The sequence below is a fragment of the Pseudonocardia nantongensis genome (assembly GCF_046546495.1).
Taxonomy (GTDB): Bacteria; Actinomycetota; Actinomycetes; order Mycobacteriales; family Pseudonocardiaceae; genus Pseudonocardia; species Pseudonocardia nantongensis.
The window spans coordinates 1-56,907 of the sequence record NZ_JBKGXT010000020.1 but is presented as its reverse complement, the minus strand read 5'-3'; the positions used below and the strand labels follow the sequence as shown (position 1 = coordinate 56,907).

The following is a 56,907-nucleotide window of genomic DNA, read 5'->3' as shown; positions in this document are numbered from 1 at the left end:
TGTCGTCCTCGGCGAGCGCGAGCACCCGGGCGTTGAAGTCGAGCCAGGACAGCTCCCGGTTCAGGTAGCGGTCCTCGGGCAGCACGTCCGGCACCGCGGACGCCGGGGTGGTCGCCCCGGCGGGCGGTGCGATCGGGGCGGCACCCGACGGGCCGGACGCCGGGGCCGGTGGGCCGGGCGGCCCGGAAGCCTGGGCCGGGATGCGCTCGTCGGCCGGGGCGCCGGCGACCGCGTGGTGCGCGGTGTGCACGCGACGTGAGGCGGGGCGCGGGGCCCGCCGGCCACCCGCGCGGCTGCGGGCAGGCCCGTTCGGGCCGTTCCGTCCGGGATCCGCTGCGGAGTCGTCGTTCACCCCCTGATTGTTTCGCACGCCGACGGCGCGGGTCCACGTGACACCCGTACGCGCGGATGAACATCCGCGACGCCCGGTCCGATCCGCGTCACACCTTCGGGCAGCGGACCGGTTCGTCCGGGTGGCGGCCGGTTGCCGCGCGTGCATCGCGGCCCGCGCCGTCGCGGCCCGCGACGACCGCCCGGGTCCAGTCCCCGGCACCCAGCCGGACGGCGGCGTCGAGGTCGGCGGCGGTGTCCACGTCCCGGCGCAGGCCGGGCCGGGCGGCGTCCAGGGCGGTCGCCCCGGACGCGGCGTGCGCGGACGCCGACGGCCCGCCGAACCGGGGCGCCAGGTCGGCCCCGGGGGCGGCCAGCAGCAGGGTGGTGCCCTCGCCGGGGGCGTCCGGGACGAAGGCCCGGGTGGTGCCGCCGGCGAACAGCGCGGCGGCGGCCGCGACCGCGTCGTCCAGCTCGTCGGGGCGCAGCGCGGGCAGGTCGGCCTGCAGGGCGCCGATCGCGGCCGCGGCGTCCCGCGCGCGCAGCAGCCCGGCCCCGTGCCGCAGCGCGCCGTTCAACCCGCGGCCCGGGTCGGTCACCACCTCGGCGCCCAGCGCGCCGACCTCGACCGCCACGGCCGGGTCGGAGGAGATCACCAGCACCGAGCGGACCCGGGTCGCGGCGACGGCCGCGGCGACCGTGTCCCGGGCCAGCGCGAGCGCCAGCCGCTGGTGCGCGCCGAGGTCGCCGACGCCGCCGTCCGCGGCGCCGCGCAGCCGGGTCTTGGCCCGTGGCAACGGCTTGACCGGCACCACCAGGTCCACCCGCAGCGTCACGCGGCCCATCGTCGCACCCCACGCCCTCCCGCGTCGTGGAGCCGCAACGCGGGAAGGGGAGGGTGGGTTTACCGGCGGAGCGGGTTGTGGGGAGACTCCCCGGGACGAACCGGATCTCCTCGGATCCGGGACCATCGACGATCCGCCCCGGTGGCGGTGTGAGGAGGCCGCCGGTGGCCCGCGAGAAGGGCGGATTCTGGGTCGGGCTCGCCGCGGCCGTGTTCTACCCGGTGGGGTGGCTCACCGGGCGCCGGAGGTACGAGGGACGGGAGCACCTGCCGGCCGACCGCGGTGCGCTGGTGGTGGGCAACCACATCTCCTACCTCGACCCGATCCACACCTCGTTGTGGGTGCACACCGCCCGGCGGGTGCCACGCTTCCTGGCCAAGAACAGCCTCTGGAAGGTGCCGCTGCTGGGCCGCATCCTGATCGGCAGCGGCCAGATCCCGGTGTTCCGGGACACCGCCGACGCCCAGCAGAGCCTGGCCGCCGGCATCCAGGCCCTGGCCGACGGCAAGATCGTGATCATCTACCCGGAGGGCACGATCACCCGGGACCCGGCGGGCTGGCCGATGCATGCGCGGACCGGTGTCGCCCGGATGGCGCTGGCCTCGGACGTCCCGGTGCTGCCGCTGGTGCACTGGGGTACCCGCGAGGTGTACGACCACTACGGTAAGCGGTTCCGGCCGTTCCCGCGGACCGACATGGTGGTGCGCGCCGGGGATCCGGTGGACCTGTCGGCCTACCGCGGGCGGCCGGTGGACACCGCCGTACTGCGGGAGGTGACCGACCTGATCATGGGAAGCGTGCGCGACCTGCTGGCCGAGGTCCGCGGGGAACCCGCACCCGAGGACTTCTTCCGGCGCGACGGCCGGGACGAGCGGGAGGCGGGCCGGTGACCGTGCCCCACCCGTACCGTCCGGTGAACGAACCGGTGCACGACGTCGGCCGCGTCGCGGTGCTCGGCGCCGGGAGCTGGGGCACCGCGTTCGCCAAGGTGCTCGGCGACGCCGGCCGGGAGGTCCGGCTGTGGGCGCGCCGGCAGGAGGTCGCGGACGCGATCAACACCGGCCGGCGCAACCCGACCTACCTGCCCGACGTCGAGCTGCCCCGCGGGCTGGCCGCCACCGCGGACGCGGGGGAGGCGCTGGCCGGCGCCGACGCCGTCGTGCTGGCGGTGCCGTCCCAGTCGCTGCGGGACAACCTGGCGCGCTGGCGGGACCTCATCCCGGACGGCGTCACGCTGACCAACCTGGCCAAGGGCGTCGAGCTGGGGACGCTGAAGCGGATGACCGAGGTGATCGCCGACGTCACCGGCGTCGACGGCGACCGGCTGGCCGTGGTGTCCGGGCCCAACCTGGCCGCCGAGATCGCCCAGGAGGAGCCGACCGCGACCGTCATCGCGTGTGCCGACCACGAGCGGGCGGTGGCCCTGCAGACGGCCTGCGCGACCGGCTACTTCCGCGCCTACACCAACACCGACGTCGTCGGGGCCGAGCTGGGCGGCGCGGGCAAGAACGTGATCGCGCTGGCCGTCGGCGTCGCGGCCGGGATGGGCCTCGGCGACAACAGCCGGGCGTCGCTGATCACCCGCGGGCTGGCCGAGATGTCCCGGCTCGGGGTCGCGCTGGGTGCCTCGCCGCTGACCTTCGCCGGGCTGGCCGGGCTCGGGGACCTGGTCGCGACGTGCTCGTCGCCGCTGTCCCGGAACCGGACCTTCGGCGAGCACCTCGGGCAGGGCGCCAGCCTCGCCGAGGCGGAGAAGGCCAACCACGGCCAGGTCGCCGAGGGCGTGAAGTCCTGCCTGTCGATCTGCGAGCTCGGCGGGCGGCACGGCGTCGAGCTGCCGATCGCCGACGCGGTCCGCCGGATGTGCCACGAGGGCATGTCGGCGCCCGCGCTGGCCAAGGAGCTGATCTCCCGGGCGCCCAAGCCCGAGTAGGCGCTGCGCGCCCGTGAGTGGTTATCGCGGTCAGAGCCTCGACATCCGCTCACGGGGTACGGGCGTAGCGTCGCGCCGGTGATGAGCGCGAACGGACTGGCGGGCGGCGACGGGACCCGGTGCGTGCGTGGCGGGGTGCCGCAGGGTGAGCCGGTCGGTGCCCCGCTGCACCGTGGGCCGGTGCTGACCAGCACGTTCCATCTCGGGCGGCCCGAGGAGGCCGACCCGGGTGCGGACTTCTACGCCCGCGCCGACAACCCGACCTGGCGCGAGTACGAGTCGGCGGTCGGGGTGCTCGACGGCGGTCCGTGCACGGTCTTCCCGTCCGGGATGGCGGCGATCGCCGCGGTGCTGCGCGGGTTCACCGCACCCGGCCGCGGGGTGCTGCTGCCCTCGGACGGCTACTACGTGGCCCGGGCGCTGGCCGACGAGGACCTGGCGCCGCTCGGGATCGACGTCCGGTACTGCGCGACGGCGGGGGACTGGCCGGCGGCGATCGCCGCCGGTGACCCGCCGGGGCTGGTGCTGCTGGAGACGCCGTCGAACCCCGGCCTGGAGGTGTGCGACGTCCGCGCGATCGCGGCGGCGGCGCACGAGGCCGGCGCGCTGCTCGCCGTCGACAACACGACCGCGACCCCGCTCGGGCAGCGTCCGCTGGAGCTGGGCGCCGACCTCGTCGTCGCCAGCGACACCAAGGCGCTCGCCGGGCACGGCGACCTGCTGCTCGGGCACGTCAGCGCGGCCGACCCGGTGCACGCCGAGCGGCTGCGCGCGGCCCGGACCCGCGACGGCGCGATACCCGGCCCGATGGAGACCTGGCTGGCACTGCGCGGGCTCGGCACCCTGGACCTGCGGCTGGCCCGGCAGGCGGAGAACGCCCGCGCGCTGGCGGTGGCGCTGCGCGAGCACCCGGCCGTGCGCGACGTCCGCTGGCCCGGCCTGGCCGACGACCCGGCCCACGTGCTCGCGCGCGGGCAGATGCGGCGCTGGAACGGGGTCCTTCGGTTCACCCTGCCCGACGTGCACGCGGTGTCGGCCTGGCTGCGTGCGACGACGATGGTCGACTCGACGACGAGCTTCGGCGGGTTGCGCACCGCCGCGGACCGGCGCGCCCGGTGGGGCGACGCCGTGCCGGACGGGCTGGTCCGGCTCTCCTGCGGCTGCGAGGACACCGACGACCTGGTCGCCGACGTGCTCGGCGCGCTGGACGCGATCGGCTGAGCCCGGGTGGGGCGGTGTCCCCGGCTCGGAGCCTCAGCGGCCCTCGCGCAGCAGATCCGTGGTCCAGCCCTGCAGCTCGGCCGGGGCCAGGTCGCACTCCGGACAGACGGCGGTGATCATCGGCGAGCCGGCGGGCGTCACGCGGACCTCCGCCGGCCGGCGCACGTCCCGCCGCCCGCAGCAGGTGCAGGTGGTCGAGCGGGGCCCGGTCGGGTTCTCGTCCATGGCCCGTTTATAACCCGCCCCGGGATCGCGCAACCGTTTCCGGAGCTGCGATGTGGCCGGTTCCACCGTCCGGACAGGCAGCGGTGGTCCCGCTATCACGCTCGCGTAACCCGACCTCAGTATGGTCGACTACGTCACGGACCTGAGCGTTCGCGGAGGTGGTCGCGTGCCGTACCGACAACCCGTCCCCAGCGGTGCCGAGAACGTCGCGCCCGTCGACCTCAGGGCGGTCGAGGACTGTGGCCCGGCACCGGGTACCGCGTCGTCGACCCCGGCTGCGGTACCGAAGGGTTCCCGGGTCCTGCTCCTCAACGCCAGCTTCGAGCCGCTGGCCGTGGTGACCTCCAAGCGCGCGATCTGCCTGCTCCTCGCCGGCAAGGCCGAGTGCCTCCAGGAAGCGCTGGAGGGCACCGCCTTCCGCTCCGAGAACCTCTCGCTCCCCGCCCCGTCGGTGCTGCGGCTGTCCCGCTACGTCCGCGTCCCCTACCGCAGGGCCGTACCGATGACCCGCGCCGGCGTGCTGCGCCGCGACGCGCGCCGCTGTGCCTACTGCACCAAGCGGGCCGACACGATCGACCACGTGGTCCCGCGCAGCCGCGGTGGTGCGCACAGCTGGGAGAACTGCGTGGCGGCCTGCCGGGCGTGCAACGCCCGCAAGGCCGACCGGTTGATCGAGGAGCTCGGCTGGACGTTGCGGAGCACACCCCGCCCGCCCGGGCGTGGCGGTGGTGGGGTGCTGGTGCTGGCCGTCGAGCCGCTGCCGGCCTGGGAACCCTGGCTCTCCGCCGCCTGAGAAGCCGCGGACCGACGACGACCCCGCCGCACGGGAGACGGCGGGGTCGTCGCGTACCGGCGAGCGGACGCCGGGGGTCAGGGGCGGCGCAGGACCCGTCCAACGCCCCGCAACCGGGACCGGGCGCCGCGGCCGGTGCGGGCGTGGAACCGGCTGCAGGCGATGCCGCAGACACCGCAGTCGGTGCCGGCGCGGAAGTGTTCGTGGGCGTCGCGCTCGTGCCCGCAGCGGCACATCTCGACGGCGGTCGCGGTGGGCGGCGTGGCCGGGGCCTGCGGGCCGGCGACCTCGGTCGGGGTGCGCGGGGCGGGGACGTCGACGACCGGGATGGTGGCCGGGGCCCCGGTGGCGGCGGCCTCGGTGGCGGGGACCTCGTGCGTGGCGTTCATCGAACTCTCCCTGTGCAGTCCGCGTCGGCCGGACGGCCGTTCTGTCCGAACTGTCGTCTACTCCACTCGGCCCTATTAGCGAGACTGCGGGTGGATCCACAGAACTGATGACCGGGCATCACGAGGGGTGCTCGCAAGTGCGGTGATCAGCGACGTTGCGTGACCGGGACGCCCGATCGGGCCGGTCCGACTCAACCCTCCGGTAACGCCACGCGTCCCCTGACGACGAGAAGGCGGGACCGGACACACCGGCCCGGTTCCGGGAGGACACATCGATGCGCAACGCCGTTCCGCCGTCCGGGCACCCGGGCCGCGACGATCTCGTCCCCGGACTGCGCCGGGAGCGCCCGAAGCGGCGCGGGCGGCGGGTGCTGGCGGTGCTGCTCGCCGTCGTCCTGGTGCTGCTGCTGGCCGCGGCCGGGGCGGTGGTCTACCTGACGTCGTCGATCGGCAACGACATCTCCCGGATCCCGGACGCCTTCCGCGGCCTGGACGCCGGCAGCCGCCCGGCGAGCTTCGGCGGCACCACATTCCTGCTGGTCGGCACCGACTCGCGGGCCGCGGGGCCGACCACCGGTGCCGGGGCGGATGCGGCGGTGGACGCCGGCTCCCAGCGCAGCGACGTGATCATGCTCGGGACCGTCGCGCCGGACGGCCGGAGCGCCTCGGTGGTGTCCATCCCGCGCGACGCCTGGGTGGACGTCCCGGGCCGCGGCATGAACAAGATCAACGCGGCGTACGCGTACGGCGGGGCGCCGCTGCTGATCGGCACCGTCGAGCAGCTGACCGGGATCCGGGTGGATCATTTCGGGGTGATCGACTTCGCCGGGTTCACGTCGCTGGTGGACTCGGTGGGCGGGATCGACGTGACCGTCGCGCAGACCACCGGCAACGACGGCGTCGACTTCACGGCGGGTGAGAACCACCTGGACGGCACCCAGGCGCTGGCCTACGTCCGGCAGCGCTACGACCTGCCGGGCGGCGACCTGGACCGGGCGGCCCGCCAGCAGAACGCGATGAAGGCACTGCTGGACAAGGTGCAGCAGAAGGTGACCACCGACCCGGGGGCGATCTACGCGTTCGCCACCAGCGTCGGCGACGCGGTGAGCGTGGACGACTCGCTGTCCAACGCCGGGCTGGTGCAGCTGGCGGTGGGCAGCCGGGACCTGCGGGCGTCCACGGTGTCGTTCGTGACCGCCCCGGTGACCGGGCTCGGCCGGGAGGGTGGGCAGTCGGTGGTCCACCTCGACGCCGAGCAGGGGGCGCAGCTCTGGGGCGCGGTGCGCAACGGGTCGGTCGCGCAGTACGCCGACCTGCACCCGGCGGACGCGCTCGGCTCGACGCCGTCCTGACCGGGCGGGCCCCGGGACGACGACGGGCCGGTGTGCGGGGCGACCGCACACCGGTCTCAGGTGCTCACCAGACCTTCCAGGGAGCTTCTCCAGACGACCACAGGCCGTTGAGGTGCTGGAAGTCCTTGTAGGTGTCCATGGCCGACCAGAAGCCGTCGTGGCGGTGCACACCGAGCTTGCCGTCGCGGGCGAGACGCTGCAGCGGGGTGTGCTCGAGCCAGAGCTGCGGGTCGTCGTCCAGGTAGTCGTCGAGGAACTCGCGGCGGAAGGCGAAGAAGCCGCCGGAGACGAAGCCGGTGACCTGGGTGGGCTTCTCGTTGAACTCGACGACCCGCTCGCCGTCGACGTGCATCTCGCCGAACTTCGAAGTCGGGTGCACTCCGGTGACGGTCCCGACGTTGCCCGAGTCCTCGTGCTCCTCGGTCAGCGCGGCGAGGTCGATGTCGGAGACGCCGTCGCCGTAGGTGAGCAGGAAGTGGTCGGTGTCGACGTAGTCGCGGATCGCGCGGACCCGGGCACCGGTGGCCGTGTCCAGGCCGGTCTCGGCGAAGGTGATCTGCCAGTCCTCGGCGACGCCGTTGTGGAAGTCGATCTGGTGCTCGTCACCCATGTTGAGGGTGAAGTCCGCCAGCCGGGCGCGGTAGTCGAGGAAGTACTCCTTGATGGCCCAGCTCTTGTAGCCGAGGCAGAGGATGAAGCGGCGGTAGCCGGCCTGGCGGTAGATCTTCATGATGTGCCAGGCGATGGGGCGGCCGCCGATCTCGACCATGGCCTTGGGGAGGGACTCGCTGGCCTCCCGGATCCGGGTGCCCTGGCCTCCGCAGAGGATGACGACGGGGGTGTCGGGGTGCATGCGGGCCTTTCGTCGGCGCTGGGGAGTTCGGCGCTGGGGAGTTCGGCGCTGGGAAGTTCGTCGGCGCTGGGGAGCTTTCCTTGGCGCGACAAAATACTCCGTCCACGGCCTCCGGAGCGGGATCCTCCGGTGACCGCGGACACAGCGTGACGGTCCCCGACGCCTACCGGGGCCCGCTCACCAGGTCCGCCAGGGCGCCTTGCCCGCGGACCAGAGGCCGTTGAGGTACTGGAAGTCCTTGTAGGTGTCCATCGCGCACCAGAAGCCGTCGTGCCGGTGCACGTTCAGCTGGCCGTCGCGGGCGAGCTTCTGCAGGGGCTCGTGCTCGAGCCAGACGTCGTCGCTCTCCGAGCCGAGGTAGTCGTCGAGGAACTCGCGGCGGAAGGCGAAGAAGCCGCCGGAGACGAAGCCGGTGACCTGGGTGGGCTTCTCGTTGAACTCGACGACCCGCTCGCCCTCGACGTGCATCTCGCCGAACTTCGAGGTCGGGTGCACCCCGGTGACGGTGCCGATCCGCCCGGACGCCTCGTGCGCGGCGCCGAGCGCGTCGATGTCGACGGTGGCCACGCCGTCGCCGTAGGTCAGCAGGAAGTGCTCGGTGTCGACGTACGGGGCGATCTTCCGGACCCTGGAGCCGGTCGCCGCCTCCAGGCCGGTCTCGGCGAAGGTGATCTCCCAGTCCTCGTCGACGCCGTTGTGGAAGTCGATCCGGTGCTTGTCGGCCATGGACAGCGTGAAGTCGGCCGAGCGGGACCGGTAGTCGAGGAAGTACTCCTTGATGGCCCAGCTCTTGTAGCCGAGGCAGAGGATGAAGCGGCGGTAGCCGGCCTGGCGGTAGATCTTCATGATGTGCCAGGCGATGGGCAGGCCGCCGATCTCGACCATGGCCTTGGGGAGGGACTCGCTGGCCTCCCGGATCCGGGTGCCCTGGCCTCCGCAGAGGATGACGACGGGGGTGTCGGGGTGCATGGGAGCCTTTCGGTGCGTGGGGAGCGTGGTGGGGAGCACGGCGACGTCGCTGGTGGTGGAACCGCTCGTCAGCGCCGCGTCGTTATCATTGTGTGGCTGTTCGTCGCCTCACAAAGGTGTCGCCGCACACGCTCCGCCGCAGGTCGACGACGGCGGGTCGTCGATGACCCGTGCGACCTGCAGGAACCGGACTCGGGGTCGGTCGGAAGCAGAGCTTCCGGACCGGAAACGTCCGGTGTGCCGCCCGGTTCAGGGCTTGCGGGTTGGTTCAGGGCTTGGGGGCGACCGCCCCGACGATGCACGCGAGGATCGGCCCGTCGTCGCCGCCGGGCGGGCCGACATGCGACGACCCTATCGGCTGTGATCCGGCTGCTCCGGACGGCCGCCGGGCATGGCCCCGGACGGCTGCCGCGCCCGGATCAGGGCTGCCCGTCGTCGCGCCAGCGGCGAACCGCCTCCCGCACCTGCTCCTTCCGGGCCGCGGGCTTCTGCTCGACCGGCCGATCCCGGCGCTCGTCGAGCAGCGTGGCGAGCTCCGCCCGGCCGGCCTCGGTGACGGCGTCGTCGGCGTCGAGCAGGCCGTGGTGGCGCAGCCAGTTCACGTCGGGGCGGGGTTCGGTGTCCGCGGTCGTCCGGCCGGTCGCGAGCCGCGTCAGCGTGACCCGCTGCTGGGGCGTCAGGTCCATGCCCCGATCCTCCCTGTCCGGCCGAGTGGACGCCGGGGTGGTGGGCCGGGGAGAAGCGGGGAACCGGCTACATCCTCAAACGCGGCGAGGTGTCGTCCCCGACGGACGCGGACACTTCTGAGAATCTCCGCAGGTGCGGAAGGCCTAGGCCGAGTTCGGCTACCGCTCCACCGGTGACGCGTCGATTCCGCGTCTGGCAGCCGCGGTGCTTGCGATCCGGTCCGACGACCCGCAGGTGGCGCAGACCCGGTGAGCGGGGTGCCTTCTCCGCCGGTCGTGGGCCGGGCCGCGGCGGCGTGTCCCGAGGGCACCCTCGCCCGTCCCTGGGCCCCGAGGGTGCCCTCGCTCGTGCCGGCGTCGATCGCCGCCGACAGCCGTCACCGCTGGTCGCAGCCTTATGGCCGCTCGCCTCTGGATCACTGACTCGAACAACTGTTCGAGTAGAATCGGACGCATGCAGCAGGCGTGGCGGACCACCGACGACGAGCTTCTCGTCGCGCTGGCCGACGCCCAGCGCCGGGTGAACGAGGCGTCCGCGGCGATGGTCCCGCTCGTCGCGGAGGCCGCGACCCGCGGCCTGGCGGAGCAGAAGGCGTTCCGTGACGTCCCGGACCTGCTGCGGACGGTGCAGAACGTATCGCGTCCGACGGCGAAGGCGCGGCTGCGCGCCGCGGAGCAGCTGTCGCCGCTGTATCTGATCACCGGCCGGCAGGCGGATCCCGAGCTGCCCGTGCTCGCGGCGGCTTTCGCGCAGGCGGAGGTCTCGGCCGAGCACGTGCGGGTGATCCAGTCGGTGCTGGCTGCGGTCCCGCCGCATCTCGACGCGCACCGCGCTCCGCTCGAGGCCGACCTCGTCGAGCACGCCCGGGTCCTCGATCCGGACGCGGTGGCCAAGCTGGGGAAGCGTGCGCTGGCACTGCTGGATCCGGACGGTCCGCGCCCGCGTGACCCGCGGCCCACCCGCAACCGGTTGACCCTGCGGCCGCAGGGGAGCGGGGTGGAGGCGCGAGGATGGTTCGACGCCGAGTCCGCCGCGGTCCTGCGCACCGCGCTGTCGCCGTTGACCGTGCCCGTCCCGTCCGTGGAAGGGGCCGAGGACGCCACGCGCGATGAACGCTCCACCGCCGAGCGCAACGGCGACGGCCTGGTCGAGCTCGCCCGCCGGACGATCGGCTCCGGCGCGCTGGGCACGGAGGCGACGCAGCCGGTGCAGGTCACGGTCACCGTGCCGATCGAGACGCTGACCAGTCGCGAGGGTGGGGCGCTGCTCGGATTCGGCGACGGCGGGCTCGCCGGCGCGATCGAGGCCGAGGCGGCACTCCGGCTCGCGTGTGACGCCCGGGTGGTGCCGATCGTGCTGGCCTCGACCGGGGAGCCGCTGTTCCTGGGCCGCGAGCAGCGGTTCGCGAACCGGGCCCAACGCCGGGCGCTGGCCCAGCGGGACGGTGGCTGCGCCTTCCCCGGGTGCGACGTGCCGCCGCAGTGGTGCATCGCCCATCACATCGTGTTCTGGGGTCACGGTGGCTGTACCGACCTGCCCAACCTGGTGCTGTTGTGCGGGCACCACCACACCGTGATCCACAAAGGCGAGTGGACCGTCGAGATCGACGGTGGGTTCCCGGTGTTCCACCCACCGCCGTGGGTTCCGGGCGGGCCGCGGCGGAACGTGCTGCATCGGCCCGATCTCGTCGGCCGGATCCCCGAACAGGGCCGGGTGCCGCAACGGTGTTAGCCCCGCAAGAGGAGCGTGGTCGGGCGACTCCGTGACCGAACGGTCACGGAGCGCAGTGGCCTGCGTTGCCCCGGTCACGATGCGGAGGGCGGATGCAACCTTTCGGCCCGGATGGGCGACGCTGAAGGTATGGACATCCACCCGACCACGCTCCCCGGATCGGCGCTGATCGACCTCAAGCGCCTCGAGGACGACCGCGGGTTCTTCGCCCGTGCCTTCTGCGAGCAGGAGTTCCTCGACGCCGGGCTCGACCCGACGATCACCCAGTGCAACCTCTCGTACAACCACGAGGCGGGCACCCTGCGCGGCTTCCACTACCAGCTGGAGCCCAACGCCGAGGTCAAGGTCATCCGCTGCGTCCGCGGCGCGATCTACGACGTGATCGTCGACCTGCGCCCGGACTCGGACACCTACCTGCAGTGGTTCGGGGCCGAGCTGTCCCAGGACAACTACCGGGCGATGTACGTGCCGCGGAACTTCGCGCACGCCTACCTGACGCTGACCCCGGACGCGACGACGATCTACCAGGTCTCGACGCCGTACACCCCGGGCGCCGAGCGCGGGCTGCGGTGGAACGACCCGACGATCGACGTGCAGTGGCCGGTCGAGGTCGCGCACATCTCGGACAAGGACGCGAACTGGCCGCTGCTGGCGGACAACCCGGACTTCGCCGCGACCGTGAGCGGGGCCCGCTGATGATCATTCTGGACACCGCGCTGGCCAAGCGCGCCGCGGAGGACCGCCCGATCCGGGTCGGCCTGGTCGGCGCCGGGTTCATGGGGCGTGGCCTGGTCAACCAGATCGTCAACTCGACGCCCGGGATGGACGTCGTCGCGATCGCCAACCGGACCGTCCCGACCGCCGTGCGCGCCTACACCGAGGCCGGCCTGTCGCCGGTCGAGGTCTCCACGACCGCGGAGGTGGAGTCCGCGATCGCCGCCGGGAGGCCCGCCGTCCTGGGTGATGCGTTCGCACTGCTGGCCGCCGAGAACATCGACGTGCTGGTCGACGTGACCGGCGCGGTCGAGTTCGGCGCGCACGTCACGGTCGCCGCGATCGAGCGGGGCCTGCCGGTCGTCACCATGAACGCGGAGCTGGATGGCACCGTCGGCCCGCTGCTGGCCGAGCGGGCCCGCAAGGCCGGCGTGGTGCTCACCGGTGCCGACGGCGACCAGCCCGGTGTGCAGGGCAACCTGCTGCGCTTCGTGAAGGGGCTCGGGATCACGCCGCTGGTCGCGGGCAACATCAAGGGACTGCAGGACGAGTACCGCACCCCGACCACGCAGCAGGCGTTCGCCGAGAAGTGGGGGCAGGACCCCTACATGGTCACCAGCTTCGCCGACGGCACCAAGGTGTCGTTCGAGCAGGCGATCGTGGCCAACGCGCACGGCTTCACCGTCGGCAAGCGCGGCATGTACGGCCGCGACCACGCCGGCCACGTCGACGAGCTGACCCAGGTCTACGACGTCGATGAGCTGCGTTCGCTGGGCGGTGTGGTCGACTACGTGGTCGGCGCCAAGCCGGGCCCGGGCATCTACGTGCTGGGTACGCACGACGACCCGAAGCAGCAGCACTACCTGAACCTGTACAAGCTGGGTGAGGGCCCGCTGTACAGCTTCTACACGCCGTACCACCTGTGCCACTTCGAGGTCCCGAACACGATCGTGCGGGCCGTGGACTTCGGCGACGCCGCGCTCGCGCCGACCGGTGGGCAGCGGGTCGACGTCGTCGCCACCGCCAAACAGGACCTCAAGGCCGGGCACACCGTCGACGGGCTGGGTGGCTACGACACCTACGGCGTCGCCGAGGCGAGCCCGGTGACCCGGTCGGAGAAGCTGCTGCCGATGGGGGTGGCCGAGGGTGGTGTGCTGACCCGTGACGTCGCGAAGGACGAGGTGCTCACCTACGACGACGTGACGCTGCCACCGGGGCGGTTGATCGACGCGCTGCGGGCGGAGCAGGAGAAGCTCTTCGGGTGAGGCGAGTGGACACCGCTCCCGGTGTGATCTGCGTCGTGGTGCGTAACGTGCTCGCTGCGGACGACGAGCCCCTTGTCGACGGCTCCGATACCGAACCGTCCACAGGGCCGGCGACAGCGCCGGTAAAGGGTGGGGAAGGTCCGTGTGGAGCAATTCGACATCTGTAAGGCCGTGCGCTCTCGACGTCGCCGGCAATACCCGGCGAACTGCGACTGAATCGGACGTCGGTCATGCATGGCCGGCGGCTCACGTGCGCCGGATGACTCTGGTCTTCGTGCTCGCGGTGGCCCTTCTCGTGGTGGGAAGTCCCGCTTCGGCCCAGCAGCCGAACGTGCCGCGGATCGATCTGCGAGTGCTGCTGCTGACCAACGGCACGCCCGAGGTCGAGGCGATCCGAGCGGCGCTGGAATGGACGGGCGTGCCGACGACCGTCGTCGATCTGCGCGACCCGGCTCGCCCGCGCCTGGAGAAAAGCCTGCTCACCGGCGGTACCGCACATGCGCGCTTTCAAGGCGTCGTGTTGCCGGATCACGATCCTGCGCTCGATCCGGCAGAGCTCGGCGCCCTCGAGACATTCGAGCGGGACTTCGGAATCCGCCGGGTCCATGCATCGGTGCCCGCGGCCCCGGCGATCGGTCTCACCGATCCTTTCGCGGGTGGATACGTCGGCGTTTTCGACGGCCATGACGCACGGTTGACCGACGACGCGCTGGGCGCCGACTTCGACTACGCCCGTGGTCGGGTGCCTTTCCTCGACGAGACTCCCGGCGTCGGCGACAACTGGGTGGAAATGGCCGCTCCGCTGCCCGGATTTCGGCCCCTGATCACCGCCGCGTCGCCGACCGGAGTCGGGGGTGGGGTCATCGCCGGTGTGTGGGAACGGGACGGACGCGAGGAGCTCAATCTCGCCTTCTCCTATGCGGTCGACTCGATGCAATTTTTGGTCATCGCTCCGGGAATCATCCGCTGGCTCACCCGGGGCGTCCATCTCGGACTCGAACGCAACTATCTGGCGGTCCATATCGACGATGTACTGATGCCGAACGCCCGCTGGGTGCCGGAGCGCGACTGCACCGCCGGCGTGGACTGCCCGGACGGGGTCGGGCCGCGACCCCTGATCCGGATGACGCCGGACGATGTGGCGTACGCGGTGGCCTGGCAGCGACGCCACGACTTCCGGCTCGACCTGGCCTTCAACGGAGCCGGTGCCGCCGCCTCCGGTGGCCGTGACCCGCTCGTCGAGGCGTTCCTCCCCGTCAAGGATGAGTTTGGCTGGATCAACCACACCTGGTCCCACCTCTACCTGGGGTGTGTCCGTGACTACTCGGTCACGCCGTGGCGCTGCGACCAGCTTCCCTTGCTCGGTGTGACCCGATGGGTGGGCGAGGGTCGGATCGAACGCGAGATCGGGCAGAACCTCGAATTCGCGAGCCGGCACGACCTGCCGGTCGACCCGACGGAACTCGTCACGGGCGAGCACGGCGGGCTGCGCGCGCTGCCCCAGATGGAGAGCGACAACCCGCGGCTCGCGTCGGCGCTCGACGACACGGGGGTCGCGACCGTCGCCTCCGACGCCTCCGACGAACGTGGCCAGCGGCGGGTCGGTGACGCCGCCACCGTGCCGCGGCACCCGATCAACCTCGACTACAACGCCGCGACCGTCGGCGAGACCGTCGACCAGTACAACTGGGTGCTGACCTCGCGGGCCGACGGCGGGAACGGGGAGTGCGAGGCCGAACGTTCCTGTGTACCGCGCGCCGATCCGGTCCGCGGCTTCGAGCAGACCATCATCCCGGCAGAGGGTGGGCGCGCGCTCGGGCACGCGCTGGCCAACGACCCGCGACCGCACTACGTGCACCAGCCCCAGCTGACCGAGGACCGCACGCTGTACCCGCTGCTCGACTTCGTGCTCGGCAACTACCGCGACGTGATCGACGAGTCGTCGCGACCGTTGACCCTCCCCTCGATGACGCAGGCCCGCGAGGTACTCACCCAGCAGGCCGCGTGGGCGCGTGCCCGGGAGGGCGATGTGGTGCAGGCATGGCGCCAGGGCGGAGTAGTGACGGTGCGGACGAACGAACCGGTCGAGGTGCCGTTGACAGCGCCGAAGCCCGCGCGGCGAGACGGGACCGACGGCCCGCCGTTCGGCCAGTCGTACGGGGGTCAGCAGTCGGGATGGGTGGGGATCGACGGGGCACGCGAGTTCGTCGTCGTGAACGGGGGGCGGGAATGAAGATCGGAATGATCACCGAGGGCACGTATCCGATTCACCCGGGAGGCGTGAGCCAGTGGTGCGACCTGCTCCTGCGGCGGCTCCCGGACATCGCTTTCGAAGTGGTCGCGCTGTCGGGATCGGGGCGCGAGCACGCGACCTACGACCCGCCCGACAACGTCACACGAGTGCACCGCGTCGGCCTGTGGGGGGCCACCCCCTCCTCCCGGCGTGCCTCGCCCCTGGAACGGTACCGAGTCGTCATCGCCTACGAGGAGCTCGTCGACGCGGTCCTGGCCGAGGACCACTTCGCCGCCGCCCGGTTCGAGGCAGCAGTGCGCACGCTCCGCGAGCTCGCCCGTCAGGTCGGTCTGACGCACGTCCTGCGGAGCCAGGCCTGTGTCGACGTCTTCCTCGCGGTCTGGCGGCGACGGATGGACGACGGGGCCGGCTCCGGCCCCGCCCGTCTCACGCTCGCGGATGCCTTGGTCGCCACCGACATCATCGAGCACTACCTGCGGCCGTTGCAGCTGCCGCTCACCGACGTCGACGTCGTCCACGCGACGGCGAACGGCCCGGCTACCCTGATCGGACTACTGCACAAGTGGGAGCGCGGCACGCCCGTGATCGTCTCCGAGCACGGTGTGTACCTGCGGGAGCGCATCATGTGGCTGCGGGGAACCGGGGACAGTCGGGCGCTCCGGACGGCCCTCATCCGGTTCTTCACCCGGCTCACCGAGCTTGGCTACCGGGCAGCGGACCTGATCCTCCCGGTCAGCGACTTCAACGGGGGCTGGGCGATGCGCAACGGTGCACCGCGGCAGAACGTGCGCACGGTGTACAACGGCATCGACCCGGAGGACTTCCCCCTGGCGCGGGCGGAGCCCGAGCAGCCGACGCTCGTGTTCGCGGGCCGGGTGGATCCGCTGAAGGACCTCGAGACACTGTTGCGCGCGTTCGCGATCGTCCGTGGCCGCGTCCCCGGTGCGAGGCTCCGGCTTTTCGGCGGGGTGCCGGAGGGCAATACCGGTTACGCCGAGCGGTGCACCACGCTGATGGCCGACCTCGAGATCGCTGACGTGGCGACGTTCGAGGGGCCGGTCTCGCCGGTGCACCTCGCCTACGGGTCCGGACACGTCAACGTGCTGTCCAGCGTGTCCGAGGGCCTACCGCTGAGCGTGCTCGAAGCAGCCATGTCGGGGCGGCCGACGGTCGCGACCGACGTCGGAGGAATGTCGGAGGCCGTCGGGCCGAGTGGGCTGATCGTGCCCGCCCGGGATCCGGAGGCGCTCGCCGACGCGTGTGCTCAGCTGCTCCTCGACGGACCGCTGCGCCGACGACTCGCCGACCGAGGGCGCAGGCGGGCGCTGGAGATGTTCACCGTGCACCGGATGGTCGACAACTTCCGGCGCATCTACCAGGACGTTGCACCGGAGACCGGCGGGCCGGATACCCTCGTCGTCGAGGTCGTGGCTCGGGCGGGGCAAGGATGACGGCCGACATCCCACCGCGCGACGACACCGTCGGCCACGCTCTCCGGTCGTCCACCACGGCGTCCGAGGTGGCGGTCGTGCTCGAGAGTACTGGGGTGAACGACGACGCCATCCGGCGCGACCACGGTGACGCCGGCGTGTTCGCGTTCGTCGACCGACACTTCGACGAAGCCGGGCCCTGGGGCCCGTACGAGTCGGCGGCGTGGATCGAGCCCGAGCGTCGTGAGGCCACGGCGGACGCCGTCCCGGGAGGCGTGCGAACCCGATGGTTCTGGTTGCGCGGCCTGCTCTACGCGGTCCCCGCGGTCGTCGCCTTTACCCTGCTTCCGGCCGCGGACCACGTCGAGTCCGGCCTGCTCCTGGGTGCCTTGCTGCTCAGCTGGGCCGGTGGCTACGGGATGACCTACGTCGCGTGGGGATACATCGGCCATCACGATCTGCCGGCTGCGCACCGGTTCCTACGCCTGTCCGTTCTCGTGGGGACCGGGGCTGCCGTCGTCGTTGCCGTCCTCGCCGTCTACGCGTCATTGATGGTGACGGTCACCATGCAGGTGTCCCTGTGGACCGTGCTTCTGCTGGTCGGTCAGACGGTCTACCTGCTGTCGGCGGCGACCGTCCTCATGACGGGCCACGAGCTCCGGCTGCTCGTGGCACTGCTCCCGGCCGTCGGCGGCTCCGTCTACTACACCGTGTTCGGTGGGGCCGCACGACCGGCCGAATCTTCCTTCGCCGCCACGCCGGCGCACGGGCCGGAGGCCCTGTTCCTCGCTGCGACGGTGGTGCTCACCGCCCTGTTCGCCTTCCACGCGACGGGGAACGGGCGCCGGCCGACGAACCACCTCGTGGCGGGAAGCGTCCTGGCAGCGCTGTCACACAGTGCTTACGGCTTGACGGTCGGGCTGCTCGTGCTGTTCCCTGCGCTCAACGAACTGCTCAACAACAATTTCGAGTCCCTGCCGCTGACGGTGACGGTTGCCGCGCTGCCGCTGGTCGTGTCGATGGGGGTCGCCGAGATCCTGCTCCACGAGCACCGGCGGAAGGTCGTCGGCATGCTCCGCGCAACGGGGTCGGTCGAGCGGTTCCTTCAACAATCCCGGCGGGAGTACCTCGAGCTGACGGCACGGTTCATCGCCGCGCTGGTAATCATGACCGTCGCACTCGGCGGGGTCGGCGCGGCGCTCTTCGGAATCACCGACGCGCGGTATCTCTGGCTCGGAGGGGCCTACGCCCTCCTCGGTACTGCGATCTTCGCCGCGATGATTCTGAACTCGCTCGGCCGGATCCGGTTCGTCCTGGGCGTCCTGGCCGCGGGGGTGACGGTCATGATGGTGTTCTCCGCCGCAGCCGACCACACGGTGCCCGACGTCGTCGCCATCGCCTGTCTGGCCGTCGTCGCCGCGAGCGCGGCGGCGGGACTGGGCGTCGCCGCGTACCGTGCGGTGTGCGAGGCGGCGAACCACCGATGACTCTGGGGGTACGGAAGGTGCGCCAGGGCGTCCCCGCCTACTTCCATCCGTCCTGGGCCGGGACGGAGTGGAGCTGGTTGACCGCCGAGGAGGGGCTGGATCCGGTCGGGATCGTGGTGATTAATCCGGACACCGGCCCCGGGGCGGCCCCGGACGATGCGTACCGGTCGGTGTGCGCGGCCGCCCCTCGACCGGACCGCTGCGTGGCCGGGTACGTCGACTCCGGCTACGGGCGGCGGTCGATCGAGGACGTCGTGGCCGACGCGGCTGCCTATGCCTGCTTCTACGCGCTGGACGCCGTGTTCGTGGACCAGGTGTCGTCCGGCCCCGACGAGCTGCGCCACTACCGCCGCCTCGTTGTCGCGCTGCGTGAGCGCGGTGTGACGAACGTGCTTCTCAACCCGGGCGTGCCGCCCGACCCCGGTTACCGCGATCTTGCCGACGTCGTCGTGGAGTTCGAGGGGAGTTGGAACACCTACCGGCAGTTCATCCGGCGCACATTGGATCCGGCCGACACGGTGCCCGGACGGTCGGCCCGGCGGTGGCATCTGATTCACGGAGCGCCCCCGCGGAAGCACGCCGACACGATCGAGTGGGCGCGCAGCGGAGCCGTGGACTACGTGTACGTCACCGACCGTACGATGCCCAATCCGTGGGACGGGCTTCCCTCGACGTGGTCCACCCTCCTACGTGGAACGGACGAGTGGGCGCGTCGACAGTGAAGGGCGTTCGGATGGCCGCGTGGTCGCTGCTCGCTGCTCTCCTCTGCGTCTCGTCCGTGGCGTGTGCGGATGAGCTCTGGCCGGGGGTCATCTGGGCGCCGGAACCGGGCGTGGGCTGGCAGTACCAGCTCCAGGGCGAGATCGACACTTCCGTTCCGGCCGACGTGTACGTCGTCGACCTCTTCGATGTCGACAAGTCCGTGGTCGCCGATGTGCAGACGAACGACCGTCATGTCGTGTGCTATCTGAACGCGGGTGCCCTTGAGGAGTGGCGGCCGGATGCCGGTGACTACCCACCGGAACTCGTCGGTGAACCCCTGCGACGATGGCCCGGCGAGAGTTGGGTCGACGTCCGCAGGACCGACCTGCTCGAACCGATCATCGCGGCACGCATCGACCTCTGCAGCGCGAAGGGGTTCGATGCCGTCGACCCCGACAACCTGGACGGCTACCTCCAGGACACCGGCTTCCCGATCACGGCGGACGACCAGTTGCGGTTCAACCGCATGATCGCCCGCCTCGCCCACGACCGGGGCCTCGGGGTCGGCCTGAAGAACGACGTCGAGCAGATCCCGGAGCTCGTCGACTCGTTCGACTTTGCCGTCAACGAGCGCTGCTTCGCCGAGGCGGAGTGCTCGACGCTACAGCCGTTCGTCGATGCTGGGAAAGCGGTGCTCCACATCGAGTACGAGTCCCCGACCTCGGTGTTCTGTCCCACCACGACCGCGCTCGGCTTCAGTTCGATCCGGAAGTCGTGGGACCTGGGGGCTGACCGCGAGGCCTGCCCGGCGGCCTGACGGCGCTCAGCTCGAGCCCACCGTCGTCACGACGGCGGCGGCCACCACCGAGGCCATCACCGCCGCCATCGCGGCGTCGTACTGCGCCTTCACGACGGGGTTGTCCTTCAGCCCCTTCGCGATGGCCCTGGCGCGCTTCTCCCCGGCCTTCCGCTGCTCCGTGTCCACACCGGACAACGCCGCCTTCACCTGCGAGGTCGTGTTCAGCAGCGTGACCAGCAGCGCATCGTGGGCCGACGGCTCGGTCCCGGTGACCAGGATCCCGCGCAGTCGCTCGCGCAGCGCGCGCTCGGGGGCGGGATCGGCCTCGGGCAGCCGGGTGGTGCGGAAGAGGCCGAGGACCTTGCCCTCCTCCCGGGTGAGGACGCCGTCGTCGACCAGCTTCTCGGCGACGAGCTCGGCCGGCTTGGGGTGCTTCCAGGGCAGCATGCTCGTCCAGTGCGAGACCGCACGCGGCTTGGCGTCCGCGGTGAGGGTCTCCCACACCTTGCGCAATGCGGGGTGCTCCGGCGCCCGCTCGGCTGGGTGCACCTTCTTCTTCTCGTCGACGGTGACCGCATCCCGCTCGATCAGGTCGCAGATCAGCGCGCCGTGCAGGGTGGTCGGCTGGAACCAGCCGGTCGGCTTGCCGGTCTCGTCGTGCAGGCCGATGAGCAGCAGTTCCTCGCTGAGCAGCAGATCCCCCATGGCGGACGACCGTAGCGGGCCCGGACGACCGGCACCTCCTCCCCGCGGACGAGATCGAGGCGAACCACCGTCGCCGTCCGGTGCCTCCGCGGTCGAGGACCGGTCATGCCGGCACGACGGCGAAGCCTTCTGCTGCGGCTGCCGCCCGGAGCTCCCGGTCGAAGGCGGCGAACGTGGTGCAGTCCGGTTCCACGTCCGCGGTCGCACGCGCGCCGGCGAGCTGGACCGCGTCATAGGTTGGCAGTCCGTGCACGGCGGCGCAGCGGGCGGCGTCGTCGAGCACGGTCGCGGTGACGGCGACGGCGGCGAAGCGGGGCGGGGTGCGGTCGGATCCGAAGTAGTCGCTGTCGAACGCGGCGATGAGCACCGCGGTGTCCGCCGCGGTCAGCTGGCCGATCCGATGCTTGCGCCACAGCGCTGCCGGGACCTCGACCCGGGCGATCGCGGAGACAGCGAGCGTGTCCAGCGATCGGATCCGGTCGTGCCTCTCTTCGTCGGCGTAGAGCTTGACGAGCGCGGACGAGTCGGCGAAGACGATCACCTGCGGCCGTCGGTGACCAGGTCCGCCAACGATGTCCCACCTGCGGCGGCACGCCGCGCCGCCGCGAGGCGATCCTCGTCGGGAGGCTGCCTCGGATCCGACGACGGTGCCAGCAGACCCGCTCGGGCCAGCCTCTCCCGCAGCCGGCTCGCGTCGTCACCTGCGAGGTCGGGATCGGTCGCCGCGCGCAGCACCCGCGTGAGGTAGTCGTTCAGGCTGCGCCCCTCGGCCGCGGCCACCGACCGGACCCGTTCCACGAGCTCGTCGGGGGCGCGCCAGGTGACCTGTGTCATGCATGCACGCTAGCAGGCAGTCACTGCCAGGACACCTCTGGCGACCCCATCGCCTCCGGTCCGCGCCGGTCGGTGCGCAGCTCGACGGTCACCTCCTGCGCGCCCCGGTCGTGCCCCGCGGCCAGCGACGCCCGCCGGTGCAGCGACGCGGTCAGCCGGAACCGGTGCTGCTCGGGCCGGGCGAACCGCAGCAGGCCGAGCGCCTCGGGGTTGCCGCGGCCCAGCCCGGCCAACGAGACCGCCGTATCATCGCTGCCGTCATCGGCCTCCGGGCGGCGCGGCACGCGGCTGCGCAGGTCCTGGACCCGGGCCAGCTCCGCACCGGGGGCGTACGGGTCGCGGCTCGCGGAGCCGCCGGACAGCGCGCGCAGCAGCTTCGCCGGAGCGGCGAACAGCGTGTCGAACACGGTCGAGCCCGCGACCAGCGACATCGGTGAGGAGACCAGCTCCAGCAGTGGCAGTGACGGCGCGTACCCGACGTAGCTGGCGTGGATGTCGCCGCCGACCGTCACGGTCGGCCGCCCGTCGCGCGCGGCGACCAGGCCGTCCCAGAACCGGGCGTACTGGTCGGGGTAGTCGCCGGCCTGCAGATCGATCCTCTTCTCCACCCGGGTGCCGAGCGGCCGGTCGTGCAGCCGCTTCCAGTACGGCGGGACCAGCAGCGGCTGCGGCGTGACCAGCACGAGCACGGGGGCCTCGGCGGCGATCGCGAGCAGCTGGTCGAGGTACTCGGAGTCGACGAACGCGGAGTACCGCGGGTCGTCGGTGCGCCGGGTCCGGCGGGTCCGGGTGTCGAGCAGCGCGACCTGCACCTCGTCCAGGTCGATCCGCTGCACGACCTGGTTGAGCGGGCGGTGCACCTGCCCGGGCGGGCGGTGTCGCGGCGGGCGCAGCGGGTCCCGGGCCGGGTCGTCGTCGAGCTCGCCGCGGGTGATCCGGCCGGTGTCCCGGTCCCGCACGCTCGGCGTCTGGAACGAGCCGTACAGGTCGAACGCCGCGCGGCCCCAGGTGTCCCACTCGTCGGGGTGCACCGGGTGGTAGCTCTGTACCAGCGGGTCCGACGGCGGCGGGCCCGGATCGGCCGGGTACGGGATCTCCTCGCCGGGCCGGTGTCGCAGTGCGGCGACCCACCGGCGCAGCCCGCCGCGCCCGGCCCGGGCGATGTTGGCGTAGGAGTGCCGCGCGGTCACCGACGCGTGCGGCCAGTTGTTCCAGAACTCGTGGTCGTCGGGCAGGAACCAGTGCGGCCCGTGCGTCAGCAGCGCGCGCATGCCGAGGTGGCGGTGCTCGCCGTAGCGCTGCATGCCCCACGACGTCCAGTACTCGAGCAGCCCGTAGGTGCGCGGAGTGCTCCGGGCCATCGTCGCGTAGAACCTCGCCGGGGCGTCGGCGTAGACCTGGTCACCGGTCAGCAGGCTCAGGTCCGGGGCCGCGACGTGGTCGCGCAGGTGCCGGAACGCGGCGTCGAACGCGTTCGTGGTGTCGGTGTCGGCGTCGTAGCAGGAGGAGGCGAACACCGTCAGCCCGCCGCCGACCGCGATCCGGTCCGGCAGCGTGCGCACCCGGCAGGACGCCGTGCGGTGCTCCGCGCGCAGCCCGCCGGCCGGGTCCAGCTCGACGGTGGCGGTGGACCAGGTGTCCGGGGCCAGCCCGTCGACGACGACGTGCCCGTGGAAGAACCGGGTGCCCGCCGCCCACCCGGTGATCGCGCGCTCGCTGTCGAAACCGAACCGCAGCAGGGTGGTCCGGACCGGGCCGGCCCCGTCGACGGTGACCGTGGCGGTCACCGTGTCGGCGTCGCAGCCGTGCACCAGGGTGCCGACCCAGAGCCGCACCCGGTGGGCCCCGGCGTCCTTCCCGACGACGACGGTGCCGGGCGCGATGTCGCCCTCCGGCCCGTCGGTGTGGCCGAGCCAGCGCTGCCCGAGCCGGAACAGGGCCCGCTGGACCCGCTGCGTCGCCTGCATCGCCTCGATCTTGCCCCGCCGGACCCCGCGGTGTCGCCCGGTCGGGTCAGCCGGGCGCGTCGAACGAGCGCGCCACGCCCATGACGTACTCGCCGTAGCCCGACCCGGCCAGCGCCGCGCCGAGGTCGTGGCACTGCCCGGCGCCGATGAAGCCCATCCGCAGCGCCACCTCCTCGACGCAGGCGATCCGCACGCCCTGCCGGTTCTCCAGCACCCGGACGTACTGGCCGGCCTCCATCAGCGACTCGTGGGTGCCGGTGTCGAGCCAGGCGAAGCCGCGGCCGAGGTCCTGCAGGTGGGCGCGTCCCTGCTCGAGGTAGGCCCGGTTGACGTCGGTGATCTCGAGCTCGTCGCGGGCGGACGGCGTGATCCCCGCGGCGATCTCGACGACCTGGTCGTCGTAGAGGTAGAGGCCGGTGATCGCGCGGTCGGAACGGGGCCGCTCGGGCTTCTCCTCGATCGAGATCAGCCGGCCGTCCTCGTCGGCCTCGCCGACGCCGTAGCGCTGCGGGTCGCCGACCGGGTAGCCGAACAGCACGCAGCCGGCCTCGCCGGTGGTGACCTGGCGGGCCCGCCGGCGCAGCAGGTCGCCGAACGAGGCGCCGTGGAAGATGTTGTCGCCCAGCACCAGCGCCGACGGGCCGCCGCGGACGTGCTCGGCGCCGATGACGAAGGCCTCGGCCAGCCCGTTGGGGTGCTCCTGCGGCGCATAGGTGATCTCCAGCCCGAGGTGGCCGCCGTCGCCGAGGAGGCGCTGGAAGCCGGGCAGGTCGTGCGGGGTGGAGATGAGCAGGATCTCCCGGATGCCGGCCAGCATCAGCGTGGTGAGCGGGTGGTAGATCATCGGCTTGTCGTAGACCGGGAGCAGCTGCTTCGATACCGCCCGGGTGAGCGGGAAGAGCCGGCTGCCGGTCCCGCCGGCCAGCACGATCCCCTTCACGCACCGCTCCCGAGGTGGGCCGCGAGCGCCTCGCGCCAGTCCGGCACCGCCAGCCCGGCCCCGGCGAGGCGGTCCAGGCTCAGCACGGAGTTCGCCGGGCGCCGGGCCAGGTGCGGCTTGTCGGCGCCGTACTCCGCGGTGGAGACCGCGCGGACGTCGCCGGGGTCCCGCCCGTACCGGGCGAACACCTCCCGGGCCAGGCCGCACCAGCTGACCGGCTCGCCGTCGTTCGTCACGTGGTAGACGCCGTGGCCGCGCCCGGCCAGCGCCAGCACCGCGGCGGCCAGATGTCCGGTGAACGTGGGCCGTCCGATCTGGTCGTCGACCACGTCCGGGGACACCCCGTCGGCGGCCAGCCGCGCCATGGTCGCGACGAAGTTGCCGCCGTCGCCGACGACCCAGCTGGTTCGGACGACGACGTGCCGCGGCGCGGCCCGCGCCGCCAGCTCCCCGGCGGCCTTGGACGCGCCGTACGCCCCGAGCGGGGCCAGCGGCTGGTCGACCGGCATCGGACCGGTCGCGGTGCCGTCGAAGACGTACTCGGTGGAGACCTGCACCAGGGTGAACCCGTGCTCGCCGGCGGCCGCGGCCAGGTGCGCCGGCCCCAGCGCGTTCGCCGCCCACGCCTGCGCGGGCTCGGTCTCGGCCCGGTCGACGGCGGTGTACGCGGCCGCGTTGACCACGACGTCGTGACCGGAGAAGTCGAACCGCGCGACGGCGTCGGCGTCGGTGATGTCGAGCTCGGCGCGGCCGAGCGCCGTGGCGCCGGGGTGCGCCGCGGTCAGGGCCCGCCCGAGCTGCCCGTTCGCCCCCAGCACGCAGACCCGCACGGGCCACCTCCTCTGCGTCCGACGCGGCGACTCTGACACGCTGACCCGGCGGTCGCGCGAGCGGGGAGGTCGGGTGCGGGTACTGGTCACCGGGGGAGCCGGATTCATCGGCTCCCACTTCGTGCGGACCGTCCTCGGTACCGGCTACCCCGGGTTCGACGACGCCGAGGTGGTGGTGCTCGACGCGTTCACCTACGCCGGCCGCCCCGAGAACCTGACGCCCGTGCGCGACGACCCGCGGCTGCGGATCGAGCGCGGCGACATCCGGGACCCGCAGCGGGTCGCCGAGGTGCTGGCCGGGACCGACCTGGTGCTGCACTTCGCCGCGGAGACCCATGTGGACCGCTCGATCTCCGGGGCGGCGGACTTCGTGACCACCAACGTCGTCGGGACCCAGGTACTGCTGCAGGCGGCGCTGGACCAGGGGGTGCGGCGGTTCGTGCACGTCTCGACCGACGAGGTGTACGGCTCGATCGAGCACGGCTCCTGGCCGGAGACCCACCCGCTGGAGCCGAACTCGCCCTACAGCGCGGCCAAGGCGGGCAGCGACCTGCTGGCGCGCAGCTACCACCGCACGCACGGCCTGGACGTGGTGCTGACCCGCTGCTCGAACAACTACGGCCCGCATCAGTTCCCGGAGAAGGTCGTCCCGCTGTTCGTGACCAACCTGCTCGACGGCCGCCCGGTGCCGCTCTACGGCGACGGGCGCAACGTCCGGGACTGGCTGCACGTCGACGACCACTGCCGCGGGGTCGCGCTGGTCGCCGCGCGCGGCCGGGCCGGGGAGGTCTACAACATCGGCGGCGGGACCGAGCTGTCCAACCGGGAGCTGACCACCCGGCTGCTCGACGCCGTCGGGGCGGGTGAGGAGATGGTCGATCCGGTGCCGGACCGCAAGGGCCACGACCGCCGGTACTCGGTGGACTGGTCGAAGATCCGCGACGAGCTGGGGTACGAGCCCCGCATGCCGTTCGACCGCGGCCTGGCCGACACCGTCGCCTGGTACCGCGACAACCGTGCCTGGTGGGAGGCGCTGAAGCGGTGAAGGCCACCGAGCTCGGCATCGACGGCGCCTGGCTGTTCGAGCCGCCGACGTTCCCGGACCACCGCGGGTCGTTCACCGCACCGTTCCAGGGCCCGGCGTTCCGCGCGGCCCTCGGGTTCGACCTGCACGTCGCCCAGACCAACCAGTCGGTCTCGCACCGCGGCGTGATCCGCGGGGTGCACTTCGCCGACGTCCCGCCCGGGCAGGCCAAGTACCTCTGGATCGCCGCCGGCGCGGTCCGCGACGTCGTGGTCGACCTGCGGGTCGGGTCGGCGACGTTCGGCCGCCACGAGGTCGTCGAGCTGGACGCGGCCTCGCCGCGGGCGGTCTACCTGGCCGAGGGCCTCGGGCACGCGTTCCAGGCGCTGGCCGACCACACCGTCGTCGGCTACCTGTGCTCGGCGAGCTACGACCCGGCGCGTGAGCACGGGATCACCCCGCTCGATCCCGATCTCGCGCTGCCCTGGTCCGAGGACGTCGAGCCCGTGCTGTCCGGGAAGGACGCCGCGGCCCCGACCCTGCGCCACGCGCGCGACACCGGGATGTTGCCCTCCCGCGAAGCCTGCGACGACCGCTACGAGGCGATGCGGACCACCCGATAGCCTCCGGCCATGGCGGAGAACAGCGACACGCCCCTGAAGCTCTCGGTGATCGGGTGCGGTTACCTGGGTGCGGTGCACGCGGCCTCGATGGCCGAGCTCGGTCACGAGGTGGTCGGCATCGAGGTCGACGCGGCGAAGGCGGAGGGGCTCGCGGCCGGGCGGGTGCCGTTCTTCGAGCCGGGCTTCGAGGAGTCGCTGCGGCGCTCGCTGGACTCGGGACGGCTGTCGTTCTCCTCCGACATCAAGGCCGCCGAGGGCGCCGCGGTGCACTTCCTGTGCGTGGGCACGCCGCAGCGCCGGGGGGAGTACGCGGCCGACCTGACCTACGTGGAGTCCGCGGCGTCGTCGTTGCTGGACGTGCTGGGGCCCGGTGAGCTGGTGGCGGGCAAGTCGACGGTGCCGGTGGGGACGGCGGCGCGGCTGGCCGAGCAGGTGGCCGAGCGTGTGCCGGAGGCGATGCTGGCGTGGAACCCGGAGTTCCTGCGGGAGGGGTTCGCGGTGCAGGACACGCTGCATCCGGACCGGCTGGTGTACGGCGTCCCGGACGGGACGGACGGCGAGCGGGCCGAGGCGCTGCTGGACCGGGTGTACGCGCCGATCGTGGCGGACCGGACGCCGAAGGTGGTCACCGACTACGCGACCGCCGAGATGGTCAAGACGGCGGCGAACTCGTTCCTCGCCACCAAGATCAGCTTCATCAACGCGATGGCGGAGCTGTGCGAGGCGACCGGCGCGGACGTCAAGCAGCTGGCCGACGCGATCGGGCACGACGAGCGGATCGGCCGCAAGTTCCTCAACGCCGGGCTGGGCTTCGGCGGGGGCTGCCTGCCCAAGGACATCCGGGCGTTCATGGCGCGGGCCGGTGAGCTGGGCGCGGACCAGGCGCTGACCTTCCTGCGCGAGGTCGACAACATCAACATGCGGCGGCGGATCCGGATGGTCGAGCTGGCCCGCCAGGTCTGCGACGACTCGCTGCTGGGCAAGCGGATCGCGGTGCTGGGGGCGGCGTTCAAGCCGGACTCGGACGACATCCGGGACTCGCCGGCGCTCAACGTTGCCGCGCAGCTGCAGCTGCAGGGCGCCACCGTGCGGGTCACCGACCCGCAGGCCGGCGACAACGTGCGCCGGCACTGGCCGCAGCTGGACTTCGTGGACACCGTCGAGGAGTCCGGCGAGCGGGCCGACGCGGTGCTGCTGCTGACCGAGTGGCGCCAGTACAAGCAGCTGGACCCGGTCGCGTTCGGGTCGGTGGTGAAGACCCGGCGGGTGCTCGACGGCCGCAACGCGCTGGACCGCGAGGTGTGGGAGGCGGCGGGCTGGACCTACCGCGCCCTCGGGCGGCGCAACGTCTGAGCGACGGGTATCAGTGGGCGGGTGACCACCCCTCCCGTACTGACCGGATCCGACCGGGAGCCGTACGTCTCGCTCACCCGCCGGTCCACGCCGCGCGAGGAGCGCTACCGGATCGGCAAGGAGCTGCGGGACCGGGCGCCCCGCTCCGCGCTGGCCTCCTGGTCGTCCGCCCTGCGCCGGGCCGACCCGATCGACGTCGTCGAGGCGGCGAACGTCGGCCGGGTGTCCGAGCTCGTCCCGTTGCGCATCCAGCGGATGAGCCGGAGCCCGCACGCGTTCCTGCGCGGCGCGGCCGCGCTGCACGCCGCCGACTCCGCCGTGCTGCCCAGTACCGGGATACACCCGGTGATCTGCGGTGACGCGCACCTGGGCAACTTCGGCTTCTACGCCTCGCCGGAGCGCGAGCTGGTCTTCGACCTCAACGACTTCGACGAGTCGCACCCGGGGGCCTGGGAGTGGGACCTGCGCCGGCTGGTCACCTCGGCCTGGGTCGCCGGCCGGGACAACGGCGCCACCGAGGACCAGTGCGAGACCGCCGTCGCGCACTGCGTGGACGCCTACGTCGAGCACCTCGCGACGCTGGCCGAGCAGCCGCTGCTGGAGCGGTCGTTCGCGATCATGGACGTCGACACGCTGCGCGGTGAGCCGGGCCACCGCAAGGCCCGCCGGGCGATCGACAAGGCGGCCAAGCGGGCCCGCAAGCGCACCAGCGACCGCGCGCTGCCCCGGTTCGTCACCCGCGACGGTGGGGAGCGCCGGATCGTCACCGAACCGCCGCTGATCACACACCCGGACGAGCCGCACACCGAGCTGGCCCTCGCGGCACTCGACGACTACCTGGCCACGCTGCCGCCGCACTGGGCCCGGATCGTCGGCGGCTACTACGCCGTCGACGTGGCCCACAAGGTCGTCGGCGTCGGGTCGGTCGGGCTGCGCGCGTACCTGGTGCTCTGCGAGGGTTCCAGCCCGGACAACGTGTTGTTCCTGCAGCTCAAGCAGGCCCGGCGGTCGGTCGTCGCGCCGTTCGTTCACGGTGGCGAGGCGTGGCACGCGCACCAGGGCCAGCGGGTCGTGGAGTACCAGCAGGCGTTGCAGACGGTCTCCGACCCGCTGCTCGGTTGGACCACGATCAACGGCAGGCAGTACTACGTCCGCCAGTTCCGCGACATGAAGGGCGCGATCGAGCCGGACCAGCTGTCCGCGGCGGCGCTGGCCGACTACGCCGCCGTCTGCGGGCAGCTGCTGGCCAAGGGGCACGCCCGCACCTCCGGCGCGTCCACGATCGCGGGCTACCTCGGCAAGGGCGGCAAGGTCCGCGACGCGCTCTGCACGTTCGCCCGCGGCTACGCCGACCAGACCGAGGCCGACCACGCCGCGCTGCTGCGCGCGATCCGGTCCGGGCGGTTGTCGGATCGGACACCTGAGCAGGTGCCGGGCGCGGCGATCGGATAGGTTCTGAGGCCGTGAGCGTCGTCGAAACCCTGCTGATCTACGTGGGCGCGCCGGCCGTCCTGTACGCGGGGATCTGGGTCCTCGCCGGCGTGCGGCGCCGGGGCGGCCGCACCCGTTACGCGGCCGGTGACCCGTGGCCGTACGAGCCTCTGTTCTGGATCGCCAACCCGGCCGGTGCCGCGCACTCCGCGCACGCCGGGCACGAGGGCGGCAGCGAAGCGCGTGGAGGTACCGGTGGCAAGTGGTAGTGGGGTCGCCGTCTTCCACGGCAACGAGGAGGACCTGCCGGAGGGGACCGTCGTCACCGGCTCCGGCCGGCTGTCGGGGGCGCAGCAGTTCCAGGAGTCCGACCCGGCCGACCATCCGTTCACGCCGGTGCAGCTCGCCCGCCTGGACGACGCGCTGACCCTCACCAGCCGGGAGACCGGCCTGCGGTTCGCGCTCTACCTGGGCGACCTCGGGTCCGACGCCCGCGCGACGGCGGTCGACCTGCACGGCCGGATCGACGGGTTCGACGAGGCCGTCCTGGTCGCCGTCAGCCCGGAGCAGCGGCAGCTGGAGATCGTCACCGGTTCCGAGGCCAAGGTCCGGCTGCCGGACCGCGGGGCCAAGCTCGCGCTGATGAGCATGGTCGCCTCGTTCAAGGAGGGCGACCTCTTCGGGGGCCTGCTGTCGGGTTTCGGGATGCTGGCCGACCAGGCAGGCAACCGCCCCTGATCGGGGCTTCCGCGTTCCGCCGGACACCCGCCGGATCACCGCCGTACGCAGCATTCGCGTGTCCGGCCGGGTGGAGCACCACCCGGAACGCCGGACGGCCTTAGGGTGTGGCGCATGCTGCGTTCCCCGGGAGCGGTGCCGCGGTGACCGCCAACAGCCCGATCGTGATCGTCGACGACCACGAGCTGGTCGGCTCGGCCCTGGCGCTGAACCTGCGCGCCGAGGGCGAGGACGCCGAGTTCCTGCCCGTCCGGTCGGCGGCCGGCGTGCTCGAGCATGCCCGTCGTAGCGGTCCGGGCCTGATCGTGCTGGATCTCGACCTCGGCCGGGACGCCGAGGGCAACCGGATCGACGGCACCCGCCTGGTCCGCCCGCTGGTCGAACTCGACTGGCGGGTGGTGGTGCTCTCCGGCAGCTCCGACGCCGGGCGCGTCGGTGCCGCGCTGAGCGCGGGCGGGTTCGTGTTCGTACCGAAGAACGCCCCGTTCCCGGCGCTGCTCAACGCCATCCGGGAGGCCCGTGCCGGACGGTCGGTGATGCCGCCCGGGCGCCGCGAGCAGCTCATCGAGCTGTACCACAAGCGGGACACCGAGCGCCGCGAGCTGCACGACAAGCTCGGCCGGCTCACCCAGCGCGAGCGCGAGGTGCTGGCGCTGCTGGCCGGCGGCAAGCGGGCCCAGGCCGTCGCCGACCACTTCGTCGTGTCGCTGGCGACCGTGCGCACCCAGATCCGCGCGGTGCTGACCAAGCTCGAGGTCGGCTCGCAGCTGGAGGCCGTCGCGCTGTACCGGAAGGCCGCCGGGATCTGATCCTGTTGCCGAGCCGTCGTCACGGACCGTTCGCATCCACCCGCAGCGATCACCCGGTTGCGCTGCGTCGATCGTCGCTGGTCCGTGGGAGTGACCCGGGATCGCATGCCGGAGCGCACGCCATATCATCTCCCCGTCATCAGGTCGGGGGGCGGATCGTGGCGGCAGGCACCTTCAGCGGGGTCCTCGGGCGGCACCGGCGGGCGCGCTTCGTCACCGGCCACCTGGCCGACCTGCTGGTGGTGACGGCCGTCTGCGTGGTCGTGGTGGCGCTGACCCGGCCGGCCTACGTCGCGGGCCGGGTCGACCTGGTCACCGCGACGTCGGTCCTCACCCTGGTCGCGGCCGCGGTCGGGTCCGCGGCGGCGATCGTCGCGCTGGTGACCGGACGGCTCTCCGGCGACCCGCGGCCGTCCTGGTTCGGTGCCGGGCTGCTGCTCTACGGCGTGGTGCTGCTGCCGATGTCGGCGCTGGTCGTGCGCGAGGGCGGGCCGACGGCGCGGCTCGCGGTGCTGAGCATGCTCGTCGTCGGGATGGGGGTGTTGCTCGGCGCGCTGCGCCCGCCGGCCCGGCTCGGGGCGTGGGGCGGCTGGGTGCTGGTCGGGCTCGCGCTGCTGGTCGGTGCGGTGGTCGTGTTGCACGGCCAGACGAGGCTGACCGCGCTGCTCGGATCCGGCCCGCTCACCTCGATCGTCGCCCAGACCGGCTGGTCGGTGCTGGCGGTGAGCTTCCTGCTGGACGGCTACCGGCGGCAGAGCCGGGTGCGCAGCCGGCTCGCGCTGGGGCTGCTGGTCATCGCGCTGTCCCAGCTCTCCCGGGCGGTCGTGCCGGCCGAACCGGTCGCCGACCTGACCTACCCGTCGCTACGGGTCGTCGGGACCGTCGTGGTGCTGTCCGCGCTGCTCACCCTGGTGCTGCGGACGGTCGCCGCGATGCAGGACGACTACGACCGCAGCCAGGAGATGATCGGTGACGCGACCCGACTCCTGGAACGGGCCGTCGAGACGACCGCCGAGCGCGACCACGAGCTGCGCAACGGCCTGGCCGGTCTGGCCGGGGCCGCCTACCTGCTCTCGCACCGCGACGGCGGCTCGGAGGCCGACCAGGTCCGGGAGGCGCTGCTCGCCGAGCTGGGGCGGCTGCGGCACATGCTGGAGAACCCGGAGGTCTCCGGGCTGCTCCCGGACCCGGACGGTCCTCTCGGGCCCGGGGAGCGGGTCCCGCGGCAGCGCGCCGACCCGGGGGCCGACGAGCACGACCGCCTGCTGCTCGACCTCGGCGAGCTCCCGACCGGCCCGGCCGGTGCGGGCACGGGCCGCGGGCAGCGACACGCGGTGGGGCCGGTACTGCGCCAGCTGGTCACCCTCCGGACCGGGCAGGACATCCCGCTCACCGTCGATCCGGAGCTCCCGGACGCGGCCGCGCCGGCCGACGTGACCCGCCAGGTGGTGACCGGCCTGCTGGCCAACTGCGACCGGCACGCGCCCGGTGCCCCGGTCACGATCCGGGCACAGGCCGACGACGACGGTGCGGCCGTCCGGATCGATGTCCGCGACCAGGGGCCCGGGCTGCCCGAGGGACGGCAGGAGCTGCGGATCGCGCGCGGCAAGCACGACGAGCGCGCCGGTGGGTCCGGACTCGGGCTGCACATCAGCGTCGGCGTGCTTCAGGAGATCGGCGGCACCCTGGTGCTCCGTTCGGTTGACGATCCGCAGGGCTGCCTGGCGTCGTTCACCCTTCCGGCGGTCCGCTGACCGCGCCACTTCCCGGTCCGGGACCTGGGAATCGGCCACCGAGGGAGATCAGGTCACGAATGTGTCATTCCCCTCGGGGCGTCGTGATCGCATACTGGGCGTGCGCGGCAGGGCTGGTCCGGGTGACGACGCCCGACCCGCCGACCGCACGAAGGAGGTCACCATGGCGCACACGCACGACGGCGCGACCGGACCCCGTCCGGACGGGCGCCGCTCGGCCGACCCCTCGGCCCCCTCGGCGGCGGTGCTGACTCCGCCGACCGGGCTCCGGCCGGTCACGCCGGCGACCCCGTCCGTGCCGCAACAGCGCACGCCGTCCGAACCGGCCGCTCCGGCACCGGCCCCGCCGGCGCCGCCTGCCGAACCGGACCTGCGGCTGTGCTCCTGCGGGCACCCGGAGGACATGCACGAGCATTACCGGCCCGGAACCGACTGCGGCGCCTGCGGTGCCCGCAGCTGCCGGGCGTTCCACCCGGAGGGCGAGCAGGCGCCCGCCCGCAACCCGATCCGCCGCATCCTCGGTCGCTGGACCGGCTGAGACCGAGGGTGCGGGCTTACGGCTGCGGTCAGGGCTGCTCGACCGTGGTGGCCCGGTCCGGGGCCGGGGTCGGCTGGGCGTCGAACTCCCGGGCGGCCAGCGCCCGCACGATCCCGGCGCGGCCCTCGGACACCAGCCGGCGCAGCGCGGCGGGCTTGGACCCGTCGGCCAGCCAGGCGTCGGCGGCGTCGACCGTCTCCGGCCGCACCGCCCAGGACGGGAACAGGCCGACCACCACGTTCTGCGCCAGCTCCGAGGTCCGCCGGGCCCACACCTCGTCGATCTCGGCGAAGTAGCGCTCGACGTAACCCCCGATCAGGTCGCGCTGGGCCGGGTGCGAGAACCCGGCGATCGCCGCCTCGCCGAGCGCGTTCGGCAGCTCGTCGTCGTGCACGGCGCGTTGCCAGGCACGCTCCTTGGCCGCGGCGGTCGGGATCAGCGCGCGCGCCCGCTCGGCCTGCCGGGCCCCGGTCGAGGTCGGGTCCTGCTGCTCCTCCTCGGCGATCTCCACCTCGCTCGCCCTCCCGTGCGCGACCAGCGCGTGCAACAGCCGCCAGCGCAGGTCGGTGTCCACGGTGAGTCCTGCGGGGACCTCGACGTCGAGCAGCCAGCCCTTCATCCGGTCCAGCGTGATCTCCGGCAGCACCGACGAGGTCAGCGCGTTCACCACGGCCAGCTGCGCGTCCGACCCGGGCGGGGCGGTGTCCAGGCGGAACCGCAGCGCGTCGGTGAGCAGCGGCCAGCCGCGCTCCGCGGCCCACTCCGGGTCGCAGTACGACGACGTCGCGGTCTGGGCCTGCAGCAGCAGCCGCGCCGCGACGCCGATCTCGGACTCGGTATCGAACCCGCCGGCGACCAGGGTGACGAAGTCCCGGGCCTTGAGCTCCGCCTCGCGGGTCATCTCCCAGGCCGACGACCAGCACAGCGTCCGGGGCAGCGACTCGTCGATGTCGCCGATCCGGTCCACCAGGGTGGCCAGCGAGCCCGGGTCCAGGCGCAGCGCGCAGTAGGTGAGGTCGTCGTCGTTGACCAGGACGAGCTTGCCGCGCGGCAGCCCGACCAACCCGGGCACCGGGGTGCGCTCGCCGGAGACGTCCAGCTCCACCCGGTGCGTGCGGACCAGTTTGCCGGTGGCCGGGTCGTCGTCGTAGACACCGACCGCGAGCCGGTGCGTGCGCAGCTCGCCGGCGCCGGGCCGGGCACCGCCCTGCACGACGTCGAACGAGGTGAACTTGCCCGCCTCGTCCACGGCGAACGAGGGCCGCAGCAGGTTCAGGCCGGTGGTGCGCAGCCACTGCGCGCCCCAGCCGGACAGGTCCCGGCCCGACGCGGACTCCAGCGCGCCCAGCAGGTCGTCGAAGGTGGCGTTGCCCCAGGCGTGCGTGGCGAAGTAGTCCCGCAGCCCGGCCAGGAACGGCTCCAGGCCGACGTAGGCGACCAGCTGCTTGAGCACCGACGCGCCCTTGGCGTAGGTGATGCCGTCGAAGTTGACCTCGACCGCCTGCAGGTCCGGGATGTCCGCGGCGATCGGGTGCGTGGAGGGCAGCTGGTCCTGGCGGTAGGCCCAGGACTTCTCCAGGTTCGCGAACGTCGTCCAGGCGTTCGTGTATTCGGTCGCCTCGGCCTGGCAGAGCACGGAAGCCCAGGTGGCGAACGACTCGTTCAGCCACAGGTCGTCCCACCAGCGCATGGTCACGAGGTCGCCGAACCACATGTGCGCCATCTCGTGCAGGATCGTCTCGGCGCGCCGCTCGTAGGCCGTGCGGGTGACCCGGGACCGGAAGACGTAGTCCTCCAGGAACGTGATCGCGCCGGCGTTCTCCATCGCGCCCGCGTTGAACTCCGGCACGAACAGCTGGTCGTACTTGCCGAAGGGGTAGGTCACCCCGAAGTTGCGGTGGTAGAAGTCGAAACCCTGGCGTGTCTCGGTGAAGATCCGCTCGTGGTCCATGTGCGGGGCCAGCGAGGCGCGGCAGTAGATGCCCAGCGGGATCTCCGCGTGCTGATCCCGGTAGGTGTCGTGCCAGCTCGCGTACGGCCCGGCGATCAGCGCCACCAGGTAGGTGGAGAGGATCTCGGTCTGCTCGAAGCGGTGCAGCGCGGCCTGCCCGTCGATCTCCACCGCGGCGGGGGCGTTCGAGATGACCTTCCAGTCCGCGGGGGCGGTCACGGTGATCGTGTAGCGCGCCTTGAGGTCGGGCTGGTCGAAGCACGGGAAGAGCCGCTTGCAGTCGGCGGTCTCGAACTGCGAGTACAGGTAGACCGCGCCGTCGATCGGGTCGACGAAGCGGTGCAGGCCCTCGCCGGTGTTGGTGTAGAGCCCGGTCGCGACGATCGTCAGCTCGTTCTCCACGGCCAGGTCGGCCAGCGCGAGCCCGCTCTCCTCGGTCCAGCCGCTCACGTCGAGTTCGGTGCCGTTGAGGACAGCTGAGGTGAGGGCCTCGCCGACCCACTCGATCCAGGTGCTCCCGCCCGGATCCGCCGCGGTGAAGCGGACGGTGGTGGTGACCGCGAACGTCCGCTCGGAGGGGGCCCCGGCGCCGTCGGTGAGATCGAGTGTGACGTCGTAGGTCGACACCGCGAGCTGCGCGGCGCGCTGCTCGGCCTGGGTGCGGGTCAGGTTGGGCGGGGTCATGGAGGTGGTCTGGTCCTCTCCGGAGCGTGGGTTCGACCGCATCCAATCACGGGATCCGGCCGGTGGCCCGTGGAATCAGCGCCGGGCGGGCGTCGTTGCGCCGAAGATGACTGCAGCTTCCGTCGACGACCGTGCCCGTGTCGATGTCTGGTTCGACCCGCTGTGCCCTTGGGCGTGGCTGACCTCCCGCTGGGTGCTGGAGGTGGAGAAGGTCCGGGACGTCGACGTCACCTGGCACGTGATGAGCCTGGCCGTGCTCAACGAGGACCGGGACCTGCCGGAGAACTACCGCGAGATGATGGACCGCGCCTGGGTCCCGGTGCGGGTGTGCATCGCCGCCGCGCAGGCGCACGGACCGGAGATCCTCGGTCCGCTCTACACCGCGATGGGCGAGCGGATCCACAACCAGCAGAACAAGGACTTCGACGACGTCGTCGCGGGTGCGCTCAAGGAGCTGAACCTCCCGGCGTCGCTGGCGGAGGCCGGGCACTCGACCGAGTGGGACGAGAAGCTGCGCGCCAGCCACCACGAGGGCATGGACCCGGTGGGTCTCGACGTCGGCACCCCGACCATCCACGTCGACGGCGTCGCGTTCTTCGGGCCGGTGATCTCCCGGGTGCCGAAGGGCGAGGAGGCCGGACGGCTGTTCGACGGCGCCCGGCTGATGGCCGAGAACCCGCACTTCTTCGAGCTGAAGCGGACCCGGACCGAGGACCCGTCCTTCGACTACTGACCTTCCTCGACTACTGAACCTCCTTCGACCACCGAACCGGCCGGGTGCCGGCCGGCCGCGCTCGCGATGGTGAACGGGTTCGGCGGTTCGGCCCCGGTGGGGGCGCCCGGTGACCAGGGTGCCCCGCCGTGGACACCTGCTGGGAGCGACGCCGTTCGGCACTCGGGGCCGTGTTGCTGGTCGTCGGGGCCGTGGCCGGAGCGCGGCTGACGGTCGCGCCGGAGGCCGACGACACCGCCCGCGTGGCGCTGAGCCCGTACCGGGAGGGCGGCTTCACCGTACGGGCGGCCGCCGTGGACCCGCGGGTGGACATCGCCAGTGCCGAGGACGGTTCCTGGGCGCTCGGGCACAGCCCGGCCGGCGGGGACGTCGTCCTCGACCTGGGCCTGCTCGCCGGGGACGCCGTCAAGCCGTGGTGGGTCGACCCGGTCGCCGGGACGACCCTGGAGCTGGCCGAGGTGGCGAGCTCCGGGGTCGCCCGGTTCACCGTGCCCTCCGGTGGGGTGCAGGACTGGGTGCTGGTCGTCGACGACGCCGCCGCCGGCTACGACCGCCCCGGTCTCGACGACGTCCGGGCCGCCATCGGTTCGGGCTCGGGCGGCGAGGGGCACCCTCGGGACCCGGGCAGAGACGAGGGGGCCCCTCGGGACACCGATCCCGCCGGTGCCGGCGACGGAGGCCCCCGCGACGAGCAGCCCGGCGGCAAGGGCTACGGCGGCGTGGACTCCGGTGGCAAGGGCTCCGGTGGCAAGCGCTCCGGCGGCACGGGCTCCGACCAGGGCTCGGGCGGTGTGGGTTCCGGCGTCACCGGCTCCGGGACCTCGGACCACGGTCGCGAGGGGCACCCTCGGGGCCCCGGCAGAGACGAGGGTGCCCCTCGGGACACGAACTCGGGCGAAGGCACCGGCGGGAAGGCGGGTGACGGCCCGGCGTCCGGAACGGCGCCCGAGGAGCGCAGGTTCGCCGGCGAGGCGGGCAAGGGGGAATCCGCGAAGCCGGCCCCGGAGGAATCGGCCCCGGCGAAACCGGCCCCGGCGAAACCGGCCCCGGCGAAACCGGCGCCGGAGAAGCCGGCCCCCGAGAAGGTCCCGGAGCAGTCGGCCCCGGAGAAGGCGGCGCCCGAGAAGGCTGAGCCCGAGAAGGCGGCGGGTGGGTCGTGGGACGCGCTGGCCGAGTGCGAGTCGTCCGGCGACTGGTCGATCTCGACCGGCAACGGCTACCACGGCGGCCTGCAGTTCGACAAGGGGACCTGGAGCGACTTCGGAGGGACCGCCTACGCCCCGACGGCCGACGGGGCGTCGAAGGAGCAGCAGATCGAGGTCGCGGAGAAGGTCCGGGACTCCCGCGGCGGTTACGGATCGTGGCCGGCGTGCGCGTCGAAGCTCGGCCTTCCGAAGTGAACCTGTACCCCTGTGGGGTGGCGCTCGAATGTTGGAAGCGACTCCGGTGGACGCGTAGTCTCGGCGTCCCCCGGCCGGTCACCCCGGGCAGGTGCCCTGCTGGCGTCGCGTCGGCCTCGAATCACTATCCTTGGACCTCATGAGTTCGCCCACCCCCGAGACCCCCCGGATCGGGAACCGCTACCGGCTCGACGAGCGGATCGGTGCCGGGGCGATGGGTGCGGTCTGGCGGGGTACCGACGAGCTGCTGAACCGCACGGTGGCGGTGAAGGAACTGCTCGCGGCGGCCGTGCCCTCGGCCGAGCAGCTGGAGGAGTCGCGGCAGCGGATCCTGCGTGAGGGGCGGATCGGGGCCCGGCTGCAGCACGCGCACGTGATCAGCATGTTCGACGTCGTCGTGCACGACGAGCGTCCGTGGCTGGTCATGGAGTACCTCCCGTCCCGGTCGCTGGCCGTGGTGCTGGCCGAGAAGGGCCCGATCCCGCCGCGCGAGGCCGCCGCGATCGGCCGCCAGGTCGGCGACGGCCTGGCGGCGGCGCACATCGCGGGGGTGGTGCACCGCGACATCAAGCCGGGCAACGTCCTGATCGCCGAGGACGGCCGGGCCAAGATCACCGACTTCGGCGTGTCCCGCGCGGTGGACGACGTCCAACTCACCCGGACCGGCGTGATCGCCGGGACGCCGGCGTTCCTGGCTCCCGAGGTCGCCCGCGGGCAGGAGCCGACGGCCGCATCGGACGTGTTCGCGCTGGGCGCCACGCTCTACGCCTCGGTCGAGGGGGAGCCGCCGTTCGGCCTGGACGAGAACGCCTACGCCCTGCTGCACAAGGTCGCCACCGGCGCGATCACCCCGCCGTCGCAGGCCGGCCCGATGACGGCGATCCTGATGCGGTTGCTGGCCAACGACCCCGCCGAGCGGCCCAGCGCAACCCAGGCCCGGGACGCGCTGGCCCGGATCGCGGCCGGCCAGTCCGTCGCCGGGCTGGCGACGCGGTCCACGGACCCGGCCGCCGAGGACCCCGAGCTGGCGGCTGCGGCCGCGCCGCCGGGCGGCGGCACCGTCGTCGACGCGCCTGCTCCGACCCCGCAGGTCATCCCGGGGAACGGCAAGGGCGGGCGCCGGCGGGGCTCCGGCCGTCGCCGGCTCCCGGTGCTGATCGGGGTGGCACTCGCGCTGCTGGTGATCGGTGGCGGTGTCGCGATCGGCCTCATCAGCAGCAACCAGCAGGCCGCGCCGCCCCCGGTAGCCGCTTCGCCGACGAGCCAGGCATCCCCCACGAGCGCGCCGCCGCCGTCCAGCGCACCGTCGCCCAGCGCGCCGCCGTCCAGCGCGCCGCCGTCACCGGTCGGGACGGTCACCGACCCGGTGTCGTTCGTGCAGAACTACTACCGGATGCTGCCCGGCGACATCGAGGGTGCGTTCAGCCGGCTCAGCCCGGAGGCGCAGGCCCAGTCCCAGGGAATCTCCGGGTTCCGGGAGTTCTACAGCGGCATGCGCGTCGTGTACGCGGAGAACCTGCGCAACGCGGGCCCGAACGCGGTCACCGCGACGGTGGTGTTCATCCGTAACGACGGCTCGCAGAGCGAGGAGAGCTACCGGTTCGTCGTCGGCACCGACGGGCAGGGCCAGGAGATCATCCAGTCGTTCAGCCAGGCCTGACCCGCAGGTTCTGTACGAAGCGGACGGTCGTGTCCACGATCCGCCGTGCGGCGCTGCCCCGGTCGGTTCCGGGTTCGCCGTCGCCGTGCTGGGGCCGTAGTCGCCGAAGAACGCGTGCGTCCCGCCCGGAACCTGCACGAACCCGGGTGTCGGACGGAAGCAGCGGACGGGTTCGCGCGATGTCGTCCGGTGTGGTGAGACCGTCCCGTTCCCCGGAGACCGACAGCACCGCGACCTGCGCGGACGAGATGTCCCCGGCCGGGTAGGACGCCCACAGCAGCAGCCCGCGCGCCCCCGGCACGTCCACTGCCGACGCCGCGGCGACGCCGCCCAGCGAGTGTCCACCGACGACCCAGCTGCGGATCTCCGCACGGTCCGTGACCATGCGGGACACCGCGCCGGGGTCGGCGAACGCCAGCCCGAGCGGCGGCGCCGGAACCACGACGGTGACTCCCCGCTCGGCCAGCGGCCGCAGCAGCGGCAGGTACGCCCGCGGGTCGACCAGCGCGCCGGGAAGGAACACCAGCCCGATCGCACCGGGAGAGGACACCGGCCGCAGCTCCCAGCTGCCCGGCGTGTGCACCACCCGGACATGCTCCGAGGACCGGGTGGCGGCCGGTCCGGCCGGGGCGGTGGCCGCGGCCCGGCAGCGCGGGCGGCGGTCAGCCACCGACGGTGCCCAGCACCCACCGCAGGATCCGGTCGTTCGCCCGGGCCCGGGTGTGCCGGTCGAGGACCTCGTGCCCCTCGTCCGGGAGGAGCATCAGCTCAACCGGGGCGCCCCGGTCGGCGAGCGCCCGGTGGATCGCATGCGCCTGCCGGAGCGGGACGTTCGTGTCGTTCTCACCGTGCACCACCAGCAGCGGCACACCGATCCGGTCCGCCCGCGCCAGCGGGGACAGCTCCTCCAGCAGCGCCCGATCGGTCCGCGGATCGCCGTACTCGGGGTAGGCGGGTCCGGCGATCCAGGGCTCGGTCCCGGCGTAGAACGACGGCAGGTCGGCCATCCCGCAGATGTCCACCCCACCGGCGAACAGCTCCGGGTACCGGGTCAGCGCGGCCAGCGTGAGGTAGCCGCCGTAGGAGCGGCCGGCGACGACGATCCGGGCCGGATCCACCCCGTCCACCCCGGCCAGATGGCGGGCGGCCGCGGCGACGTCGTTGATCGAGAAGTGCCGCCGCTCGCGGTCGTCGGCGCGGGCGAAGGCGGCCCCGCGACCGGAGGACCCGCGCAGGTTCGGGGTGAACACGGTGACCCCGGCGGCGACGAGCCCGCGGATCAACGGCGACCAGCCCGGCCGCTCCTCCGACTCCGGGCCGCCGTGCAGCCACAGCAGGGCCGGTCCCGGCCGGTCGCCGGGCCGCTCCGGGCGGTGCAGCCAGCCGGCCAGCTCGAGGCCGTCCTCGCCGGTGAGCCCGGCCCGCTCGGGGCGCGGCGCGGGCAACCACGACGCCCCCGGCAGCAACGGTGTGGGTGTTCCACCGTCGACCGGCACCCGCGTCACGTGCGGCGGGACGCCGGGGGACTGTCCGGTGGCCAGCAGCGCCGTCCCGTCGCGGGTGAACGACACCGCGGTCAGGACGTCGGCGGGTGCGGGCAGCCGGCGCCGCCGCCCGGCACGCAGGTCGGCGACCTCCAGCTCGCTGTGGCCGCCGGCGTTCCACACCAGGGCGGCGTGGGTCCCGGACGGGTCGAGCACGACGTGGTCCAGGTCGGCGTCGGGACGGGCGGCGACCGTGCGGGCCGGGGCGATCCGGTGGTCGGCGGCCGGGCCGACCGCGACCGCGAGCAACGCGGAGTGCTCCCGCCCGGCGTCGGTGTGCACCCAGAGCGTGCCCGGGGCGGCGCCGAACCGCGCGGTCGCGGTGAACGCCCCGATCGGGCCGCCGACCAGCCGGTCCCGGGCCCCGGTACGCAGGTCGAGCAGCTCGAGCCGGCGCCGGCCGCGCCGCCCGGTGCGCAGCACCACCCGCCGGCCGTCCGCCGAGATCGCCTGCACGACCGCGGCCTGCCCGGTCCCGAGCACCACCGACGAGCCGTCCTGCACGTCGATCAGGCAGGCGGTTCCGGCGCCGTAGCCGTCGGTGGCCGGGTCCCCGCCCGATCCGCAGATCGTGACGCCGAGCCGGCGGCCGGTCGGTGCCCAGGCGCCGAGGGAGACCGCGGCCGCGGTCGGGGCGATCTCCCGGGACGGCCCGCCCGCCGGGTCGAGGAGCACCAGCCGGGTGCGGTCGCCGCCGGCGGGCGCGACCTGGACGGCGATCCGGCTCCCGTCCGGGGACCAGGTCAGGACGGTCACGTCCGGGTGGGTGATGCCGTCGACGGGGAGCACGGTGCCGGTGCCCCTGACCGGACCGTTCGCGGGCAGCGGGGCGACGTGCACCCGGGGCCGCCCGGTGACGTCGGAGATCCAGGCGACCCGCGTCCCGTCCGGGGACGGGACGGCGTCGCGGTGACCGGCCGCATCCGGCCCGGCGACCGCGCCACCGGCGGGCCCGGTGGCCCGCGGTCCGGTGTCGGGCCCGGTGTCCTGCGGAGTGGACAGGGCGGCGGGTACGGCACCCTCCACGGATCACATCCCCCGTTCCTGCAGCCACGTCTCCCGGGGCAAACTACCCGCTCGGGCGGCCGGTAAGCGCGTCCGGGACCGGCACCGCGGGCATCGTCCCGTGGCGAGCTCCGCTATGCCGGGCGCAGCGCTACACCGGATGCACCGTGACGTCCACGAGTCGCCGGTCGGCGGATCCGACCTCGTGCACCGGCCCGGTCAGCTCCACCGAGGAGCGCAGCACCGGGTCCGCACAGGATGTCCCGACGAACAGCTCCACCGTCCCCGGCTCGACGACGTGGCACATCCGCCGGTCGTGCAGCGCCAGCCGGCGGGTAGGGACGTCGAACCCGACCTCCGCGGTCTCGCCGGGTTCCAGCGACACCCGGGCGTAGCCGAGCAGCACGGCCACCGGCCGGGTCACCGACGCGACGACGTCGGTGCCGTAGAGCTGGACGACGTCGGCGCCGGCCCGGTTGCCGTCGTTGCGGACCCGGCACGAGACGGTGAACGCGCCGCCGGTCGGCACGCCGTCGGTGGGAACCCGCAGGTCGGAGTGTGTGAACCGGGTGTAGCTCAGCCCGAACCCGAACGGCCGCACCGGCGCGGTGTCCACCGCGGTCACCGCGCTCGCGCTGCCGAGACGGGGATGCAGGTAGCTGTAGGGCTGCGCACCCGACGAGCGCGGCAGGCTCACCGGGAGCCGGCCGGACGGGTTGACCCGCCCGGAGAGCACCCCGGCGACCGCGCCGGCGCCCTCCTGCCCCGGGAAGAACGCCTGGACCACGGCCGCGCACCGGTCCAGGGCCCGGTCCAGGACGTACGGCCGCCCGGTGAGCAGCACCAGCACCACCGGTGTCCTGGTGTCGGCGACCGCGTCCAGGAACGCCTGCTGCACACCGGGCAGCTCCAGGGTGTCGGTGTCGCAGCCCTCGCCGGAGGTGCCCCGGCCGAACAGCCCGGCCCGGTCGCCCAGCACGACGACGGCCACGTCCGAGTCCGTCGCGGCCGCCACCGCCGCGGCGAAGCCGGACGTGTCGGGGGAGTCGACGTCGCAGCCGCGGGCGTGCACGATCCGTGCGCCGGGCACCGCGGCGCCTCCGAACTCGCTGCCTCCGAACTCGCTGCCTCTGAACTCGCTGCGCAGCCCGTCCAGCACGGTCGCGACGTCGAGGCCCAGCGTGACGCCGGGATGGTGCGGCAGCACGTGGTTGGCGAAGCTGTAGCAGCCCATCAGGGCAGCCGGGTCGTCGGCGTTCGGGCCGAGCACCGCGATCCGCCGGGTGCCCGCGGCGAGCGGGAGCACACCGTCGTTGCCGAGCAGGATCACCGACTCCTCAGCCAGCCGGGCGGCCAGCGCACGGTGCTCGGGCGGGTCGAGGTCCACGTTCCCGGCCGGCAGCGCATCGGTGAACGCCGGATCGAGCAGGCCGAGGCGGTCCTTCTGCTCCAGCACGCGGCGCACCGCCCGGTCGACGATCTCCTCGGGCAGGTCACCGGAGCGCACCCGCCCGGCCAGCGGCGCCAGGTAGCCGGTCCCGGTCGGCAGCTCGACGTCGATCCCGGCGACCAGCGCCTGCTCGGCGGCCGAGCCGAGCCCGTCCGCGACGCCGTGCAGGGTGTGCAGGAACGCCACCGAGAAGTAGTCGGCGACCACCGTCCCGGCGAAGCCCCACTCGTCGCGCAGCAGCCCGGTGAGCAGCCGGGCGTCCGCGGCCGCCGGCAGGCCGTCGATCTCGGCGTAGGAGTTCATCACCGAGCCGGCGCCGCCGTCGAGCAGCGCCATCTCGAACGGGGGCAGCAGCACCTCGGCGAGCTCCCGGGGCCCGGCGTGCACCGGTGCGAGGTTCCGCCCGGCCCGGGAGTTCGAGTAGCCGACGAAGTGCTTGAGCGTGGCCACCACGCCGGCCGACTGCAGGCCCCGCACGTACGCGGTACCGATCGTCCCCACCAGGTAGGGGTCCTCGCCGATGCACTCCTCGACCCGGCCCCAGCGCACGTCGCGCACCACGTCGAGCACCGGGGCCAGGCCCTGGTGCACCCCGAGCCGGGCCATCGAGTCACCGATCGCGGCGGCTGCCCGCTGCACCAGGTCCGGGTCGAACGCGGCGCCCCAGGACGGCGGCGCCGGGAAGGTCGTCGCCCGCCACGCCGCCAGCCCGGTCAGGCACTCCTCGTGCACCAGTGCCGGGATGCCCAGCCGGGTCTGCGACGCCAGCCAGCGCTGCCGGCGGGCCAGGTGCGCGAGCCCGTCGGCGGGCTCCACCGGCTCCGTCCCGAACACCCGGGTGAGCTGGCCCAGGCCGTGCCGCGCGAATCCGGTGAAGTCCACGTGGCCGGTCTGCATGCTGTCCTGCATCGGGGCGACGGCGCTGTCGTCGTCCCCTCCGGGATCGTGGTCGCGGCCCTCCCACAGCCCGACGAGCTGGGCCAGCTTCTCCTCCAGGGTCATCCGGGCGAGCAGGTCGGCCACCCGGGTGTCGTGCGGATCGGCCGGGGCCGGGGACAGGTCGGTGCTCATGGAGTCCTCTCCGGAAGCGAGTTCGGTGCCGAGGTCTCAGCGGCCCGCGCCGGCGGTGAGGCCCGCCAGCAGGTAGCGGCGGCCGAGCAGGTAGACGACCAGCAGCGGCAGCAGCGACAGCAGCACCGCCGCGGTGATCAGCGGGACGTTCGTGCCGTACTGGCCCTGGTAGTCCCACAGGCCCAGGGTCAGCACCCGCACCGATGCGTCCTGGGTCAGGACCAGCGGGAACAGGAACCCGTTCCAGGCCTGCAGGGCGGTGAAGATGCCGATCGTGGCCAGGCCCGGCCGGGCCAGCGGCAGCACCAGCGAGACCAGCACCCGGCCCGGGCCGGCGCCGTCCAGGACGGCCGCCTCGAACAGCTCGTTCGGGATGTCGCGCAGGCTCGAGGTCAGCACCACCACCGCCAGCGGCAGTGCGAACGCCGCGGTCGGCAGGATGATCGCCAGCAGGGTGTCGTAGAGCCGCAGCTGGGTGACCATCAGGTAGAGCGGGACGATCACCGCCTGGGCCGGGACGGCGAGCCCGAGCAGCATCACCGAGAACCCGCGCGCGACCCAGCGGCTGTGGCTGCGGACGATCGCGTACGCCGCCGGTAGCGCCAGCACCAGCACGATCGCCACGCAGGCCGCCGCGACGATCACGTTGTTGCCGAAGTAGCGCGGGAAGTTCGAGGTCAGCACCTCGACGTAGTTGTCGGTGGTCAGCTCCGAGGGCACGGCCAGCGGCCCGTCGGACAGGTAGTCCGACGAGGCCCGGAAGCTGGTGACGACCAGGAAGTACAGCGGCACGGCCACGAGCACGAACCAGCCGCCCGCGCCGAGCGCGCCCAGCCAGTTGAACCCGCGCCGCAACCGTCCGCGGCGCGGTGGCGGGCCGGCGGGTTCACCGCTGCGCTCCGGCGCCGCGGTCGCCGGTGCCCTCGACACGGTGGTCACATCCCCTCCCGCTGGCTCGCCATCTTCCGGTAGCCGGTGACCCGGGCGATGAACAGCGACAACGCCGTCCCGATCACCAGGAGCACCACGGCCAGGGCGCTCGCGTAGCCCATGTCGAAGCTGCGGAAGCCCTCCAGGTACATGTGCAGCGGCAGGATCCGGGTGGACGTGCCGGGACCGCCGCCGGTGAGGATCAGGACCACCTCGAAGGTGGTCATCGACCCGACGACGATCAGCACCCCGGAGGTGATGATCGTGTCCCGCAGCTGCGGCACTGTGATCGAGAAGAACGTGCGCCACCGGCCCGCGCCGTCGATCCGGGCGGCCTCGTAGAGCTGGACCGGGACGGCCCGGGCGGCGGCCTGGTAGAGCAGCGTGTGGAACGGCATGTACTGCCAGCCGATCACCAGGAGCACCGCGGCGAACGCGTATCGGCTGTCGCCGATGATGTTGCCGTCGTCGATCCCGACCAGCGGACCGAGCACCGAGGCGAGCCCGAAGTTCGGGTCGAGCAGCGTGCCCCACAGCACCGCGATCGCCGCGCTGGACATCAGCAGCGGCACGAAGAAGATCGCCCCCAGCACCGCCCGGGACCGGCCGCGCCGCGCGAGCCACACCCCGAGCGGCAACGCGATCCCGGTCTGCAGCAGCCAGGACGCGACCGTCAGCCCGACCGACAGCTGCAGCGACTCGGTGAACAGCGGGTCCGCGCCGAGCCGGGTCCAGTTGTCGAGACCGACCCACTGCGGCGGGTTCAGCCCGTCGTAGGCGGTGAAGCTGAGGTAGACCACCGCCAGCATCGGGAGCAGGGCGAACAGTCCGAAGAAGGCGAGCGCGGGGGCGACCCAGACGGGTCCGGGCCGCCCCGCCCGTACCGCGGAGGTGGTGCTCACCGGCTCGCCGAGTCCATCGCCTCGGCGAACTGCTCGGGGGTGAGCTCCTTGGTGAACACCTTCGAGAGGTTCGTCAGCATGGTCTGGGCCTCGGCCGCCGGCAGCGCCTGGTCCCAGGACTGTACGAACGTCGGCGCCGCCAGGGTCTGGTCGTAGGTGAAGGTGTTGAACGCCGCGAACGGGCCGGTGCCGCGCACCTGGTCCTCGATCCCGTTCAGGGCGGGGACCTGGCCCTTCTCCAGCATTCCCTGGACGTAGTCCGGGCTGGTCATCTGGGTCATCAGGAAGTCGGTCGCCGCGGCCGGGTCGGCGGAGCCGGCGCTGACCGAGTAGTAGTTCGACGGGTTGCCGATGACGTTGCGCGGGTCGCCCGCACCGCCCTCGACGGCCGGGAACGGTGCCCAGCCCAGCTTGTCCTGCTCCAGGAAGTCCGGGAAGTTGTCGTTCAGGCTGGTGACCTGCCAGGAGCCCATCAGCTCGATCCCGGCCCGCCCGCTGGTCAGCAGCGCCTGCGATGCCTGGTTGTCGTAGTCGACGGCGGTGAAGTTCGTGCCGAACGCCCCGCGGTCGACCAGGTCCTGCACCATCGTCATCGCCCGGACGACCGCCGGGTCGCGCCAGGCGCCCGGCTCGCCGTCGGCGATGGCCCGGAACGTCTCCGGTCCGGCGATCCGGTCGAGCAGGTACTCGGGGTACATCATCTCGGTCCAGGACTGGGCACCGGCCAGCGCGATCGGCTGCACGCCTGCGGCCTTCAGCCTGTCGACCGTCTCGAGGAAGCCCTGCCAGGTGGTCGGGAACTCGGAGATGCCGGCCTTCGCGAAGACGTCCTTGTTGTAGAAGAACGACAGCGGCTGCACCCCCTGCATCGGGATGCCGTGGACCTTGCCGTCGATCGTGCCGGTCTCCAGGACCTGCGGGATGAAGGCGTTCTCGACCTCGGGCCTCTCCTCGAGCGCTCCGGTGAGATCGGCGACCTGGCCGGCGTCGACGTAGCCCTTCAGGTTGCCGCCGCCCCAGTTGTAGAAGATGTCCGGACCGTTCGGCGACCCGACGGCGGTCTGCAGGGCGGACTTGTAGGGGTCGTTGAGGTAGGTGGTCAGCTCGATCTGCGGGCCACCACCCTCGTTGAACCTGTCCACGGCGGCCTGCTGGACGGTGTTGATGCCCTCGTTCTGCAATGTCCAGAGGGCCAGCTCACCGCCTCCTCCGGCGGCCTGCGGGCCCGCGGTGCCACACGCCGAGACGACGGCGAGTCCGGTGGCGAGGACGGCCGCGACGGCGGTCCGGCGTGCGCGTGACCAGGTCGACATGAGCTCTCCCTTGAGCGGACCGATCGAAACTTTCCGAGACTTGCGAACGCGATGAACGCAAGGTAGGGGCCGTCGAGTAGCCCGTCAAGCGCCAGAAGGTCGGGACTTCGGGAGCAACACGAGTTGAAAGTTTCGATAGAGTCCTGCCCGAGAGGACGGCCCGGTCGACGGAGGAGGAGCCCTGAAGCGCAGTCGCGTGACCATCGCCGAGATCGCCGAGCAGGCGGGTGTCTCGGTCCCGACCGTCTCCAAGGTGCTGAACGGTCGTGCCGACGTCGCCGTCGCGACCCGGGAGCGGGTGCAGCAGGTGATGGCCGAGAGCGGCTACCGGCGCCGCGGCAGCACCCCTCGCCGACGGACCGGGCTGGTCGACGTCGTGCTCGACCGGCTCGACTCGTTCTGGGCGATGGAGGTGCTGCGCGGCGCCGAGACCGAGGCCCGGCGCACCGACCGGCAGGTCGTGCTGAACACCTCGGAGAACGACGAGCCGGGCTCGCGGGCGTGGCTGGACCGGCTCAGCGCCCGCGGGTCGGACGGGATCGTGGTCGTCGTCGGCGACCAGGATCCGGAGACCGCGGCGCGGCTGGCCGCGCTCGAGGCGCCGGTGGTGCTGCTCGACCCGGTCGGCGGCAGCGACCCGTCGTTCGCGACGGTCGGGGCCACCAACTGGGCCGGCGCGCTCAGCGCCGTCGAGCACCTGATCGCGCTCGGGCACCGGCGGCTCGGGGTCATCTCCGGCCCGCCGCGGCTGTCCAGCAGCCAGCAGCGCGTGGACGGCTACCGGGCCGCGCTGCGCCGGGCCGGGATCGCCTCCGAGGAGGAGCTGATCCGCTACGGGGACTTCCTCGTCGGTGGGGGCCACGAGGGCGCCGCGGCGCTGCTGGACCGGCCCGAACCACCGACCGCGATCTTCGCCGGGTCGGACATGCAGGCCGTCGGCGTGTACCAGGAGGCGGCCCACCGGGGGCTGCGGGTGCCTGACGACCTCAGCGTCGTCGGGTTCGACGACATCGCGCTCTGCGGCTACCTCCGCCCGGCCCTCACCACCGTCCGGCAGCCGCTGGCCCGGATGGCGGCGGAGGCGGTGCGGCTCGCCGTGGACGAGCTCCGCGCCGACGGCGACGGCACCGCCCCGCGCCTGGAACTGGCCACCGACCTGGTCGTGCGGGCGAGCACCGCGTCCCCGAACAGCGCGTCCCCGCCCGGTTGAGCCGCGTCGCACGGTCAGCAGCCGAGCCACCGGCCCGGATCGGCGACCAGGCCGGTGACCGCGGCGCCGCCGGCCCCGCGCAGCACGGCGTCCGCGCCGAGTGTCGAGCGGAGCAGCCGATCCGCGCCGATCCCGTGCCGACCGAGCTCGGCCGTCACCGCCGCCACGAACTCCGGCGCGGCGGCCGTGAACCGCCCCCCGAGGACCACGGTGCCCGGACGGAGCGGGGCGGCGAACCCGGCCAGCGCGACGCCGAGCGCACGCCCGGCCCGGCGCAGCGCGCGTCCGGTGGCCGCCGGGGCGTCCGCTGTCACGGGCCGGGTCTCCACGCTCACGCAGCCGCGCCGCCCGCACCGGCAGCGTTCCCCGCCAGCGCGCGCCGGTAGGTGTCCGAACCGGATCGCGGCGTCCCCGCCGCCCGCCCCGGTCCCGGGCAGCAACACCACCCCGACCTCGGACCGGCCGCCGACGAACACCATCGGGGCGGGGGACGCCGGCGTCGGCTCCAGGGACGCGGCGAGCGTGACCCCGCACCGCACCGTGAGCGTGATCCCGCCGGCACCGACCGCGTCGGCCTCCGCGGCCAGCAACCCGCCCAGGTCGGCGTCGCACCAGTCGAGCGACGGCGCCTCCCGCACCGTGCGGTCGTCGGCGGCGACCACCCCCGGCACCGCCGCCACGATCCCGGCCACCACCCGGTCCCCGGCCGCCGCGGCGAGCAACAGCTCCCGCAGCACCGGCTGCGCCGCGCGGGCCGCCGCGGCCGGTTCCGCCCCGGCCAGCGCGACCGTCCGCCACCGGCGTGCCCCGGCGCTGCCGGCCAGGTCCACCAGGCAGCCGCCGACGCCGTCGGGCTCGATCTGCAGGCCGATCCCCACCGGGCCCGCCGGGTCCGGAACCAGCCGATGCCCGGGGCGACCGGTGCCGGTCTGCGGGCCGGTTCCGATGTCGCGCACCAGGCCGCCGCCGAGGAGCTCCGCGGTCAGCCCGGACACCGTCGACCGGGTCAGCCCGGTGCGCGCCGCGACGGCGGCGCGGGTGATCGGCGGGTGCCGTACGACGGCGTCGAGTACCAGGCCCAGGTGATGTCGTCGCAGGTCACCCGTGGCGATCCGGCTGCGTGCGTCCATGGACGCCTCCGGCCTAGTTTGTATAGGGAATGAACAAATTCTAGAGGCCGGCACCGCTGTCCCGCTAGACATCTCCACAGCCGGCACCGCAGCCGGTGTCGAGAGAGAGGACCGACGATCATGGCCGAGGTCGCCTACCGGGCCGCGTCCCGCGTCTTCCCGGGGCCGCCCCCGGTGCGTGCGGTCGACCGGCTCGACCTGGACGTCGCCGACGGGGAGTTCCTCGTGCTGGTCGGACCGTCCGGGTCGGGGAAGTCCACCGCGCTGCGGATGCTGGCCGGTCTGGAGGACGTCGACGAGGGCGGCATCGAGATCGGCGGCCGCGAGGTGAGCGCGCTCGAGCCCAAGGAACGCGACATCGCGATGGTCTTCCAGAACTACGCGCTGTACCCGCATATGTCCGTCGCCGACAACATGGGCTTCGCGCTGAAGCTGCAGAAGGTCGGGAAGGCCGAGCTCTCCCGCCGGGTGCAGGAGGCCGCCGCGATGCTCGACCTGACCCACTACCTGGACCGGCGGCCCAAGGCACTGTCCGGCGGCCAGCGCCAGCGGGTCGCGATGGGTCGGGCCATCGTCCGCGAGCCCGCAGTGTTCCTGATGGACGAGCCCCTGTCCAACCTGGACGCCAAGCTGCGGGTGGAGACCCGGGCCAACATCGCCGCACTGCAGCAGCGACTGGGCACGACCACCGTCTACGTCACCCACGATCAGGTCGAGGCGATGACGATGGGACACCGGGTGGCGGTGCTGCGGGACGGGCTGCTGGAACAGTGCGCCACCCCGCGGGAGCTCTACGACCGGCCGGCCACCGCGTTCGTCGCCGGGTTCATCGGCTCGCCCGCGATGAACCTGCGCACCGTCCGGCTCACCGCCGACGGTGCCGACCTGGCCGGGGTGATTGTGCCGCTGCCGCGCGACGTGCTGGCGGCCGCGCACGACGCCGGCCTGTCCGAGGCCGTCCTCGGTGTCCGGCCGGAGGGCCTGCGCCCGGCCGCCGACGGCGAGCACGGGGTCGTGCTCACCGTGGAGCTCTCCGAGGAGCTGGGTTCGGACACCTTCGTGCACGGCCTGGTCGGGTCCGATGAGGGCGGGGCCCAGCGGTTCGTGCTGCGCACCGAGGGCGGTGCGGGCCCGGCGGTCGGCCGGGAGATCCGGGTGAACGTCCGCGACCCGCACGCGGTGCACGTGTTCGACCCGTCGTCCGGACGGCGGCTGGCCGCGTGAGGAACAGCTTCGGACCGGACTTCGGCTTCGGGGCGGCGACGGCGGCCTACCAGATCGAGGGCGCGGTCGCCGCGGACGGCCGCACCCCGAGCATCTGGGACACGTTCTCGCACACCCCGGGCGCGACGGCGGGCGGCGATACCGGCGACGTCGCCGCCGACCACTACCACCGCTTCCGCGACGACGTCGCCCTGATGGCCGAGCTCTGCCTGCGGTCCTACCGGTTCTCGATCAGCTGGAGCCGGATCACCCCGGCCGTCGACGCCGACCGGCTCGGCCCGGTGAACCCGGACGGGCTCGCGTTCTACTCCGCCCTGGTAGACGAGCTCGTGCGCGCCGGGATCGAGCCGGTCGTGACGCTCTACCACTGGGACCTGCCCCAGGCCCTGGAGGACGCCGGCGGCTGGCCGTCCCGGGCGACGGCGTACCGGTTCGCCGAGTACGCGGCCGTCGTCGCGGACGCGCTCGGCGACCGGGTCGAGCTGTTCGGCACGGTGAACGAACCGTGGTGCAGCGCCTACCTCGGCTACGCCGCCGGTGTGCACGCCCCGGGCCGCACCGACCCGGCCGCGGCACTGGCCGCCGTGCACCACCTGAACCTGGCCCACGGCCTGGCGGCGACGGCGATCCGGACTCGGCTCCCCGGCGCCCGGATCGCCGTCAGCCTCAACCTGGCGTGGGTGGTGCCCGAGACCGGCTCGGCGGCCGACCTCGACGCTGCCCGCCGGGTGGACGGCCTGCAGAATCGGGTGTTCCTGCAGCCGCTGCTGACCGGCGGTTACCCCGACGACGTGCGGGCCGACACCGCCGGGATCACCGACTGGTCGTTCGTGCTGCCCGGCGACGACGCCCTGGTCCGCGTCCCGCTCGACGTCCTGGGGGTCAACTACTACACCCCGACAGTCGTCCGGCACTGGACCCGCGAGCGTCCCCGGGAGACCGCCGACGGGCACGGTGACGGCACCGGCTCGCCGTGGATCGCCTGCGACGACGTCGAGTTCCCGCACCCGGCAGGCCCGCTCACCGAGATGGGGTGGTCGGTCGACGCCCGCGGTCTCGACGCGGTGCTGCGGCGGATCGACCGCGAGCACCCGGGCCTGCCGATGCTGGTTACCGAGAACGGCGCCGCGTTCGACGACCGGCCGGGGCGCGACGGCGTCGTCGCCGACCACGACCGGGTCGGCTACCTGCGCGAGCACCTCGGCGTCGTGGCCACCGCGGCGGCCGACGGGGTCCCGGTCCGCGGCTACCACGTCTGGTCGCTGCTGGACAACTTCGAGTGGTCCCGCGGCTACGCGATGCGGTTCGGGATCGTCCGCGTCGACTACGCCACCCAGGTCCGCACCCCCAAGCTCAGCGCCCGGTTCTACGCCGAGGTGATCCGGTCCGGTTGCCTGCCGGCCGCGCCACGTGTGAAGGAGAACAGCCCGATGACCGTCCCGACCCCCACCCCCGCCGACCGGTTCTCGTTCGGTCTGTGGACCGTCGGCTGGCGGGCCGCCGACCCGTTCGGCGACCCCACCCGCCCCGAGGTCGACGTCGTCGAGGCGGTGCACCGCCTGGCCGAGCGCGGCGCCTGGGGCCTGACCTTCCACGACGACGACCTGTTCGGCTTCGACCCCGACGCCGGCCACCGGGACAAGCAGGTCGCCCGGCTGCGCGAGGCCTGCGACGCCACCGGCCTGCGTGTCCCGATGGTCACCACCAACCTGTTCTCGCACCCGGTGTTCAAGGACGGCGGGTTCACCTCCAACGACCGCTCGGTGCGCCGGTTCGCGCTGCGCAAGGTGCTGCGCAACGTGGAGCTCGCGGTCGAGCTGGGCGCGACGACCTTCGTGCTGTGGGGCGGCCGGGAGGGCTCGGAGTACGACTCGGCCAAGGACGTCCGTGCCGCGCTGGACCGCTACCGCGAGGCGATGGACCTGCTCTGCACACACGTCCTGGAACAGGGCCACGACCTGCGGTTCGCGATCGAGCCGAAGCCTAACGAGCCGCGCGGCGACATCCTGCTCCCGACGGTCGGGCACGCGCTGGCGTTCATCGAGCGGCTCGCCCACCCGGAGCTGGTGGGGGTGAACCCGGAGGTCGGGCACGAGCAGATGGCCGGGTTGAACACGGTGCACGGGGTGGCGCAGGCGTTGTGGGCGGGCAAGCTGTTCCACATCGACCTGAACGGGCAGCGCGGGATCAAGTACGACCAGGATCTGGTGTTCGGGCACGGGGACCTGCTGAACGCGTTCGCGCTGGTGGACCTGCTGGAGACCGCCGGCTACGACGGGCCGCGGCACTTCGACTACAAGCCCTCGCGCACCGAGGACACGAGCGGCGTCTGGGATACCGCCGAGGCGAACATGCGGACCTACCTGCTGCTGCGGGAGCGGGCCGCGGCGTTCCGGGCCGACCCGCGGGTGGCCGAGGCGCTGGCCGAGGCGGGGGTGCCGGAGCTGTCGGAGCCGACGCTGGGCGCGGGGGAGACCGTCGCGGACCTGCTGTCCGACCGGTCGTCGGGCGAGGACTTCGATCCCGCAGTGCCCGGCCGGCGCGGCTACGGCTTCGTCCGGCTGCACCAGCTCGCCCTGGAACACCTCACCGGGGCACGATGACCCGGTGCCTCCCCGCCCCCTGAGCGGCCCGGCCGGGCCGGTCCGCGCCCCGGCGGTGCGCCGGCACAACCTGGGCCTTCTGCTCGCCGCGCTGCGCCGCGCGCCGTCGTCCCGGGCGGCGCTGGCCACCGGTACCGGGCTGACCCGCGGCACCGTGGCGAGCCTGCTCGACCCGCTGGTCGCGCGCGGGGTGCTGGAGGAGGGGCCGCCGACCCGCAGCGGGGTCGGCCGGCCCGGCCGGCCACTGGGGTACGCCGGGTCCGGGCCGGTCGTGGTCGGGACCTCGGTCGAGGTGGACGGGCTGGTCGCCTGCGTGGTCGGGCTCGACGGCACGGTGGTGCGGCGGTTGCAACGCCGGCGCGACCACCGGAGCCTGCCGGCCGAAATGGTGTTCGGCCCGGCCGCCCGCGACGTCGGTGCGCTCTGCGAGCGGTCCGACCGGCGGGTCGTCGGCGCAGGGCTGGCGGTTCCCGCCCAGATCACCGGCGCCGGCCCGGACGTCGAGGTGCTGCGCGCGCCGAACCTGCCGCTGCTGGCGGGCTGCCGGCCGGGGGAGCTGTTCGCCCCCACCGGGCGGCGGCCGGTCGTCGTCGGGAACGAGGCGTCGCTCGGCGCGCTTGCGCACCTCGGCGAGGTGACCGACTTCGTCTACGTGTCGGCCGGCGTGGGCATCGGCGGCGGGATCGTCACCGGCGGCCGGGTGCTGCCGGGGGCCCGCGGGCTGGCCGGGGAGATCGGGCACGTCGTCGTCGAGCGCGCCGGCCGGGCCTGCGGCTGCGGGGGCACCGGCTGCGTCGAGCAGTACGCCGGCCTGCCCGCGTTGCTGGCCGACGCCGGCGCGGACGACCTGCCCGCGTTGCGGTCGGCGGTCCGGGCCGGGGAGCCGGGCGCGCTGGCCGCGCTGGACCGGGCGGGCACGGCGCTCGGCGTCGCGCTGGCGTCGGTGCTCAACGTCGTGGACCTGCCGACGGTGGTCCTCGGCGGCAGCTACGCCCACCTCGGCGACCGGCTGGCTCCGGTCGTCCGGGACGAGGTGCGCCGGCGCCGCCCGGCCGCCGGCCCGGACGTCGAGGTACGGGTCTCCGGGCACGGCCGCCCGGCCACCGCTCTGGGCACCGCCCGGGCCGTGCTCGACCGGGTGCTCGACGACCCGGACCTGCTGCTCGCCGGCTGAGCCCGGAGCCGACGAGGGGTACGTCAGCGCGCTTCGATCACCCGGCCGGCGCGCTGGTGTACCCCTCGGTGTCAGGGCCAGGGCACGCCCGGGTGCGGCGAGCGGGCCTCGGCGTCGGCCGCGATCAGGTGGCCCGCGGTGACGGCGGCGTGCAGGTCCGCGACCGCGGCCAGGGCGGCGTGCTGGGCGCGGGCCTGCGCCGCGGTCATCGGGTCGCCGTGCCCGGGTACGTACGTGGTCGCGCCCCGCTCCAGCAGCCGCCCGACCGCGCCCGCCCAGGCCCCCGGGTACGAGTCGGGCCCGTACGCCGGCGGCGCCCCGTTCTCCAGCAGGTCCCCGGCGAACAGCACCTCCGCTTCCGGGACCGCCACCGCGAGGTCGTGACCGGTGTGCGCGGGTCCGGGGTGGACCAGCTCGACGACGCGTCCGCCCAGGTCGAGGGCGTGCACGTCACCGGGCCGTGAACAGACCGGCACGTCCGGGAGCCGCGGGACCGTCCCGGCCAGCGCGTCGGCGGCCCGGGCGTCGCCGGCGTCGCGGAAGTGCCGGGTCCACTGTGCCCTCTGCGCCGCCGCGGTCACCGCCAGCGCGGCCGCGCACCCGGCCTGCGCGTACACCGGGGAGCCGGGGAACGCCGACGTCCCGAAGCAGTGGTCGAAGTGCGCGTGCGTGAGCGCGACGACGACCGGCAGCGCGGTCACCGAGCGCACCGCCGCCGCCAGCTCGGCGCCCTGGACGTGGTCACCCCGGGTGTCGATCACCAGCGCACGGTCGCGGCCCAGCACCAGCCCGGTGGTGAGGTCCAGCTCGTCGTGCCGGCGGGCCAGCGCCCCGTCGGCGAGCTCGATCCAGCGCCCGTCCACGGGGTCATCCTGCGCCAACCCTCCACCGAGTGGCACGGCACGTGTCCGTACGAGCCGAGCGGGACACTAGGTGTGCCACTCGGCCGTCGAGGCCGGTCAGCCGATCCGAGCCGGCCGCGTCAGACGGCGATGGCGGTGGAACGACCGCGGGCGTCCCGGCCGGGGCCGAGGAACTCGGCCTCACCGCGGGCGACGCGTGCCGCGGTCCACGCGGTGACCAGGGCGTCCAGGACGTCGTCGAGGCGGGTCCCGGCGGGTAGGTCGCCCAGCGCGGTGGCCGGGTCGACCCAGCGGGTCAGCGCGGCGATCCGCTGACCGGCGCCACGGGCGGTCTTCTTGTTCGCGAAGCCGACGTCCGGGGCGAGCGTGCGGAACGAGAGTTCCGGATGTGCCTCGACGACACCGGTGAGTGGCGTCCACCAGAGTGGTGTGTGACCGGCCCGGTGACGGGCGGAGCCTCGTGTAGGGCGGCCACCGCGTGATCTTCTTGAACACCTCTCACAGAACTCAAGAAGGACGACCACGCGATGACCGC

52 protein-coding genes and 1 pseudogene (1 of these 53 only partly in view) are annotated in these 56,907 nt (G+C 73.3%); 30 read left to right on the top strand and 23 right to left on the bottom strand.

The features are described from left to right. A protein-coding gene (locus ACLFMI_RS20795) for an RNA degradosome polyphosphate kinase (protein ID WP_410949593.1) crosses the window boundary here: on the bottom strand, positions 1-250 show its beginning. The gene continues 2,003 nt to the left of window position 1, outside the view; the window shows 250 of its 2,253 coding nt (coding positions 1-250); its start codon is at positions 248-250; its stop codon lies off the left edge, out of view. A 190-nt stretch (positions 251-440) separates the two neighbouring features. Further along, positions 441-1,166 (bottom strand): 2-phospho-L-lactate guanylyltransferase, encoded by a 726-nt coding sequence (gene cofC, locus ACLFMI_RS20790; protein WP_410949592.1) that lies wholly within the window; start codon positions 1,164-1,166, stop codon positions 441-443. Positions 1,167-1,339: 173 nt separating this feature from the next. Between cofC and ACLFMI_RS20785 the strand changes: the two genes are divergently transcribed. The 3 genes from ACLFMI_RS20785 (at position 1,340) to ACLFMI_RS20775 (ending at position 4,329) form a co-directional block, all read left to right on the top strand. Then, complete coding sequence (locus ACLFMI_RS20785; RefSeq protein WP_410949591.1) at positions 1,340-2,065, top strand: lysophospholipid acyltransferase family protein; 726 nt, start codon at positions 1,340-1,342, stop codon at positions 2,063-2,065. Beyond that, the gene (locus ACLFMI_RS20780; protein ID WP_410949590.1) at positions 2,062-3,108 is read left to right on the top strand and encodes an NAD(P)H-dependent glycerol-3-phosphate dehydrogenase; all 1,047 of its coding nucleotides are present in this window, start codon (positions 2,062-2,064) and stop codon (positions 3,106-3,108) included. The genes ACLFMI_RS20785 and ACLFMI_RS20780 overlap by 4 nt, the downstream gene beginning before the upstream one ends. Positions 3,109-3,189: 81 nt before the next feature. Continuing rightward, positions 3,190-4,329, top strand: a complete 1,140-nt coding sequence (locus ACLFMI_RS20775; protein WP_410949589.1) for a cystathionine gamma-lyase — start codon at positions 3,190-3,192, stop codon at positions 4,327-4,329. A gap of 33 nt (positions 4,330-4,362) precedes the next feature. Here the strand turns inward: ACLFMI_RS20775 and ACLFMI_RS20770 are convergent, their stop codons facing one another. Next, a complete protein-coding gene (locus tag ACLFMI_RS20770) occupies positions 4,363-4,554 on the bottom strand; it encodes a hypothetical protein (protein WP_410949588.1) in 192 nt (63 codons plus the stop codon). Positions 4,555-4,720: 166 nt separating this feature from the next. On the opposite strand from ACLFMI_RS20770, the gene ACLFMI_RS20765 reads away from it, so the two are divergent. Continuing rightward, on the top strand, positions 4,721-5,347 hold the full coding sequence (locus tag ACLFMI_RS20765) for an HNH endonuclease (protein ID WP_410949587.1): 627 nt from the start codon (positions 4,721-4,723) through the stop codon (positions 5,345-5,347). 77 nt (positions 5,348-5,424) lie between these two features. On the opposite strand, the gene ACLFMI_RS20760 is transcribed toward ACLFMI_RS20765, so the two are convergent. Next, complete coding sequence (locus tag ACLFMI_RS20760; RefSeq protein ID WP_410949586.1) at positions 5,425-5,736, bottom strand: hypothetical protein; 312 nt, start codon at positions 5,734-5,736, stop codon at positions 5,425-5,427. A 275-nt stretch (positions 5,737-6,011) separates the two neighbouring features. On the opposite strand from ACLFMI_RS20760, the gene ACLFMI_RS20755 reads away from it, so the two are divergent. Continuing rightward, a complete protein-coding gene (locus ACLFMI_RS20755) occupies positions 6,012-7,088 on the top strand; it encodes an LCP family protein (RefSeq protein ID WP_410949585.1) in 1,077 nt (358 codons plus the stop codon). Positions 7,089-7,152: 64 nt separating this feature from the next. Here the strand turns inward: ACLFMI_RS20755 and ACLFMI_RS20750 are convergent, their stop codons facing one another. The 3 genes from ACLFMI_RS20750 to ACLFMI_RS20740 form a co-directional block, all read right to left on the bottom strand. Then, positions 7,153-7,941, bottom strand: a complete 789-nt coding sequence (locus ACLFMI_RS20750) for a glucose-1-phosphate cytidylyltransferase (RefSeq protein ID WP_410949584.1) — start codon at positions 7,939-7,941, stop codon at positions 7,153-7,155. Between the two features lie 177 nt (positions 7,942-8,118). Then, positions 8,119-8,910 carry a glucose-1-phosphate cytidylyltransferase gene (locus ACLFMI_RS20745; RefSeq protein WP_410949583.1) on the bottom strand — a complete coding sequence of 264 codons (792 nt, stop codon included), beginning with the start codon at positions 8,908-8,910 and terminating at the stop codon, positions 8,119-8,121. 419 nt (positions 8,911-9,329) lie between these two features. Then, entirely contained in the window at positions 9,330-9,596 is a 267-nt protein-coding gene (locus ACLFMI_RS20740; protein WP_410949582.1) for a hypothetical protein, read from the bottom strand. 454 nt (positions 9,597-10,050) lie between these two features. Between ACLFMI_RS20740 and ACLFMI_RS20735 the strand changes: the two genes are divergently transcribed. The 8 genes from ACLFMI_RS20735 (at position 10,051) to ACLFMI_RS20700 (ending at position 19,997) form a co-directional block, all read left to right on the top strand. Beyond that, positions 10,051-11,328, top strand: a complete 1,278-nt coding sequence (locus ACLFMI_RS20735; RefSeq protein ID WP_410949581.1) for an HNH endonuclease signature motif containing protein — start codon at positions 10,051-10,053, stop codon at positions 11,326-11,328. Between the two features lie 129 nt (positions 11,329-11,457). After that, complete coding sequence (gene rfbC, locus ACLFMI_RS20730) at positions 11,458-12,024, top strand: dTDP-4-dehydrorhamnose 3,5-epimerase (RefSeq protein ID WP_410949580.1); 567 nt, start codon at positions 11,458-11,460, stop codon at positions 12,022-12,024. Continuing rightward, complete coding sequence (locus ACLFMI_RS20725) at positions 12,024-13,307, top strand: NAD(P)H-dependent oxidoreductase (RefSeq protein ID WP_410949579.1); 1,284 nt, start codon at positions 12,024-12,026, stop codon at positions 13,305-13,307. The genes rfbC and ACLFMI_RS20725 overlap by 1 nt, the downstream gene beginning before the upstream one ends. Positions 13,308-13,566: 259 nt before the next feature. Beyond that, positions 13,567-15,540 carry a hypothetical protein gene (locus tag ACLFMI_RS20720; RefSeq protein ID WP_410949578.1) on the top strand — a complete coding sequence of 658 codons (1,974 nt, stop codon included), beginning with the start codon at positions 13,567-13,569 and terminating at the stop codon, positions 15,538-15,540. Beyond that, positions 15,483-17,012: a GT4 family glycosyltransferase PelF gene (gene pelF, locus ACLFMI_RS20715; protein ID WP_410949577.1), complete on the top strand. Its 1,530-nt coding sequence runs from the start codon at positions 15,483-15,485 to the stop codon at positions 17,010-17,012. The genes ACLFMI_RS20720 and pelF overlap by 58 nt, the downstream gene beginning before the upstream one ends. A gap of 77 nt (positions 17,013-17,089) precedes the next feature. Then, entirely contained in the window at positions 17,090-18,478 is a 1,389-nt protein-coding gene (locus tag ACLFMI_RS20710) for a hypothetical protein (RefSeq protein WP_410949576.1), read from the top strand. Then, positions 18,475-19,200 (top strand): spherulation-specific family 4 protein, encoded by a 726-nt coding sequence (locus ACLFMI_RS20705; protein WP_410949575.1) that lies wholly within the window; start codon positions 18,475-18,477, stop codon positions 19,198-19,200. The genes ACLFMI_RS20710 and ACLFMI_RS20705 overlap by 4 nt, the downstream gene beginning before the upstream one ends. A gap of 11 nt (positions 19,201-19,211) precedes the next feature. Then, positions 19,212-19,997 (top strand): endo alpha-1,4 polygalactosaminidase, encoded by a 786-nt coding sequence (locus ACLFMI_RS20700; protein ID WP_410949574.1) that lies wholly within the window; start codon positions 19,212-19,214, stop codon positions 19,995-19,997. 6 nt (positions 19,998-20,003) lie between these two features. On the opposite strand, the gene ACLFMI_RS20695 is transcribed toward ACLFMI_RS20700, so the two are convergent. The 6 genes from ACLFMI_RS20695 to rfbD form a co-directional block, all read right to left on the bottom strand. Then, a complete protein-coding gene (locus ACLFMI_RS20695; RefSeq protein WP_410949573.1) occupies positions 20,004-20,684 on the bottom strand; it encodes a GOLPH3/VPS74 family protein in 681 nt (226 codons plus the stop codon). 103 nt (positions 20,685-20,787) lie between these two features. Further along, positions 20,788-21,225: a type II toxin-antitoxin system VapC family toxin gene (locus tag ACLFMI_RS20690; RefSeq protein WP_410949572.1), complete on the bottom strand. Its 438-nt coding sequence runs from the start codon at positions 21,223-21,225 to the stop codon at positions 20,788-20,790. Then, the gene (locus ACLFMI_RS20685) at positions 21,222-21,518 is read right to left on the bottom strand and encodes an Arc family DNA-binding protein (RefSeq protein WP_410949571.1); all 297 of its coding nucleotides are present in this window, start codon (positions 21,516-21,518) and stop codon (positions 21,222-21,224) included. The genes ACLFMI_RS20690 and ACLFMI_RS20685 overlap by 4 nt, the downstream gene beginning before the upstream one ends. A gap of 20 nt (positions 21,519-21,538) precedes the next feature. Then, positions 21,539-23,485, bottom strand: a complete 1,947-nt coding sequence (locus ACLFMI_RS20680; protein ID WP_410949570.1) for an alkaline phosphatase D family protein — start codon at positions 23,483-23,485, stop codon at positions 21,539-21,541. A 46-nt stretch (positions 23,486-23,531) separates the two neighbouring features. Beyond that, the gene (rfbA, locus tag ACLFMI_RS20675; protein ID WP_410949569.1) at positions 23,532-24,425 is read right to left on the bottom strand and encodes a glucose-1-phosphate thymidylyltransferase RfbA; all 894 of its coding nucleotides are present in this window, start codon (positions 24,423-24,425) and stop codon (positions 23,532-23,534) included. After that, complete coding sequence (rfbD, locus tag ACLFMI_RS20670) at positions 24,422-25,255, bottom strand: dTDP-4-dehydrorhamnose reductase (protein ID WP_410949568.1); 834 nt, start codon at positions 25,253-25,255, stop codon at positions 24,422-24,424. Before rfbD ends, rfbA begins: the two co-directional genes overlap by 4 nt. Positions 25,256-25,328: 73 nt before the next feature. Between rfbD and rfbB the strand changes: the two genes are divergently transcribed. The 9 genes from rfbB (at position 25,329) to ACLFMI_RS20625 (ending at position 33,525) form a co-directional block, all read left to right on the top strand. Then, entirely contained in the window at positions 25,329-26,300 is a 972-nt protein-coding gene (rfbB, locus tag ACLFMI_RS20665; protein WP_410949567.1) for a dTDP-glucose 4,6-dehydratase, read from the top strand. Further along, positions 26,297-26,902 carry a dTDP-4-dehydrorhamnose 3,5-epimerase family protein gene (locus ACLFMI_RS20660; RefSeq protein ID WP_410949566.1) on the top strand — a complete coding sequence of 202 codons (606 nt, stop codon included), beginning with the start codon at positions 26,297-26,299 and terminating at the stop codon, positions 26,900-26,902. Before rfbB ends, ACLFMI_RS20660 begins: the two co-directional genes overlap by 4 nt. Before the next feature lie 9 nt (positions 26,903-26,911). Continuing rightward, positions 26,912-28,255, top strand: coding sequence for a UDP-glucose dehydrogenase family protein (locus tag ACLFMI_RS20655; RefSeq protein ID WP_410949565.1), 1,344 nt, complete (start codon positions 26,912-26,914; stop codon positions 28,253-28,255). Between the two features lie 21 nt (positions 28,256-28,276). Then, a complete protein-coding gene (locus ACLFMI_RS20650) occupies positions 28,277-29,707 on the top strand; it encodes a DUF2252 domain-containing protein (protein WP_410949564.1) in 1,431 nt (476 codons plus the stop codon). Between the two features lie 11 nt (positions 29,708-29,718). Continuing rightward, on the top strand, positions 29,719-29,955 hold the full coding sequence (gene ctaJ, locus ACLFMI_RS20645) for an aa3-type cytochrome oxidase subunit CtaJ (protein ID WP_410949563.1): 237 nt from the start codon (positions 29,719-29,721) through the stop codon (positions 29,953-29,955). Then, on the top strand, positions 29,942-30,424 hold the full coding sequence (locus ACLFMI_RS20640; RefSeq protein WP_410949562.1) for a DUF5130 family protein: 483 nt from the start codon (positions 29,942-29,944) through the stop codon (positions 30,422-30,424). The genes ctaJ and ACLFMI_RS20640 overlap by 14 nt, the downstream gene beginning before the upstream one ends. 143 nt (positions 30,425-30,567) lie before the next feature. Beyond that, positions 30,568-31,233 carry a response regulator transcription factor gene (locus ACLFMI_RS20635; RefSeq protein ID WP_410949561.1) on the top strand — a complete coding sequence of 222 codons (666 nt, stop codon included), beginning with the start codon at positions 30,568-30,570 and terminating at the stop codon, positions 31,231-31,233. A gap of 158 nt (positions 31,234-31,391) precedes the next feature. Beyond that, complete coding sequence (locus ACLFMI_RS20630; RefSeq protein WP_410949560.1) at positions 31,392-32,987, top strand: sensor histidine kinase; 1,596 nt, start codon at positions 31,392-31,394, stop codon at positions 32,985-32,987. Positions 32,988-33,150: 163 nt separating this feature from the next. Then, positions 33,151-33,525, top strand: a complete 375-nt coding sequence (locus ACLFMI_RS20625; RefSeq protein ID WP_410949559.1) for a (Fe-S)-binding protein — start codon at positions 33,151-33,153, stop codon at positions 33,523-33,525. A 28-nt stretch (positions 33,526-33,553) separates the two neighbouring features. On the opposite strand, the gene pepN is transcribed toward ACLFMI_RS20625, so the two are convergent. Then, positions 33,554-36,160, bottom strand: coding sequence for an aminopeptidase N (pepN, locus tag ACLFMI_RS20620; protein ID WP_410949558.1), 2,607 nt, complete (start codon positions 36,158-36,160; stop codon positions 33,554-33,556). 106 nt (positions 36,161-36,266) lie between these two features. Between pepN and ACLFMI_RS20615 the strand changes: the two genes are divergently transcribed. From ACLFMI_RS20615 to ACLFMI_RS20605, 3 genes are all read left to right on the top strand, one after another. Continuing rightward, entirely contained in the window at positions 36,267-36,893 is a 627-nt protein-coding gene (locus ACLFMI_RS20615; RefSeq protein WP_410949557.1) for a mycothiol-dependent nitroreductase Rv2466c family protein, read from the top strand. Positions 36,894-37,021: 128 nt separating this feature from the next. After that, a complete protein-coding gene (locus ACLFMI_RS20610; RefSeq protein ID WP_410949556.1) occupies positions 37,022-38,293 on the top strand; it encodes a transglycosylase family protein in 1,272 nt (423 codons plus the stop codon). Positions 38,294-38,432: 139 nt separating this feature from the next. After that, complete coding sequence (locus ACLFMI_RS20605; RefSeq protein WP_410949555.1) at positions 38,433-39,953, top strand: serine/threonine-protein kinase; 1,521 nt, start codon at positions 38,433-38,435, stop codon at positions 39,951-39,953. Here the strand turns inward: ACLFMI_RS20605 and ACLFMI_RS20600 are convergent. From ACLFMI_RS20600 to ACLFMI_RS20575, 6 genes are all read right to left on the bottom strand, one after another. Beyond that, positions 39,940-40,623, bottom strand: a complete 684-nt coding sequence (locus ACLFMI_RS20600) for an alpha/beta hydrolase (protein WP_410949554.1) — start codon at positions 40,621-40,623, stop codon at positions 39,940-39,942. The two genes, ACLFMI_RS20605 and ACLFMI_RS20600, sit on opposite strands and share 14 nt — an antisense overlap. Further along, positions 40,616-42,523, bottom strand: a complete 1,908-nt coding sequence (locus tag ACLFMI_RS20595) for a S9 family peptidase (protein WP_410949553.1) — start codon at positions 42,521-42,523, stop codon at positions 40,616-40,618. The genes ACLFMI_RS20600 and ACLFMI_RS20595 overlap by 8 nt, the downstream gene beginning before the upstream one ends. Before the next feature lie 130 nt (positions 42,524-42,653). Beyond that, entirely contained in the window at positions 42,654-45,023 is a 2,370-nt protein-coding gene (locus ACLFMI_RS20590; RefSeq protein WP_410949552.1) for a beta-xylosidase/alpha-l-arabinosidase, read from the bottom strand. A 36-nt stretch (positions 45,024-45,059) separates the two neighbouring features. Continuing rightward, positions 45,060-45,962 carry a carbohydrate ABC transporter permease gene (locus ACLFMI_RS20585; protein WP_410949551.1) on the bottom strand — a complete coding sequence of 301 codons (903 nt, stop codon included), beginning with the start codon at positions 45,960-45,962 and terminating at the stop codon, positions 45,060-45,062. Next, on the bottom strand, positions 45,959-46,855 hold the full coding sequence (locus ACLFMI_RS20580) for a carbohydrate ABC transporter permease (RefSeq protein WP_410949550.1): 897 nt from the start codon (positions 46,853-46,855) through the stop codon (positions 45,959-45,961). The genes ACLFMI_RS20585 and ACLFMI_RS20580 overlap by 4 nt, the downstream gene beginning before the upstream one ends. Continuing rightward, positions 46,852-48,168 (bottom strand): extracellular solute-binding protein, encoded by a 1,317-nt coding sequence (locus tag ACLFMI_RS20575; RefSeq protein WP_410949549.1) that lies wholly within the window; start codon positions 48,166-48,168, stop codon positions 46,852-46,854. The genes ACLFMI_RS20580 and ACLFMI_RS20575 overlap by 4 nt, the downstream gene beginning before the upstream one ends. A gap of 196 nt (positions 48,169-48,364) precedes the next feature. On the opposite strand from ACLFMI_RS20575, the gene ACLFMI_RS20570 reads away from it, so the two are divergent. Continuing rightward, positions 48,365-49,378 (top strand): LacI family DNA-binding transcriptional regulator, encoded by a 1,014-nt coding sequence (locus ACLFMI_RS20570; RefSeq protein WP_410949548.1) that lies wholly within the window; start codon positions 48,365-48,367, stop codon positions 49,376-49,378. A gap of 14 nt (positions 49,379-49,392) precedes the next feature. Here the strand turns inward: ACLFMI_RS20570 and ACLFMI_RS20565 are convergent, their stop codons facing one another. Then, positions 49,393-50,508 carry an ROK family transcriptional regulator gene (locus ACLFMI_RS20565; RefSeq protein WP_410949547.1) on the bottom strand — a complete coding sequence of 372 codons (1,116 nt, stop codon included), beginning with the start codon at positions 50,506-50,508 and terminating at the stop codon, positions 49,393-49,395. A 120-nt stretch (positions 50,509-50,628) separates the two neighbouring features. Here ACLFMI_RS20565 and ACLFMI_RS20560 point away from each other — a divergent pair, with 120 nt between their 5' ends. From ACLFMI_RS20560 to ACLFMI_RS20545, 4 genes and pseudogenes are all read left to right on the top strand, one after another. Continuing rightward, positions 50,629-51,732 carry an ABC transporter ATP-binding protein gene (locus tag ACLFMI_RS20560; RefSeq protein WP_410949546.1) on the top strand — a complete coding sequence of 368 codons (1,104 nt, stop codon included), beginning with the start codon at positions 50,629-50,631 and terminating at the stop codon, positions 51,730-51,732. Next, positions 51,729-53,108, top strand: a pseudogene (locus tag ACLFMI_RS20555) (GH1 family beta-glucosidase); the annotation flags it as partial. The gene ACLFMI_RS20560 and the pseudogene ACLFMI_RS20555, both read left to right, overlap by 4 nt. A gap of 54 nt (positions 53,109-53,162) precedes the next feature. Next, positions 53,163-54,335, top strand: coding sequence for a xylose isomerase (xylA, locus tag ACLFMI_RS20550; protein ID WP_410949632.1), 1,173 nt, complete (start codon positions 53,163-53,165; stop codon positions 54,333-54,335). Between the two features lie 4 nt (positions 54,336-54,339). Beyond that, complete coding sequence (locus ACLFMI_RS20545; RefSeq protein ID WP_410949545.1) at positions 54,340-55,509, top strand: ROK family protein; 1,170 nt, start codon at positions 54,340-54,342, stop codon at positions 55,507-55,509. Between the two features lie 71 nt (positions 55,510-55,580). Here ACLFMI_RS20545 and ACLFMI_RS20540 read toward each other — a convergent pair whose 3' ends face one another. Both ACLFMI_RS20540 and ACLFMI_RS20535 read right to left on the bottom strand, forming a co-directional pair. Continuing rightward, complete coding sequence (locus ACLFMI_RS20540) at positions 55,581-56,372, bottom strand: MBL fold metallo-hydrolase (protein WP_410949544.1); 792 nt, start codon at positions 56,370-56,372, stop codon at positions 55,581-55,583. 119 nt (positions 56,373-56,491) lie between these two features. Then, positions 56,492-56,907: DUF429 domain-containing protein (locus ACLFMI_RS20535; RefSeq protein WP_410949543.1), on the bottom strand; the 416-nt coding region annotated here is incomplete at its 5' end.

What these genes read in the sequence shown, in the direction of transcription:
- ACLFMI_RS20775 (WP_410949589.1), top strand. Translation starts at nt 3,190, where the DNA reads ATGAGCGCGAACGGACTGGCGGGCGGCGACGGGACCCGGTGCGTGCGT.
- ACLFMI_RS20770 (WP_410949588.1), bottom strand. Translation starts at nt 4,554, where the DNA reads ATGGACGAGAACCCGACCGGGCCCCGCTCGACCACCTGCACCTGCTGC.
- ACLFMI_RS20760 (WP_410949586.1), bottom strand. Translation starts at nt 5,736, where the DNA reads ATGAACGCCACGCACGAGGTCCCCGCCACCGAGGCCGCCGCCACCGGG.
- ACLFMI_RS20755 (WP_410949585.1), top strand. Translation starts at nt 6,012, where the DNA reads ATGCGCAACGCCGTTCCGCCGTCCGGGCACCCGGGCCGCGACGATCTC.
- ACLFMI_RS20750 (WP_410949584.1), bottom strand. Translation starts at nt 7,941, where the DNA reads ATGCACCCCGACACCCCCGTCGTCATCCTCTGCGGAGGCCAGGGCACC.
- ACLFMI_RS20745 (WP_410949583.1), bottom strand. Translation starts at nt 8,910, where the DNA reads ATGCACCCCGACACCCCCGTCGTCATCCTCTGCGGAGGCCAGGGCACC.
- ACLFMI_RS20740 (WP_410949582.1), bottom strand. Translation starts at nt 9,596, where the DNA reads ATGGACCTGACGCCCCAGCAGCGGGTCACGCTGACGCGGCTCGCGACC.
- ACLFMI_RS20735 (WP_410949581.1), top strand. Translation starts at nt 10,051, where the DNA reads ATGCAGCAGGCGTGGCGGACCACCGACGACGAGCTTCTCGTCGCGCTG.
- rfbC (WP_410949580.1), top strand. Translation starts at nt 11,458, where the DNA reads ATGGACATCCACCCGACCACGCTCCCCGGATCGGCGCTGATCGACCTC.
- ACLFMI_RS20725 (WP_410949579.1), top strand. Translation starts at nt 12,024, where the DNA reads ATGATCATTCTGGACACCGCGCTGGCCAAGCGCGCCGCGGAGGACCGC.
- ACLFMI_RS20720 (WP_410949578.1), top strand. Translation starts at nt 13,567, where the DNA reads ATGACTCTGGTCTTCGTGCTCGCGGTGGCCCTTCTCGTGGTGGGAAGT.
- pelF (WP_410949577.1), top strand. Translation starts at nt 15,483, where the DNA reads ATGGGTGGGGATCGACGGGGCACGCGAGTTCGTCGTCGTGAACGGGGG.
- ACLFMI_RS20705 (WP_410949575.1), top strand. Translation starts at nt 18,475, where the DNA reads ATGACTCTGGGGGTACGGAAGGTGCGCCAGGGCGTCCCCGCCTACTTC.
- ACLFMI_RS20700 (WP_410949574.1), top strand. Translation starts at nt 19,212, where the DNA reads ATGGCCGCGTGGTCGCTGCTCGCTGCTCTCCTCTGCGTCTCGTCCGTG.
- ACLFMI_RS20695 (WP_410949573.1), bottom strand. Translation starts at nt 20,684, where the DNA reads ATGGGGGATCTGCTGCTCAGCGAGGAACTGCTGCTCATCGGCCTGCAC.
- ACLFMI_RS20685 (WP_410949571.1), bottom strand. Translation starts at nt 21,518, where the DNA reads ATGACACAGGTCACCTGGCGCGCCCCCGACGAGCTCGTGGAACGGGTC.
- ACLFMI_RS20680 (WP_410949570.1), bottom strand. Translation starts at nt 23,485, where the DNA reads ATGCAGGCGACGCAGCGGGTCCAGCGGGCCCTGTTCCGGCTCGGGCAG.
- ACLFMI_RS20655 (WP_410949565.1), top strand. Translation starts at nt 26,912, where the DNA reads ATGGCGGAGAACAGCGACACGCCCCTGAAGCTCTCGGTGATCGGGTGC.
- ACLFMI_RS20625 (WP_410949559.1), top strand. Translation starts at nt 33,151, where the DNA reads ATGGCGCACACGCACGACGGCGCGACCGGACCCCGTCCGGACGGGCGC.
- pepN (WP_410949558.1), bottom strand. Translation starts at nt 36,160, where the DNA reads ATGACCCCGCCCAACCTGACCCGCACCCAGGCCGAGCAGCGCGCCGCG.
- ACLFMI_RS20615 (WP_410949557.1), top strand. Translation starts at nt 36,267, where the DNA reads ATGACTGCAGCTTCCGTCGACGACCGTGCCCGTGTCGATGTCTGGTTC.
- ACLFMI_RS20605 (WP_410949555.1), top strand. Translation starts at nt 38,433, where the DNA reads ATGAGTTCGCCCACCCCCGAGACCCCCCGGATCGGGAACCGCTACCGG.
- ACLFMI_RS20590 (WP_410949552.1), bottom strand. Translation starts at nt 45,023, where the DNA reads ATGAGCACCGACCTGTCCCCGGCCCCGGCCGATCCGCACGACACCCGG.
- ACLFMI_RS20575 (WP_410949549.1), bottom strand. Translation starts at nt 48,168, where the DNA reads ATGTCGACCTGGTCACGCGCACGCCGGACCGCCGTCGCGGCCGTCCTC.
- ACLFMI_RS20565 (WP_410949547.1), bottom strand. Translation starts at nt 50,508, where the DNA reads ATGGACGCACGCAGCCGGATCGCCACGGGTGACCTGCGACGACATCAC.
- ACLFMI_RS20560 (WP_410949546.1), top strand. Translation starts at nt 50,629, where the DNA reads ATGGCCGAGGTCGCCTACCGGGCCGCGTCCCGCGTCTTCCCGGGGCCG.
- xylA (WP_410949632.1), top strand. Translation starts at nt 53,163, where the DNA reads ATGACCGTCCCGACCCCCACCCCCGCCGACCGGTTCTCGTTCGGTCTG.